A 57671-nucleotide genomic window follows, 5' to 3' on the forward strand; every position below is an offset into this window, starting at 1 on the left:
ACTAAATCTATGAATTTTTTCAAAAGTGGCACCTGAGTGTTGTTATTTTGACTTTCGGGCAGTATTTTTAGTAATTCACCACTGATTATTAATGAAGTAATACGCAGACGAGAATAAATGACCTCCCATAAGCCGTTTCCAGACTTTATCTCATCGCCTATGCATTTCAATTCATGGACAAGTTTATAAAATGTTTCAAGGTCAAGCTCAATGGTTGGATATTTTTTATGTACCGAGAGTGGGTGCTTAAAACAATCTGAAATTCTCTCAAATATCTTCTGGGATATCGAAATTTCATATATTATAGTCGTAGACTTCAATTGGTTGCAAAGGATTTGACCAGGAAAATAAAGTTGCATCTGTAATGGCGACATTGTATGATTTATACCATTAACATCGTTAATTTCATCTCTGTTCTCAACAAGCATTATGATAAAATGATCCAGTTCAGCTGGACAGTAGCATTCGTAGGATGCTCCGCTTATTTCCCTGTAGATAAGATTTGAACTCAAATCCGTAGCCAACCGAGTTTCAGTAAAGTTTTGCGATCGATATTGTTGAGTTAATTTATCCATAACTGGTCATAAACGGAGGCAGGTCATCCCCGACCTTACCTCCGTCGTCTCCCTATTGATGCTAAAATAATAATGAAGTAAATGCCTTCATTGCTTATCCGTATCGATGTAAAGATATTCAACGGTGATAAACAAAAACAGGAAATTGAACTGAATTGCTGAATTTTGCAATACTTCTTATAATTTATACAATAAATGTTTTTTCTTTCGACCTACTTTTACAAAATGAACAGCTACCATGACTATTTTATAATGAAGTAGCTTCAGCGGGAACATACTCTATCATTTTAAAGATATAAGACGGTAGGGGCTAAATTGGTACATGTATAGGTATTATTTAAACATATTTTAAATTGAATCCTTTGGAAACTTTTTCAACAATCTTTCAGTGCCCCAAAGTCTATATGAGCTCAATAGTCCTTTACATGCCAAGTGGTTATAAAAAGTCTTTTTTGCTTTTTTTTTGCTTCTCTGAAATAATAACAATGGACAACAAATCCAGTTTATCTTATAAATCTAATTTAAGTTATCTATAAAAATGCGCGCTCCAAGCTTTTTAATCGGTGTAATTTTCTTTAATAGTATGTTTTATGATACAGTCAGTTTTTGAACAGAATAGTGGGCAGCCAAGAATGAATGAAAAACCTAAAGTAAAGATGGGGGATGAAGAGATTGCTTATGAGAAGTTGAACGAAAGAAATAGCCTCCATAAGACTATTAACTGTACCTATTTTATAATAGTATTGTTCAGCAGTGGTAGCGGTACTCATTCTATTGATGATGTCGATTATACCATAGGAGACCGCCAATTACATTTTTTGTTCCCGGGACAGCGTCATCACTGGGAAACCGAGAGAGGCACCGAAGCACAAAAGATTGTAGTAGGTAAAAAGGTATTTGAGACTTTTTCAAGCAATGGGATATTTCACCTTATTAGGCACAACCTGCATCCAGTATTCAAGCTCGATCAGACTACGTTTTTTGCAGTTGATCAGGAATTTAAAAAAATCGAAAATGAGTTGCATTTGCTGGATTCGGACAAAATATGGAAAAAGATCCTATCCGTAAGGATGGATATTATTGCTGCAATGATTGCAAAAGAAGCTGAAATTTACATCAAGGAAAGTGTTTTTAAGAATGCGAACATTATCGTGAAGAATTTTTGGTTATTGGCAAACCAGCACTTCACTAGACAGAAAAACGTTTCTTGGTATGCAGATCAGCTACACGTCGGAGCCAGCTACCTTAATTATCTCTGTAAAAAACACCTGAATGTAGGAGCCAATCAGGTGATTGGACAACGAATACTGTTGGATGCTAAAAAACAACTCAGATTTTCTGAACAATCAATAAAGGAAATCGCTTATAGCCTTGGCTTTAAGGATGTACCCAGTTTCTCAAACTTTTTTAGGGAAAAAAGTGGATTTACTCCTTCGGCTTATCGGGAATAATTCTGGAGTATTTAATTTTTTAGTTTGCATATTTCTGAAATCATATGTGTGGGTATTGCAAGCAAAATATAAACACTTGTTCAAATGCACTTGTCAGAATTGTTATTTTCATAAAAACAATTGTGGATTTTATAAAGAAGTATTCAGGAAACCAAATCCATTGTTACTAATATTTAGTTTTGTGTAGAAATTGAAATGAAAGCTTTTTTTCCATACAAAAATATAAACTTAAATAGAGGCAGCGAGTTTTATGAAAGTCTGCTATCCAAAATTCCGGAAAATCGGTATTGGTTTTATATCTGCATTTTGTTTAATGCCAATGTGATAAACATTATTGAAAAAGTAGGATTTTCTAAAGGCGGATTTACAATTTTGAATACTTTGTGGAGCCCGCTGTGGCTATTGTTGGGGCCGCTTTGCTTCTTAGCGAATAATTCATTGTCGAACAACAAAAAAAACTCCATGGGTTTAATACATTTATTGCCAGGGGGAGTTTATGTTGTTTTCTATATCGTAGTGAAACTTGATCAGGCATCTCATTCAGCCATAGCTGGAGAGCTGAATGAGATGTACTGGATTTCTATGTTTTTGGTGCCTGCTTCTCTTATTTTCTATTCAATTTGTGTCATTGTGGACAGAACCAGAGATCTGACCAAATTAGGGTATGAATCAGAACTGGTAATAATGATTTCCTGTTTTTATTTGATTATAGCCTTGCTCTATTTTCTTGTAGGTTATTGTTGGTTGGTATTGGACATCGAATTAAAGATTAACTACCGCTTTCTGATATATGGCTTACTGTCCATAACAGTTGCGTTCATAGCCATTTATTTCTTAATGGTAAAAAAGAATCGAAACCTCTCCAGAGTGTACCGTTTCCAGGTATCCCAAGATGGCTATTCAAATTCGAAATTGAAGTCTGAGCAAATTAATGAGTACAAAGAAAGAATAAAGAAGCATTTTGATGGCTCAAAGTGTTTTCTGCGATCGAATTTTTCGTTAGAAATCCTATCCCGCGAACTTGATATTCCCCAACATAACCTATCTCAGGTTTTTAACCTCTATCTGGGCAAAAATTTTTATGGGTATATCGCAGAATACCGTATTGAATATGCTTTGACACAGCTTAGATCAAATAATGGGAAGTTGAAAATGGAATCGCTGGCATATCAATGTGGCTTTAATTCCAGAAGTTCCTTTATCCGTTATTTTAAGGAGATAACGGGATATGTTCCATCAGAGTACTGCCAAAAAATGAAGCTTAATAATTTCTGTAGCTAATAGGATAGCCCATGATCTTTGTTTCCCTGTTGAAGTTGTTCCTTTTCGTTATTATGATTTTTGCTGGGCTAGCTTTTATCGATTGGATGAGATCTAAAAATGAAGTACCATTAAATAATTTGCTGGGGTTTTCAAATCTTTATATTGGATTGCATGCGGTGTTAGTTTTTACTGTCCAGTTTTTTTTTGAATTGCCAGATCCTTATGAATGGCTGGCACCTTTTTCCCTGATGTATGGACCATTTTTATACTATGTTGTTCTTATTATTCAGAACAGGCGAATCTCAGGCAAACAGATTATAATTCACTCTGCGCTTTTTCTTCTCTTTTTATTGCATTACTTATTGTTAATATTTTTACATGCTCCAGGAGGAACTGTCAATTGTTTTGCGAAATCTTTGGCCATAGCTTCATTGGTATCCTTTACTGGCTACATGGTTTTTTCTATACATGCTATTTTCAAACCTGTTTCAGGAAAGCATAAAGCCTATAGGCTAATAGTCGTTATTGGGCTTGTGCTTTTGTTATTTTCTACAATAATAATGTTTATCGGATCTTTTTTTGCCGATTCAATCAAGCGGTTTGAGGCATCAAACCAAATCCTGAAATTTTTGATATGCTGTTGCATGTTTTCGGGAATTTGGATCATACACCGATTCCAAAAAATGGTTCGCAAAGACTTGCTTAGTAACTCGTTATTTAAAGAAATTGGACAAGAAGATGGTTATAGTTTTAAATCTAAACCGAAATATGAAAAATCGCTCTTATCTGAGAAACAACTTGAAATCTATTTGGAAAAGCTCAGGAGTTTGATGGAGGACGAGGCAGTTTACCTCGACAAGGAGCTATCTCTTGATAAGCTCGCTATGTTGATGCATGTTCCTCGACACCATATTACACAGCTGCTTAGCTTAAATCTTGAAATGAGCTTCTATCAATATGTGAATAGATACAGGCTTAAGCATGCTGCCAATCTTTTAATGGCGGACTCCGACATATTGATCGATTCAATTTCGGAACAAAGTGGATTCAACTCCAGGGTATCTTTTAATCGACATTTTAAATCTGTTTACGGAATGCCTCCGTCCGAATTTAGATCTGAAAAGTAAATTCTGTTTTTTCTAAAAAACATGAATCTAGGTAATCATAATAGCTATTCATCCCCGTGGGAAGTACAATATCCCGGTTGGATGAAAAGGTGTTTTCGCTTTTAGAGGGTCATATTTGCGCCTCTAAAATTTAGTGAAATACTATATAGTTTAAATATGAAAAGCAAACGCTTCACTAGTCAATATTATTACTCAATATTGCTTTTATTTTTTCTTTTGATGTCTGCTCAGTTGAGTTATGCTGATGGTTCAAAGGATCTTTATCCCAGCGGAACAACGGGAGGGAGAGCGAAGCTTAGGTCATCACCTGCATCAAATGTATCAACACCATTTGCCAACTTCAATACACATTATGTGTTTGCTAAGGCAGGTGAAAAAATTACGATGGCAAGTAGCGTAATGGGGGTAAATCAAGGTGCAATAATATTGACTAAACCCGACGGCTCTACAAACACTTACAATAGTTCAGCTAACAGAATAAACAACCGCTCTGCAGAACTTGCCGGCCCAAATATTCCGGGACTTCCTTTACCCGGTAGATACGATGCTGTGGTCTTTAACGTGACCGTGGATGGTATTTATAGCGTAGATTTTGTTGCACCGTTTGGTCAAATTGACAATAGCCCTGATAATACTCTTGGCAGGGCCTTGCTTGATGCAGATGCCAATTGGAACACTCAGGGTAATAATGACAGGCTGATTTCAGCTTGGGATGTTTCTGTTGTGAATTCAACGGGTACTGGATTTGTAGCTGGTAGGGTTTATAGTAAGGTTCTGAATCTGGATATTTTCAATAGTTGGCAAGCCAGATATGCGTTCTATGGTCGCATGTATGTTTTGACAAATGATGGCTATGTGTATCGCGTCAACAATAATGGAAGCAATGGTTTTGCCTTTGAATTTTTTGTCAACAACAAGGGGTTTGTCGATGCAAACGGGAATCCAATATACCAAAGCTTAGACAATACAAATATTATTGGACACACTAAAGATCCGAGAACAGCTGATACAGAAACAGACATCACTCAAAAAATGTTCTACACCTTACCCGCCGGAGATCTGCCCCAGTCATCAACCGGTGCTGTACCCGGAGGAAGCACATGGTTGAAAACTCCGAGATTAAAACCAAAGGTTGTTGACCTTGATATTGTTGGAGTGGAAGGAACTCCTGGTCAGGTCAGTAACAAGGGGGGACAATCAGTTTCAAAGCAAATCTTCCTGGGGCCTATACAATAAATATTGTAAGTACAAGTACACCAAGTCAATTCCCAACCCGAACGCTTACTGGGTTTGCAAACACCGGTTTAAATTCGATTCCCTGGGATGGGAAGGATGGGGCTGGCAATCCGTTACCTTCAGGCTCGAATCCAGCGAGAGTGACTGTCCAGTTACACGGCGCTGAGGTGCATTTTCCATACGTAGATATGGAAATCAATCCAAGTGGAATTAAACTTGAGTTGCTGACTGAAGATAATTCAGGTGTGGAATCAGACGTAGTCTACTGGGATGATACAGCAGTGGCAAATTCTGGCAACCCGAGTGCTGAACATTCCAATCCGGCCAAAGCCACGCCCACTGGCATCTCATCTGCGAGTAACGGGCATAAATGGGGGGATATCTTACAAACAATTCTAATGGTACCGGATCGGCTAATACAGGAACTGGGGCTTTCAGCTTCGGTAACGAAAAAAGTATGGATACCTGGACCTTTATCTTGGGAGAGGAGGAGAAGCTGGAAACAAATGTTACCACCAAGGTCTCTGATTTAAAGGTAAATAGTATTGTTCCAGACGTGACATTTATTTCGCCAAATGATAATGTAACCTATACAGTTGAAGTTCAGAATAGTGACGGTAGTGCTAATTACGCTGATGTACTTGGTGCTCCATATAGTTTCAATGTGCCAAATGGTATGGAAATTGTTTCGGTAACACCGGTTTCTTCATGTGGTGGGATCGATAATCTTGGTGAAATTTCTACCGACAAACAACATTATAATTCCAAGGTTGATCTACCTAATGGCTGTAAAATAACTTATACCATAGTTGTCGAAGCAGTAAGTGTGCCTTCAGGGCCAATTGTTGTTGAGACTACTATAATGAGGCCTCCAGATGTAACTGACCCGGACGCAACGAATCCAGATCCAAACTCCACTCCAACTGATCCGCACTTGGAATGCAAAAATGGAACCTCAACGGAATCGTGTAACAACATTAAATATAGCTCTGCAGTTACAGCAATCCATCCTAAAATTTCACTTGTTAAATCTGTTACCAATACCGGTACAGGTGATGCAGGGAAATTTAAAGAGGGGGAGATTATTCAATATCAGTTTATAGCAAAAAACGTTGGGGATGTTCCTTTAACTTCCATCTCATTAACAGAAAGTTTACCGGACGTAACATTGTCTTCAAAGACGGGAGATGTGGGGAATGATAATGTTTTAAGTGTAAACGAGGAATGGACTTATACTGGCCAATACACTGTGAAAAAATCTGATGGTGATCCAGGCAAAGTTATTAATCAGGCAACCGTTACGGGAATTGATCCTGGTGGTAAAAATGTAAGTGATTTGAGCGGCACCTCCGGAGACAATGATAGTCCAACAGAGACTCCCGTTGTACAGGATGGCAAAGTGAGTTTGGTTAAAAGTGTAACCAGTACCACGCCAGCCGGAGGTTATAAGCTTGACGACGTAATCGCCTACCAGTTTGTGGCGAAGAACGAAGGCAATGTGACCCTGGACAATGTGACCATGAGCGATAATATTGCTGGTGTGGTTCCGGTCTACCAGAGTGGAGATGCCAATAATAATTCCAAGCTGGATGTAGGTGAAAGCTGGACTTATACGGCCAGTTATACCATTACCCAGGCCGATGTTGATGCAGGCAAGGTGAGCAATACTGCAGTGGTAAATGCGAAAGACCCTGCGGGCAATACCGTTACCGATAACTCGGGCACGACGAGTACCAGTGACGACCCTACAGTAACGCCGATTACCCAAGATGGCAAGGTCAGCCTTGTTAAAAGTGTAACCAGTGCCACACCAGCCGGAGGCTATAAGCTTGGCGACGTGATCGCCTACCGGTTTGTGGCGAAGAACGAAGGCAATGTGACTCTCGATAATGTGGCACTAACTGATAACATCTCTGGTGTGGTTCCGGCCTACCAGAGTGGAGATGCCAATAATAATTCCAAGCTGGATGTAGGTGAAAGCTGGACTTATACGGCCAGTTATACCATTACCCAGACCGATGTTGATGCAGGCAAGGTGAGCAATACTGCAGTGGTAAATGCAAAAGACCCTGCGGGCAATACCGTGACCGATAACTCGGGAACGACCAGTACCAGTGATGACCCTACAGAAACCTCGATTACCCAGGATGGCAAAGTGAGTCTGGTTAAAAGTGTAACCAGTGCCACGCCTGCCGGAGGCTATAAGCTTGGCGACGTGATCGCCTACCGGTTTGTGGCGAAGAACGAAGGCAATGTGACTCTCGATAATGTGGCACTAACTGATAACATCTCTGGTGTGGTTCCGGCCTACCAGAGTGGAGATGCCAATAATAATTCCAAGCTGGATGTAGGTGAAAGCTGGACTTATACGGCCAGTTATACCATTACCCAGGCCGATGTTGATGCAGGCAAGGTGAGCAATACTGCAGTGGTAAATGCAAAAGACCCTGCGGGCAATACCGTTACCGATAACTCGGGCACGACGAGTACCAGTGATGGTCCTACAGTAACCCCGATTACCCAAGATGGCAAGGTCAGCCTTGTTAAAAGTGTAACCAGTGCCACACCAGCCGGAGGCTATAAGCTTGGCGACGTGATCGCCTACCGGTTTGTGGCGAAGAACGAAGGCAACGTAACGCTGGACAACGTAACCATGACCGATAACCTGGCAGGGGTAACCCCTGTTTATGCCAGTGGAGATGCGAACAGCAATTCTAAACTTGATGTAGGTGAAAGCTGGACTTATACGGCCAGTTATACCATTACCCAGACTGATGTGGATGCAGGCAAGGTGAGCAATACGGCAGTAGTGAACGCGAAAGACCCTGCGGGCAATACCGTGACCGATAACTCGGGAACGACCAGTACCAGTGATGACCCTACAGAAACCTCGATTACCCAGGATGGCAAAGTGAGTCTGGTTAAAAGTGTAACCAGTGCCACGCCTGCCGGAGGCTATAAGCTTGGCGACGTGATCGCCTACCAGTTTGTGGCGAAGAACGAAGGCAATGTGACTCTCGATAATGTGGCACTAACTGATAACATCTCTGGTGTGGTTCCGGCCTACCAGAGTGGAGATGCCAATAATAATTCCAAGCTGGATGTAGGTGAAAGCTGGACTTATACGGCCAGTTATACCATTACCCAGGCCGATGTTGATGCAGGCAAGGTGAGTAATACCGCGGTTGTGAACGCGAAAGACCCTGCGGGCAATACCGTTACCGATAACTCGGGCACGACCAGTACCAATGACGATCCAACCGAGACTGTAATTCCACAAACCGGCAAAGTGAGCCTGGTGAAAACCGTGACCAGTACCACGCCAGCCGGAGGCTATAAGCTTGACGACGTAATCGCCTACCAGTTTGTGGCGAAGAACGAAGGCAACGTAACGCTGGACAACGTAACCATGAGCGATAATATTGCTGGTGTGGTTCCGGTCTACCAGAGTGGAGATGCGAACAGCAATTCTAAACTTGATGTAGGTGAAAGCTGGACTTATACGGCCAGTTATACCATTACCCAGACTGATGTGGATGCAGGCAAGGTGAGCAATACGGCAGTAGTGAACGCGAAAGACCCTGCGGGCAATACCGTTACCGATAATTCGGGCACGACCAGTACCAATGACGACCCTACAGTAACGCCTATAGTCCAGAACGGCAAAGTGAGTTTGGTTAAAAGTGTAACCAGTACCACGCCAGCCGGAGGCTATAAGCTTGACGACGTAATCGCCTACCAGTTTGTGGCGAAGAACGAAGGCAACGTAACGCTGGACAACGTAACCATGACCGATAACCTGGTAGGGGTAACCCCTGTTTATGCAAGCGGCGATGCGAACAGCAATTCTAAACTCGATGTAGGTGAAAGCTGGACTTATACGGCCAGTTATACCATTACCCAGACTGATGTAGATGCAGGCAAGGTGAGCAATACTGCAGTGGTGAACGCGAAAGACCCTGCGGGCAATACCGTGACCGATAACTCGGGCACGACGAGTACCAGTGATGACCCTACAGAAACCTCGATTACCCAGGATGGCAAGGTCAGCCTTGTTAAAAGTGTAACCAGTACCACGCCAGCCGGAGGCTATAAGCTTGACGACGTAATCGCCTACCGGTTTGTGGCGAAGAACGAAGGCAACGTAACGCTGGACAACGTAACCATGACCGATAACCTGGCAGGGGTAACCCCTGTTTATGCAAGCGGCGATGCGAACAGCAATTCTAAACTTGATGTAGGTGAAAGCTGGACTTATACGGCCAGTTACACCATTACCCAGGCCGATGTTGATGCAGGGAAGGTGAGCAATACTGCAGTGGTGAACGCGAAAGACCCTGCGGGCAATACCGTGACCGATAACTCGGGCACGACGAGTACCAGTGATGGTCCTACAGTAACCCCGATTACCCAAGATGGCAAGGTCAGCCTTGTTAAAAGTGTAACCAGTGCCACACCAGCCGGAGGCTATAAGCTTGGCGACGTGATCGCCTACCGGTTTGTGGCGAAGAACGAAGGCAACGTAACGCTGGACAACGTAACCATGACCGATAACCTGGCAGGGGTAACCCCTGTTTATGCCAGTGGAGATGCGAACAGCAATTCTAAACTTGATGTAGGTGAAAGCTGGACTTATACGGCCAGTTATACCATTACCCAGACTGATGTGGATGCAGGCAAGGTGAGCAATACGGCAGTAGTGAACGCGAAAGACCCTGCGGGCAATACCGTGACCGATAACTCGGGCACGACGAGTACCAGTGATGACCCTACAGAAACCTCGATTACCCAGGATGGCAAAGTGAGTCTGGTTAAAAGTGTAACCAGTGCCACGCCTGCCGGAGGCTATAAGCTTGGCGACGTGATCGCCTACCAGTTTGTGGCGAAGAACGAAGGCAATGTGACTCTCGATAATGTGGCACTAACTGATAACATCTCTGGTGTGGTTCCGGCCTACCAGAGTGGAGATGCCAATAATAATTCCAAGCTGGATGTAGGTGAAAGCTGGACTTATACGGCCAGTTATACCATTACCCAGGCCGATGTTGATGCAGGCAAGGTGAGTAATACCGCGGTTGTGAACGCGAAAGACCCTGCGGGCAATACCGTTACCGATAACTCGGGCACGACCAGTACCAATGACGACCCTACAGTAACGCCTATAGTCCAGAACGGCAAAGTGAGCCTGGTGAAAACCGTGACCAGTACCACGCCAGCCGGAGGCTATAAGCTTGACGACGTAATCGCCTACCAGTTTGTGGCGAAGAACGAAGGCAACGTAACGCTGGACAACGTAATCATGACCGATAACCTGGTAGGGGTAACCCCTGTTTATGCAAGCGGCGATGCGAACAGCAATTCTAAACTTGATGTTGGCGAAAGCTGGACTTATACCGCCAGTTATACCATTACACAAACGGATGTGGATGCAGGCAAGGTGAGCAATACTGCAGTGGTGAACGCGAAAGATCCTGCGGGCAATACCGTGACCGATAACTCGGGCACGACGAGTACCAGTGATGGTCCTACAGTAACCCCGATTACCCAAGATGGCAAGGTCAGCCTTGTTAAAAGTGTAACCAGTGCCACACCAGCCGGAGGCTATAAGCTTGGCGACGTGATCGCCTACCGGTTTGTGGCGAAGAACGAAGGCAACGTAACGCTGGACAACGTAACCATGACCGATAACCTGGCAGGGGTAACCCCTGTTTATGCCAGTGGAGATGCGAACAGCAATTCTAAACTTGATGTAGGTGAAAGCTGGACTTATACGGCCAGTTATACCATTACCCAGACTGATGTGGATGCAGGCAAGGTGAGCAATACGGCAGTAGTGAACGCGAAAGACCCTGCGGGCAATACCGTGACCGATAACTCGGGAACGACCAGTACCAGTGATGACCCTACAGAAACCTCGATTACCCAGGATGGCAAAGTGAGTCTGGTTAAAAGTGTAACCAGTGCCACGCCTGCCGGAGGCTATAAGCTTGGCGACGTGATCGCCTACCGGTTTGTGGCGAAGAACGAAGGCAATGTGACTCTCGATAATGTGGCACTAACTGATAACATCTCTGGTGTGGTTCCGGCCTACCAGAGTGGAGATGCCAATAATAATTCCAAGCTGGATGTAGGTGAAAGCTGGACTTATACGGCCAGTTATACCATTACCCAGACCGATGTTGATGCAGGCAAGGTGAGCAATACTGCAGTGGTAAATGCAAAAGACCCTGCGGGCAATACCGTTACCGATAATTCGGGAACAACCAGTACCGGTGACGATCCAACCGAGACTGTAATTCCACAAACCGGCAAAGTGAGCCTGGTGAAAACCGTGACCAGTACCACGCCAGCCGGAGGCTATAAGCTTGACGACGTAATCGCCTACCAGTTTGTGGCGAAGAACGAAGGCAACGTAACGCTGGACAACGTAACCATGAGCGATAACCTGGCAGGGGTAACCCCTGTTTATGCAAGCGGCGATGCGAACAGCAATTCTAAACTCGATGTTGGCGAAAGCTGGACTTATACCGCCAGTTATACCATTACACAAACGGATGTGGATGCAGGCAAGGTGAGCAATACTGCAGTGGTGAACGCGAAAGACCCTGCGGGCAATACCGTTACCGATAACTCGGGCACGACGAGTACCAGTGACGACCCTACAGTAACGCCGATTACCCAAGATGGCAAGGTCAGCCTTGTTAAAAGTGTAACCAGTGCCACACCAGCCGGAGGCTATAAGCTTGGCGACGTGATCGCCTACCGGTTTGTGGCGAAGAACGAAGGCAACGTAACGCTGGACAACGTAACCATGACCGATAACCTGGCAGGGGTAACCCCTGTTTATGCAAGCGGCGATGCGAACAGCAATTCTAAACTTGATGTAGGTGAAAGCTGGACTTATACGGCCAGTTACACCATTACCCAGGCCGATGTTGATGCAGGGAAGGTGAGCAATACTGCAGTGGTGAACGCGAAAGACCCTGCGGGCAATACCGTTACCGATAACTCGGGCACGACGAGTACCAGTGATGGTCCTACAGTAACCCCGATTACCCAAGATGGCAAAGTGAGTCTGGTTAAAAGTGTAACCAGTACCACGCCAGCCGGAGGCTATAAGCTTGACGACGTAATCGCCTACCAGTTTGTGGCGAAGAACGAAGGCAACGTAACGCTGGACAACGTAACCATGACCGATAACCTGGTAGGGGTAACCCCTGTTTATGCAAGCGGCGATGCGAACAGCAATTCTAAACTCGATGTTGGCGAAAGCTGGACTTATACGGCCAGTTATACCATTACCCAGGCCGATGTAGATGCAGGCAAGGTGAGCAATACTGCAGTGGTGAACGCGAAAGACCCTGCGGGCAATACCGTTACCGATAATTCGGGCACGATCAGTACCAATGACGACCCTACAGTAACGCCTATAGCCCAGAACGGCAAGGTCAGCCTTGTTAAAAGTGTAATCAGTACCACGCCAGCCGGAGGCTATAAGCTTGACGACGTAATCGCCTACCAGTTTGTGGCGAAGAACGAAGGCAACGTAACCCTGGACAATGTGACCATGAGCGATAATATTGCTGGTGTGGTTCCGGCCTACCAGAGTGGAGATGCCAATAATAATTCCAAGCTGGATGTAGGTGAAAGCTGGACTTATACGGCCAGTTATACCATTACCCAGACCGATGTTGATGCAGGCAAGGTGAGCAATACTGCAGTGGTAAATGCAAAAGACCCTGCGGGCAATACCGTTACCGATAATTCGGGAACAACCAGTACCGGTGACGATCCAACCGAGACTGTAATTCCACAAACCGGCAAAGTGAGCCTGGTGAAAACCGTGACCAGTACCACGCCAGCCGGAGGCTATAAGCTTGACGACGTAATCGCCTACCAGTTTGTGGCGAAGAACGAAGGCAACGTAACGCTGGACAACGTAACCATGAGCGATAACCTGGCAGGGGTAACCCCTGTTTATGCAAGCGGCGATGCGAACAGCAATTCTAAACTCGATGTTGGCGAAAGCTGGACTTATACCGCCAGTTATACCATTACACAAACGGATGTGGATGCAGGCAAGGTGAGCAATACGGCAGTAGTGAACGCGAAAGATCCTGCGGGCAATACCGTGACCGATAACTCGGGCACGACGAGTACCAGTGATGGTCCTACAGTAACCCCGATTACCCAAGATGGCAAAGTGAGTCTGGTTAAAAGTGTAACCAGTGCCACACCAGCCGGAGGCTATAAGCTTGGCGACGTGATCGCCTACCGGTTTGTGGCGAAGAACGAAGGCAACGTAACGCTGGACAACGTAACCATGACCGATAACCTGGCAGGGGTAACCCCTGTTTATGCCAGTGGAGATGCGAACAGCAATTCTAAACTTGATGTAGGTGAAAGCTGGACTTATACGGCCAGTTATACCATTACCCAGGCCGATGTTGATGCAGGGAAGGTGAGCAATACGGCAGTAGTGAACGCGAAAGACCCTGCGGGCAATACCGTTACCGATAACTCGGGAACGACCAGTACCAGTGATGGTCCTACAGTAACCCCGATTACCCAGGATGGCAAAGTGAGTTTGGTTAAAAGTGTAACCAGTACCACGCCTGCCGGAGGCTATAAGCTTGGCGACGTGATCGCCTACCAGTTTGTGGCGAAGAACGAAGGCAATGTGACTCTCGATAATGTGGCACTAACTGATAACATCTCTGGTGTGGTTCCGGCCTACCAGAGTGGAGATGCCAATAATAATTCCAAGCTGGATGTAGGTGAAAGCTGGACTTATACGGCCAGTTATACCATTACCCAGACTGATGTGGATGCAGGCAAGGTGAGCAATACTGCAGTGGTGAACGCGAAAGACCCTGCGGGCAATACCGTAACGGACAATTCTGGAACTGCGGTTGATAATGACGACCCTACAGTAACGCCTATAACCCAGAATGGCAAAGTGAGTTTGGTTAAAAGTGTAACCAGTGCCACGCCTGCCGGAGGCTATAAGCTTGGCGACGTAATCGCCTACCGGTTTGTGGCGAAGAACGAAGGCAACGTAACGCTGGACAATATAACCATGACCGATAACCTGGCAGGGGTAACCCCTGTTTATGCCAGTGGTGATGCCAACGGCAACAGCAAGCTTGACGTTGGCGAAAGCTGGACTTATACCGCCAGTTATACCATTACACAAACGGATGTAGATGCAGGCAAGGTGAGCAATACTGCAGTGGTGAACGCGAAAGATCCTGCGGGCAATACCGTGACCGATAACTCGGGAACGACCAGTACCAGTGATGACCCTACAGAAACCTCGATTACCCAGGATGGCAAAGTGAGTCTGGTTAAAACAGTGACCAGTACCACGCCAGCCGGTGGCTATAAACTTGGCGACGTGATCGCCTACCGGTTTGTGGCGAAGAACGAAGGCAACGTAACGCTGGACAACGTAACCATGACCGATAACCTGGCAGGGGTAACCCCTGTTTATGCAAGCGGCGATGCGAACAGCAATTCTAAACTTGATGTAGGTGAAAGCTGGACTTATACGGCCAGTTACACCATTACCCAGGCCGATGTTGATGCAGGGAAGGTGAGCAATACTGCAGTGGTGAACGCGAAAGACCCTGCGGGCAATACCGTTACCGATAACTCGGGCACGACGAGTACCAGTGATGGTCCTACAGTAACCCCGATTACCCAAGATGGCAAAGTGAGTCTGGTTAAAAGTGTAACCAGTACCACGCCAGCCGGAGGCTATAAGCTTGACGACGTAATCGCCTACCAGTTTGTGGCGAAGAACGAAGGCAACGTAACGCTGGACAACGTAACCATGACCGATAACCTGGTAGGGATAACCCCTGTTTATGCAAGCGGCGATGCGAACAGCAATTCTAAACTCGATGTTGGCGAAAGCTGGACTTATACGGCCAGTTATACCATTACCCAGGCCGATGTAGATGCAGGCAAGGTGAGCAATACTGCAGTGGTGAACGCGAAAGACCCTGCGGGCAATACCGTTACCGATAATTCGGGCACGATCAGTACCAATGACGACCCTACAGTAACGCCTATAGCCCAGAACGGCAAGGTCAGCCTTGTTAAAAGTGTAACCAGTGCCACACCAGCCGGAGGCTATAAGCTTGACGACGTAATCGCCTACCAGTTTGTGGCGAAGAACGAAGGCAACGTAACGCTGGACAACGTAACCATGACCGATAACTTGGCAGGGGTAACCCCTGTTTATGCAAGCGGCGATGCGAACAGCAATTCTAAACTCGATGTTGGCGAAAGCTGGACTTATACGGCCAGTTATACCATTACCCAGACAGACGTTGATGCAGGGAAGGTGAGCAACACCGCCGTAGTGAATGCGAAAGACCCTGCGGGCAATACCGTGACCGACAACTCGGGAACTGCGGTTGATAATGACGACCCTACAGTAACGCCTATAGCCCAGAACGGCAAAGTGAGTTTGATCAAAACGGTAACCAATGTTGGAATGGGTACCAATGGTGCATTCATATTGGGTAATCAAATCGAGTATACCTTTACAGTGACCAATACAGGGAATGTAGGCTTAAAAAATTTGGTTTTAACAGATCCATTGCTGACCAATTCGGTTATCAATATACCAGGTGTTTTAGAACCAGGTAAATCAATTACCCAGGTTCAAAAATACACCATCACCAATACGGATATAGCCTTAGGCAGAGTGATCAACAGTGCTGTAATCAAAGCTAATGACCATGTAGGCAATGAGGTGAAAGATATTTCGGGAACGGCAACAGACAACGATAATACAACTGTAACCATAGTAGCGAAACCCCCAATTGCAAATGATGATGCAAAAGATACGATGCAGAATAAACCTGTAACTATAGATGTCCAGAAAAATGACCAAGTAGGTAGCAGTCCAATTGTATCCGGTAGTACGGTAATTACAAAACAGCCAAAAAATGGTACAGTAGCAGTAAACGCTGACGGAACAGTGACTTACACACCAAACAATGGCTACACGGGAACTGATGAATTTGAATATACGGTAACAGATGTTAATGGACAGGTTTCAAACCCTGCTAAAGTGACAATAACCATTGTACCTTCTAATCCTGTTGCAAGTGACGATGCAGCAGAAACGCAATGGAACAAAGAAGTCAAAATCCCAATTCTGGACAATGACAGACCTTCTGGTGCTCCGTTGGACATGACAACTATTGATATTACAGAACAACCTAAGCACGGCGCAGTAAGGGTTAATAGCGATGGTACGGTCACTTACCTGCCAAATAGTGGCTATACTGGAAATGACAGCTTTAAATACCGTATAAAAGATGTGAATGGAAACTGGACCAATGTGGCTACGGTAACAGTTAAAGTAACGGGCTTCTTTATTCCTAATGTGATCACTCCAAATGGGGATGGGAAAAATGACGCTTTCGTTATCGTTGGATTGGAAAACTACCATAATGTTCACCTGACCATTTTTAACCGTTGGGGAAATGAAGTTTATCGAAGTGATAATTATAAAAATACGTGGACAGGCGATGGTCTGAACGAAGGAACCTATTACTACCTCATCCGTTTAAGGGATGGCGAAAAAGAGCAGGTACATAAAGGTTGGGTTTTACTAAAAAGATAGATGATCATGGCCAGCGAAAGGCTGGCCTAATATAAAAAGGTTATGAAGAAGCATTTTGCGAGAAAAAATATGCTGGTGCTGTGTTTGACAATAGCTGTGACATTTCAGTTAAAGGCACAACAGAATATTCAGTTTACACAATATATTTTCAACTCTTTGAGTGTCAATCCGGCTTATGCAGGGTATAAGGAGGAATGGTTTGGACAGCTTGGACTGAGAAGTCAATGGACCGGACTGGAAGGAGCACCAAAAACAGGGCAACTGTCAATTGACGGTGTAGCGGATGCCAATAAAAATATCGGACTTGGTTTACAAATTACGGATGATAGGCTGGGGCCGCAAAATGCGACTTCTGTTTATGCCAATTATGCTTACAGACTGAGACTTGATGAAGATGATACGCAAAGACTCAGCTTTGGGCTGGCTGCCGGAATTTCTCAGTATGGATTGGATGGCAATAAGCTCAGGCCAGTGGATGGAGACGATGCCAATCTGCCGATAGGCAAAATCAACAGTACCATTCCCGACATTCGATTCGGCGTTTATTATTACAATCCAAAATTTTACGTTGGCTTATCTGCCATGGATCTGTTTTCGGGCCAAAACTCGAATCGTTTTTTCAATTGGAACAGCAATACTATAGAGAACATTAGGCGTAAACGCCACTATTATCTCATCGCAGGTGCAATGATTAACCTCTCTGACGACACAAAGCTCCGGCCTAGCATGTTGTTTAAGGAGGACCTTAAGGGGCCTTCAAGTTTAGATATCGGTGGAATGTTGATCTTTGGTGGCAGGTTTTGGATCGGTGGTTCATACAGGACCGAAGCCAACTTGTGGAAGAAACGCTATGAGCAGGGACAAACCTTAAGTAGCCTTAATTCAATCTCAGGAATTACCCAGATTTACATTAATAATCAGTTAAGGGTCGGCTATTCATACGACTACATTATCAGTGAATTGAGCAGTTTTCAGAATGGAACGCATGAGATTACCCTGGGTATTACGTTTCCAGGGAAAAATAGACGTGTACTTAGCCCAAGATTTTTTTAAGAAGGATATCCCATACCCAGACCAAATTAATGAACATGAAGAAAAAAAATATTAAATATGTATTGCTTTTGGGCTTTGGTCTTTGTTGCCATATTGCAATTGCACAGGAACAACCTGATTTGAGGCAGAGAGCAGATCTTTTATATACCCAGTATAACTATGCAAGGGCGGCGACTATTTACCTGAAGTTGGTAGATGTCAAAAAACCAAAATTGTCGGATCTGGAAATACTTGCCGAATGCTATAGACAAATCAACGATTATGAGTCTGCAGAAAATTGGTATGCTCGGGTTATAGAATATCCCGAAAGCAGGGCGGAGAATCTGATCACTTACGGAGAGGTACTTAAATCGAATTCCCGTTATGCAGAAGCCAAAAAGATACTACAGCTATATGCCAGTAGGACTGGAGATTTAAAAAGAGTCAACAATGAGATACTTGGATGCGACTCGGCCACAGTTTGGATGGCTTCGCCTACAAATCATAAGCTTAGAAATGAAACCGGAGTTAATACAGAACTGGCCGAATTTGGTGTCTTTCCAATTGGGAGTAAAATATTTTACACTGCAGAACCGAATCAGGAGCAACAGAAAAAAGATGGACGAACTGGACATGCTTTTTTAAGAATTTATACTGCAGACCAGACTGCAAACAACGAGTTGACGGCTAAACTAATTCATAAGGCCGATTACAATAACCAGCCTTATCATGTCGGGCCAATTGCAACCAGTAAAGACGGAAGTATGTTGTTCGTTACCAGAACATATCCGGGTAAATCAGGAGAAGTCAGCAAAGAAAACAAATTTAGATTCAATACGAACAATTTGGAATTGTATATCTATAGTGCCAAAAATGGCAAATATGATGTTACCCCCTTTCCGTATAATGATGTTAAAAAATATTCGGTAGGGCATGCGGCGCTCAGTCCTGATGAAAAAACGCTGTATTTTGTATCCGATATGCCGGGGGGGCTAGGTGCTACGGATATCTGGTATTGCGAACTTGAACAGGATGGAAGTTGGGGAAAGCCAAAGAATGCTGGCCCTGAAATCAATACCGATCAGAATGAAATGTTTCCCAATATCGGAAATGATGGTGTCATGTATTATTCCAGTAATGGTTGGCCAGGAATGGGAGGTTTGGATGTTTTTGAAGCTAAAGGTGGTCGCAATAACTGGTCAAAGCCAACGAATCTACATTACCCTGTGAATTCACCCGCCGATGATTTTGCCTTTGTTACAGTGCGTAAAACAGAAGAAGCTCAAACGGGCTATCTTTCCTCAAATCGGAAAGGAGGGGTGGGAAGTGATGATATTTACAGTTTTGGGCGTGTAAAGCCTAAAATTGTCCTTGCCCTTAAAGGAGAGGTATTAAATAAAAGCACAGGCGCGCTGATAGAAGGGGCAACCGTTACACTATATGGTAATGGTCGTAGCATTGTATCCAAGAGGTATTCAAATGCTGATGGATTATTCTTTTTTGAGCTTGACAAAGAAACGGATTATACTGTTCTTGGGCAAAAGGAAAAATATTATAGCGATTCGGTTTTGGTCACTACCAAAGGAGTTGTAAAATCGGATACGCTTTTTGCATCCCTGAAATTGGAACCTTTATTCGAGATTGGAAAAACAATTGCGCTTCAGAATATCCATTATAATTTTGATAAGGCCAACATCCGTAAGGACGCCGCAAAAATTCTTGATGAGTTGGTACGTACTATGCGGGATAATCCAACGCTTGAAATAGAATTGGGATCGCATACAGATAGTCGGGGAAGCGATGTCTACAATATATACCTTTCTCTGTGCAGGGCACATTCAGTGGTTGAATACGTGGTCAACCGTGGTATTTCAAGGGCCCGTATGAAAACCAAAGGATATGGTGAAACCCAGCTGCTCAATCGTTGCAAAAATGGAGTAAAATGCTCGGAAGCCGAACATCAGGCCAATAGAAGGACTGAATTTAAAATTTTAAAATACTAGCGAAAAACGTCGAAAATATCAACAAATCAGAAAAAAATACGAGAAACTAGCAGGCTCTGAGTGGCTTTGAATAAGCTGATTAGCCAAAGTAAAAATACTGTTTCTTCTGTGTCCCATTAGAAAAGGCGTGCAGGTTGTTGAGGGGATAGACTCTTGTCACCGATCTGAGGGACATGGAGAAACAATTCATGGTATACATACTAGGTAAGATTATTCATGTAGTTATTTGTTCTGGTTTCAAATTTCGTTTTTAGTAAAACAATAATACTTTTAAGTCTTTCGGGATTAAATTTATCTACCGCAGAATCCCTATTTCTCTTTAGCAGTTAAATTTTATTCTTATTCTGGCCTTGCACAAGGCATTTTGCTATCTGAATGGGGCAAAGCAATGCCCCAGCCGACTGGCAGGAATTGGCATTCGCCATTTTGCAAATGCTAAAAACGAGAGCAGTGCGACGGAATTGTGCGATAGTATTTCGTAGGCCATTAACGAGCGCAGAGAGTTCGAAGGCACCCCTTTTGTTCACTTTTTTTACTTTTTTGCGGTTGTTCTTATTGGGGTTTATATTTACAAAACAGACCTGCCCAAATTATCTGCTTTATGTTTGGGGAAATGACTATTATTTAACATCTTTCTTATTGAATGCAACAGGTTTAATATTATATTCAAGGATCGAAGAACCAAAATAACCTATGAAAATGAAAAATGCCCTCACGGCCATTATCAGGCCGGTTTCTATTCCCCGAAATTTCTTATATTTATTCAAGAACCGAACGGGAAATCGAAATATTTGAGACAGCAAAAGCAGCTCATCAAAAGCTAACTATCCAAAATAATAACAAGAATATGTCTCCAACGGCTAAAAATGAAAATGCTGTGCTTGAGGTTGGACCCTCATCGAGAGAAATAGAAAATACGGTTACAAAAACAGATAATAGTTTTTTCGCACGTCTAATGCGGATGTTTAAAAATTAGTCTAGTCTCAGTTGGTGCAAGCTTTTGAGATTTGGGTAAGTGAGAGGTTGAATAAATATTCTAATTGTTGGCCGGAATTAATCTATTGATTTAAAAAAGGTACAAGTCTGGCCACTACATAAACCCAGGTAGCTAAAACTTGCGGCAGTTTTGTTTTTTAGGTTGAAATATTAATTCAATACGGTTTCTACAATTTTATTCAAAAGGTTTTGTCTCATTTTCGAATCTCTTTTATTGATCAGGACAATTAAACCCCAATTTTTAACCCTGTTGTAAGCTATAATAGACGATTGACCCATAGAATCTTCTGTTTTTAAGTAAATGGTGTTTTTATCATCGGTTATAATGTTGGTGCCTAACCCCATTTCTCTTTATAGTCGTACCAGCTTTTGCTTTGGCACCTGTAATAGGGAGTGTTAGTTACGATAGCTGGCAAGACTGATTACAAAGCGTTTGGTTTTTACCAAACGCTTTGGCATGGTATGTTTAAGGATGTATAATGGCCCAGCCTTGCTGCTGACGGATGATGAGCTCTCCATTTCCACTGGGAACAAAAGAAATAAAATCAAAGAGTTCATCTTTTGAAATGTTTCGCTCTCTCAGCGTGTTTTCGCACTCTGCCAGAATTACGCCTGCCTTTTGCAGCGCCAGCAGCTGCTGCTCGTATGCCGAACCTTTCTTAAATGCGGCTACACCACCACCATGTACAACCAGTTCAAGCTCCAGTTTTCCTTTTAAACGCGGGTCTTCTAGTGCATTCGCAATATTCTTTAGTGTACCCATTATTTTTTTGTCATCATCAGTGTTGAGCTGATAAACCGCTTTATAATGTTTAGCTGTTGCTATTGCTCCGTGAAAACTTTTGGGGTCGGTTTGCTTTTGCTGGGCAGATAAATTTAAGCTTAAAAAGCTGAATACCACTATCGGGAGTAATTGGTAATTTTTCATGTTGTTGTTTATAAATTTTTAAGATGGGCTTTTTTAATGGGATTAAAAGGGCCGTATTTATGTTGTACTTCGGTAAATTGATCCGTATAAGGCCCAAAGGGAAAGTCTATTGGCTTTTTCGAATTATCCGACCAGTCGCTGTGCTGATCTTTATGGGGTCGCGACTGGCTGTTTACGAAGGCCGCCAGGTCCCACGATTCTTCATCGTTGAGCAGCTGGTTTTTATAACTGGCGCCATAAGGCATATTATTTTTAATGTAACCCGCAAAATTTGAAAGCCTGTAAAGACCGGCTGCATCATTGTAACTATCTGGTCCCCATAAAGGCGGATAGGTAAATGTTTTTTTGCCTGCAGCGGGCAGGCCTTCGCCATTACGGCCGTGGCAGGAAACGCATTTAGCCTGATAGATCAATTTTCCTTTTAAGGGATCTGCTGCCCGCATCATAAAAGTAAGTTTTTGGATACCACTACCCTGAGGCGAAATTCCTTTTTTTACATCACTTCCCAAAAAACTGATATAGGCAATCATGGCTTTCAGCTCCCTGCTTGTACTATCGGGCGCTGTACCATTCAGGCTTCTCTCAAAGCAATCTGAAATGCGTTTAACTATGGTTTCTTTTGTGCCCGACCTGGCCCTGAATTTGGGGTAGGTAGAAAATACAGCCGCGTAATTGTTCCCAAATGGTTTAGTTCCCGCATCCAGGTGGCAGTTTTGACAGTTCATGCGGTTGCTGTGCCTGCCTACTGTACCCTCGGGCCCGAGATATTTGGCTGTGTTGGCAATCAGTTCCCGGCCATAACTCACCAATTCTTTCTCCTGCGGATCGTTAATGGCAGCTACATCAGGCGACTTCCAGTTTGGCGCTGGTTGGCTATCCTGCTTTTTTTCTTTCCGGTTAGTGTTTCTTTCAATCAAAAACGAAGCATGTTGGTTTGTCCTTGTTAAAACTAAAGCTATAACAAGGCCTAAAAGTATTACCGTAAGGATGCTAACCATAATTAAAATTTTGCTGATCTTTCGTGGTAATTCTTCCATTCGCTGCTAGCCGATATGATTGGGGTACAAAATAATGGCTAATCTCTGCATCTTCGGTTAAAATTCCAATTTCTTATCTGCAATTACTTATTGGCTGTTTGTTTTCTTAGTTATCCGTAGAACTCCTGCGGAAGACTGCGGACAGTTAGGTGTCAGGCTTCTCTAAGAGAATCGTCACTGCGAGAGGTCAGCTTTTAAAAACACAGGAGTTGGAATGACAAAATCAGCCCAAAGGGAATCGTCATTTCGAGCGGGGTGCAACGCAGTCGGGAATAACGTAGTGTACATTTAAGCTACCACACTTCATGTCAATACTTTATTTACAAAATTTACATTATTATTTACAATCCAAATTCGTTGCGCCGAAGCATATCAAGGTAGATTTGTTGAGTCAATGCTATAGATCAATAAATAAAAATTATGAAATACATACACGTATATGCTTTGTGCTTAATGTCTGTTTTGCTCACTGCCTGTGCCCAAAAGCAAACCAAGGTGCCAACAGACATCAACCAGAGCGCTATCGGCACCGAAGTTAAAAACATAGGGCCTAACATCATGGTTCGTAATATTAAAAAAGGCAGCAATGGTACCATTTTAATTGCTGGCCCCAACAACCTATCATATGGTGATGTTTTTCGATACGATGCCCGCCTGCCCGAAGAGAAGGGGAAAACTTTTACTAACCTTAGCAGTAAAATAGGTTCGCACCGGTTCTGGGATGTTTTGGAAGACCGGCAGGGAAATTTCTGGTTCACCACTGCCGATTCTGGCGTTTATTATTACAACAATTCGGCTGCGCTCAGTGCAGGCGCTAAATCCATTAAACATTTTACTACCAAAGATGGGCTTGCCGATAACCGGGTGATGAGTGTTTATGAAGATAAGGCCGGCGTTATTTGGTTCGGCACCGGGGCCGGTATAAGTCGTTACGATGCCAGCCTGCCGAAAGGGCAATCTTTTCGGAATTTTAAATCTCCAAACGCCCCGCTTTTTTATAAAGACGCACGCTTGAATAATGATATCACTACCATCATTGAAGATAAAACCGGCAAATTGTGGGTTGGCACAAGGGGCGATGCCTTTGTTTACGACGGGAAAAAATATACCACTTTAACCCATAACGGCCAACCCTTTCTCGATGTTTGGAGTATAATGGAAGATAAAAAAGGCAATATCTGGCTCAGCGGTTTCAACGGCTTTAACGTAAGCCAAACCGGTGGCCTTTGGCGTTATGACCTTTCAACTGGTGGTACCTTTACTAAAGTATCGCAACGAGGAGCTTATGCCATCATTCAGGATAAAGCAGGAAACATCTGGACTACCGGTTCGGTAAATCCGGCTAATGCGCATGTTCAGGCACTTACCCGTTACGATGCAAAATCGTTGTATAGTAAGCAACCCGTTGTAACCGAAATCATGTCGGGCAAGGCTTTCTTTGGACTTTTAGAAGCTAACGATGGGAGTATTTGGTTTGGTGATGCCACCGGGGTGTATCGTTATGCAGGGCAGGGAAAAACCATTACCGACTTTTATAGTAAAGTGGGGCAGAAAAAATATAGGATAGATACCAAACAAAGTGCTATTGTATGGCAAGCATCTATGTATTTAGGTGGATGGGAAGGTACTAAGTTAATTAGTGATGGTTCGAGTACGGGTAACGTAGCTATATTAAAAGGAGAATTGTCGATCGAAAACAGTGAGCTGGTGGGCGGTGCGGTAGATGTGGATATGAATACCATTAAGCAAATATTTGAAGATGAAGGCCCGCACAATAAATTACCTGATTTTTTTGATGTCAAAAAATTCCCTGTATCTACATTTGCCATTACGAAGGTCGAAAGCGGTAATCATGAAAATATAAAAGTTACAGGGAAGCTCACCATCGAAGGTATTACGAAGACCGTTACTTTTCCTGCCCAAATGTATTTTAAAGATGGTATGGACGGAACTGTAGAGATAAATGGTGCGTTGATTCTTAACCGAACAGATTGGGGTATCTATTATCGATCAGAAAAGCGCTTTGATGAGTCTGGCGACCTAACCATTTCGAACCAGGTTAAATTCTTTATCAAAATCGTAGCAAAAAAATAATAACCAAAAAACGCTTAACGCCAAGACTCAATCAATCGTCGGGATTGCTTTGGGCTAAGCAAAAGCCTTAACAAGAAATTGTTAAGGCTTTATTTTTTATCGGTATTGCTAAATTGGCAACACATTATTGCTATCGTTAATCCGGAGTTAGTTTTATGGATATCACTAAAGTATATGCCTATCAGATAATGGGGGGATTTAATTGTAATATGAACTTTAGGTGCTATGATTTAGATTCGAGAGTGCAAAAAACACTATGATTGTTGCCAAAATCATGAGTCCTAAAAAGAAAGCATCCGCTTTTAGTTTGCCAGTATTATTCTTTTTAATATCTCTAATGATATCATTTATCTTTTTGGCAAAAGATATCACAATAAAAAAACCAAAAAGAAAATAAGCTATGTTCATATTTAATGTTGTTGTATGTGGTCAGTAGCGTAAAGACAGAAGCCAAAACTGGCTATAGTAATTGCGACTCCAATTGGGCCCAATACCTTTTTAGCTACGGTTCCAAAGGCTTTTTTCATTAATGGAATAGACCATGTCGACAAGGTAGACTGGCTAAGCGCATATAGGATATCTACTCCCAAAGCAGCTACTGCGCAATTAATGTAATCCTGTGCATTTAATTTCGCATTAGCTGTGCTGATAAAAGGATTATAGTTTTTAGTGATTTCTACTGGTGCCTGTGTTTCGGCCCAGGTTAATCCAATTACGAATGGAACCAAATCTTGCTGGGTACCGTTATGTTCTGCTATCATATCGGTAATATCATTGGGTGTAAACCCTTTTGCATACAAATATTGTTTTGCCTCCAATATTACAGGGTCTAGTGCCTGATTAATAGCTTGAACATCGACAACTATTGTATTTCCAGAATTGGTTGGTGTTGGCTCATATTGTACGGTTCCGTCTGTAGCATACAATAGTTCTGCTAGCTGTGAAACGTTGTTGACTGCCTGGATCGGATAAATTTCAGGATTTGTGCCAGGAGGATAGTCGACATATATGGGTTCATAAACCGGATTATTGGGATTTTCAACCATCAGTTTTCCCTTCCCACCGCCGATCTGGGATTTATTATTTAATGCATAGGCGCCAAAGGCAGTACTTCCCACCTTCTCTTTTTGTGTTTTCAGGGCATTCATAAAACGGGTTCTTGCCAGGCCGTGGTCGTCTTTTACGAGGTCATTTTTTTTACAGGAATCAAAGACAAATACGCATACAAATGCAATGGCGTAGAGCACAGACATTGCGAACATGCCTTTGAAAATTTTTTTCGCAGGCTGCAACAGAGTGTTAATAATTCTCATTTTTAGAATTCGATTAATTTAGATTAATAATGATTAGTTCCAGGGTAGTGTTGAGTCAATTCCCCATTATCTGATGGTTCAAATGTAGTTAAGGATGTGTGTAAGCGGTAGCGTTAAATTAAGTCAATGCTAAATTTTACATCAACCCTATGAAATCTTACACGAATCTCTAAAGAATTTTACATCAATCCCCCATTACTCAAAAATACGCAAGGCGACTAAACTAAAGGAAGGCCAAAATAAACTGGTAATTTTTTGCATGACTTTAAGGGAGCTCGTTGGGATTACGGGTAAGGCGCTGCCACTTCTTTTAGCTGTTTACCCTTCAAGGCTATCGGAGTATTTATTCGATTGAATTTAATAAAATTATTAGCTATAATGCTCCAAACATGGTTGTTCTGTTAAACATAGTTTAGATAAGCATTCCTTTTTAGCCCGAAAAAGAAAAACATTAATTGAATTGATTATTAGCATTAAAAGGAAAAAAGCTTAAAAATCAGTTAAAAGCCAGTATATCTACTATTGGTGAAATTCCAATTAATGTATAAATAATAAACTATAATCGGATTTTAGCCCATCCGATGAAAATATTTTGTGACAATTTTTTCTGTGACAAAAAAAACTGTCACAGAAAAAAGGGCCACAACTTTGTGGACAAATTTTAACGGACATAAAAAAGTGCCACAGTTAAAATGATCACAACATGGGCTGAAATAACAAATTGTGGTGAATGGCGCGCTGATCATTAACCGAATAGATTGAGGTATCTATTGTAGATCAGAAATTAATATCGTTAATACGGAGCCACAGACTCCTTTCTATTCAACTATCCGGAGCATCCCTGCTAAACGCTACGGACAGTTAGAAAATGTAATTTTATTTTATTAAGTTCAAAACGGAAAACTTATCTAACCACATGAAAAAACTTACAATTTTTATATCACTATTTTTTTTATCGTTGTCTGTTTTTGCACAAAACAACCCCGATCAAGAAGATTACTCTACTTACTTCAATGGTTTTCAAAGAACTAGCAGTAAGTACCCGGATTCTGCGATAGTTTATATGCAGAAATTAGCCAAAACAGAGCCCAGTGCTGCAGAAGAATTAATACACAATAGTTTTGCGCAAGCTTTTCGGGGCATTGATCGAGAGAAGATGAGAAATAATCCTGACTTTTTAGCAATGATTAAAAAGATGGATATGACCATTGATTCTGTTTTTAAAGCAATGGGCGAGAGCAAAAAAAACGCTTATGTTATTTTAAATGCTTTAAGTAATGACGCTAACCCCTTAATCAGAAACACAATTTTTCCTTTGGCAAAATGGGTTGAAGCTCAAGGTAGTATTACCAATACCACCAGGTTATTAGAAATTGGAAATGATTATTTAAAATATTTATCAGATTCAACTGATTTTTACACTTACCGAAAAGCAAGGTATGGTTTGCTGATTTCAAAATTAATGACTGGTAATAGTGAGCTTAAGCCGATTTCCAACAAATTGCTAAAATTGATTTACAGCAACCTTCAAAATTATCAAAAGGAAGAAGATACTCAAACACTCACCAGGCCAGAAATGGAAAAAAGAGCCTGGTACAGGTACCTGTTTGCCTATACAAATTTCATATCTGCTCAAAACACACAAAGTAAAAATGAAAAAATCTCGTTTCTAAAATTGGCAAGTCAATTTAGTCCTGATGTTATAGATAAAACCATCTCACACGCTTATTTCTACGATAGAGTTTTTCTATTAGGAGAGGGAAAAGAATCATTTGAAGAAGATTATTTGGCTGCTTTAGGCAATGGGGATGAAAAATTTAAAGGCATGATGGCCATGTCTATGAAGGATCCATCTTTTAAAACTAAAGCGAAGGGCCTTTACAAAGAACCTGCTAAGTTCAACATATTGTGGCTATATGAATTCAATAATAATTTTAAAACAGCCCCGCAATTTTCTTTGCTTCAATTGAATGGGGTTCAGTATAAACTAAGTAATCAAAAAAAGCAATGGACATTAGTTGATTTTTGGGGTACCTGGTGTACTCCTTGTAGAAAAGAACACCCCGATTTGCAAAAGTTATATCTACAAACTTTAAATGGGCAGCTACCCATGCTTAATATAATTACAATAGCAAGTGATGATCGTGAACCAGTTGTGAGCGCTTACATGAAAGAGTTTAAATACAGTTTTCCAGTTGCAATGTCTGATAATCAGATAGAAAAAGCTTACAATGTTTCGTCTTGGCCATCGAAATTTCTGATTTCCCCTCAGGGAAAATTCGTGGCTATACCCTCTAGTGTTAATTGGATAAAATATGTTAAAGATTACATTAATGATTAACAGGTTATCAAAACTAATAGGTCGTATCCGCCATACTAATTACATTTCCAGCTGAAGAAAATATTTTGTGACAATTTTTTGTGTGACAAAAAAAACTGTCACAGAAAAAAGTGCCACAACTTTGTGAGCAAATTTTAACGGACATAAAAAAGTGCCACAGTAAAAATGGTCACAACGCTGGCTGAAATAACAAATTGTGGTGAAAGATGCGCTGATCATTAATGGAACAGATTGGGGTAGCGTTTGGTGTTTGCCAAACGCTGCTTTGTTAAATGGTATCGGTTTATATTCTTCCTTAAAAAAGTACAGCCGCTACTTATTTTATTACTCACCACATATTTAATAGCACTTGCCACATTAATTATATATTATTCTTTTAGTTTGCGTCCTTTGATCCGAACCAAAAGAAATATATGTTAGCCGCTTTTAAAAAATTACTGATAAACTGGATTGCCCACTTTTTAATTATGTGGATTGCAATTACTGCATTTACGTTAATTCCTTATTTGTATCATGTACATATCTGGGGTAATTACATCTACAATACCGATGGTACTCCTGTAACAGGTTGGCAATATGCTACCAATTTAAATAGTGATTTATTCGTTGTTGCAATTTTTATCTTTTTGACTGAAGTAGTAAGGCAATTTCTTTTTAAAAAGCGCCATTTCATTGTTTTTATAGCAGGATGTTTATTAACCGGAATGATCTCATGCGCAGGAATTGTTTATTTACGTCCGAACGTTTTTAAGCAGCAAGGTAAACTTTCTGCTGTTGAACCTATTTTATATATAGCAGTTTATGCTTTTGTTTATACAATAGTGAGAGATTATTACCTTCAAAATAGAAATAAAAAGTTGCAAAGAATCCAGCAATCAGAGAATGAATTGCATGCTTTAAAGGCCCAGCTAAATCCACATTTTCTATTCAATGCCTTAAATTATCTTTACGGTACCGCTTTAAAAGAAAAAGCACCCAATACCGCCCAGGGCATTGATACCATGTCGGATATGATGCGTTACACTATACATGGAATGCAAGAAAATTTTGTTCAACTTGGGGATGAACTGAAGTTTATGGAAAACTATCTCAAACTTCAGCAGCTACGCTTACCCATAAAAGATAATATCAAAATCAGCAGTCAAATTGATTCCGATGATCATCATAATCAACAGAAAATAGCACCGCTATTGCTGCTGCCTTTTATTGAAAATGCTTTTAAATACGGTATAAGTATAGATACACCCTGCGAAGTTCGGATAAAGATTGTTGTGGATAAAAACGAGCTGCACATGGAAGTGTTTAATACCATTGTTCAGAACCGTACAGAGGTTAGTGGCAATAATACAGGAATAAAAAATACAATTAAACGTCTCGATCTTCTTTATCCGGATAGTTATCGCTTAGATCATCAAAACACCGGTTTAGCTTATAATGTTTCATTTAGGTTGAAACTCAGTTCTTAAACACATCATTCAATTTTCGTAATCATGCTTAAAAAAGTAATGTTACTGCTTTGCGGTGCAGCAGTTCCCCTTATGTCTGTAGCTCAGACCAAAAATTCGTTATTTACAGTTAAAATAACTGCAACAAAAATGCCCGAAATGGCTAAAATTTACCTGCTATACCAGGTAAATGGTAAAAAAATAATCGATTCTGCAATGCAGACTAATGGCTTGTTTGTTTTTAAAGGTAATATAGATAGACCAAGGTATAGTACCCTTGTTTGCGATACTAACAATATTGGTTTATCGGGAATGATTAAAAAACAACACGATAAACCAGATTTATTGCGCATGTATACTTATCCGGGGCAGGTAGTGTTAAAAACCTCAACCCCTTTAATTGCAGATGCAGGTTTTGTAGGGAAGGGCATCAATGCTGATCATTTTAAACTGGAACAGCTGCTTAGCCCGGTTTATGCAGCAATCGACAAGATCAGTAATTTAGCCGAAACAGCTCATGAGCCAAAAAACTCGCCCTTGAACATTAAATTAGATAGTTTAAATTTGGTTAAGCAGGCTATCAGGCGGAAATTCGTTATCGATAATCCAGACAGCTTTATCGCCTTAGTTGCATTAAATGACTATGCCGGAATCTCGCCTGATGTTGCAGTTATTGAACCCATGTTTAACAGGCTTTCTTTAAGATTGCAACATACTCCATCGGGCAAAGAATTTCGGAAATTTCTTTCGGATCAAAAAGCCCTTAATCCAGGTGCAATGGCTCCTGTTTTTGTTCAAAATGATACAGCCGGCAATCCTGTTAATTTGACCTCATTTAGGGGTAAATATATATTGATTGATTTCTGGGCTTCCTGGTGCGGCCCTTGCAGAGCTGCCAATCCTGAGCTTGTTAAAATCTATAATGAATTTAAGGATAGAAATTTTACTATCTTGGGTATTTCTCTTGATGGTGCGGATGCAAAAGATGCATGGTTAAAAGCAATAAAGAACGATGGGTTAAGCTGGCCCCAGGTTTCGGATTTGAAGCATTGGGAAAATGAGGTGGCCAAGCTTTATAGTGTCAGAAAAATTCCACAGAGTTTTCTCATTGATCCCAAAGGTGTAATTATAGCAAGAGATATTGAACCGAACGAACTAATGAAGAAGCTTAAACAAGTATTACTGATAAAATGATCAAAGTAATTGCAGTTGATGATGAGCCTGTAGCGCATGATATTATTCGTGCCCATGCCGAAAAAATACCTTTTATTTCGCTCGATGCTACGTTTTTGAGTGCTACAGATGCATTGGTTTACATTAAAAATGAGCGGGTAGATTTAGTGTTCCTTGATATTGCTATGCCCGATGTTTCGGGTATTGAATTTGCCTCGATGATAAATCCTGAAATTCTGGTCATTTTTACTACCGCTTACCCCGAATATGCATTAAAAGGTTTTGAGTTGGCTGCAACAGATTATTTATTAAAGCCTATCAATTTTACCCGCTTTTTAAAGGCTTGCCAGCTTGCCGAAATGAGACTTCAGGTGCACGATATAAAAAAAAGGGATAAAGAGCAGTCGTTATTTGTAAAGGATGGATATGACTGGGTGCAAATAAAGTTTAGCAACCTGGTTTATGCCAAAGCTGAAGATAATTATGTTGATTTGCATGAAACTGGTAAACATACCCTTACACGCATTACCTTGACTGAATTGCAGGGAAAACTGCCCGCAGATCAGTTTTTACGGGTTCATAAATCGTTTATAATTTCCAGACAGAAAATTGAACGGATTGAGAAACACCAGGTAATTGTGGCAGGGAATAAGATTCCCTTATCCAAATTATATAGAGATCAGCTCCTGCAAAATCTGGGAGGAGAATCATCGGTTAATTAACGTTTTCAACACGAAACTGGGTGGCAGGGTGGAATGGTGCTGATGATTAATAGAACAGATTGGGGTATTTGTTATAGATCAGAAAAGTAATATCGTTAATGCGGAGTTGATAATTTATTTATAAACAATTACAAAAATAGAAAGCTAAAGATCACTCTAATTAGTGAAATAAAAACTCCATTCAAGTTAAAAGAATACATCGATAAAATAGAGAGCCTTTTACTAAATATCGGGTGGGAAAATATCGAAGTAAATATAATAAGACATAATAAAGCTTTTTACCCAAGGGCTTTGGATGAAGGATTGCACGCTAGGTTGATACTAACAAATTACATGCAAATAATTTCAGGCGTTTAGCATGTCGCTTGCTACTCATATGCCCTTAAATGTCTTATATGTTTAAAAAGTCAGAAGATCTGGGGGCTTAGCTTAGCTGGGAGTTGTTAAAGCTGCTGCAAGGCTTTTTTTACCGTATCCTTGTTCGGCTTAGAAATGGGTATTTTTTCTCCGGAGGTTAAGAGCAATAGGCCACCATCTTCCTTTAACCAGCTTTTTACATATTTCGGATTAACCAAATGGCTTTGGTGTGTTCTTAAAAAACCATTGGGGCGCAATAAATCTGCATACTCTTTAAGTGATTTAGAAACCAATATTTTTTCATTGCCCGTAAGGAAGAAATGCGTATAAGTATTGTCTGCTTCGCAACGCACAATTTCTGATAAGGTAACATACCTGATTTCGCTTTGCATTTGCAGGGCAATTTTGCTCACATTGGTTTCGGGCTTTTTTAATTGTTGCAGTAAAAAATCGAGCTGCGAAGCCGTTTGTGTGGCCAGTTTGCATTCGGCTTTATTTACCGCATCCTTCAATTCTTCAATATCAACAGGTTTTAAAAGATAATCGAGCGCCGCAAATTTTACGGCCTGTATACCATATTGATCGTAAGCGGTAACAAAAATAACTTCAAAATTACGTGTTGGGAGCAGCTTTAATACTTCGAAACCCGTTTGTTCGCCCATTTGTATATCCAGAAACACCAAATCGGGTAAATGTTTTGCAATGGCATTAACCCCATCGCTTACATTTTGAGCTGTGGCTATTATGGTTACCTGCGGGCAATGCTTTAGTAGCAATGCCTGCAGGTTTTCTAAGTTTGAAATTTCGTCGTCTATTAATACTGCTCTCATCATGTTATAGCCAATCGGTTAAGGTTAAGCTTATTTTAGTACCGTTATGGGTTGCTTGTATGGCCAGGGTAAAGCGGTTTTCTTTATAAATATTATTCAATAACGCTATTCTGCTATTACTTAATTGGAGCCCTAAGCCATTGTGCTTCTTTTCCGTATCGAAACCATTTCCATTATCGCTAACTGTTAAAACCAAATCATTTCCCTGTTCAACAAATGTGATGATAATTTTTCCGTCAGCAGCTTTTTTCGATATGCCATGTTTTACAGCATTTTCTACAAAAGGTTGCAGCAGCATGCCTGGTATTTCTATAATCGCTAAATCTAAATTTTCGGCATGCTTAATTTCGTAGGTAAAGCCGAAACGCAGCTGCTCCATTTGCAGGTAATCATCCAATAAAGTTTTTTCTTGCGATAAGCTGATCAGTTCCCTGTCATCGAGTACATTGCGGGTTAAGCGCGCAAATTTAGACAGGTATTTATTGACATTATCTATCTCGTTCTTGTTCATTAAATTTTGAATGCCAGAGAGCGCGTTAAACAAAAAATGAGGGTTTAACTGCGAACGAACGTAGTTAAGCTGCAGCTTTGCGCTGTTTTTTTGCTGCTCATTTTCTTCCAGCTTTTTTTTGTTTCGTTTTTTAACGAAGTAAAGAACAACGAGAAACACTAATCCAATAAGTAATGCTACAATAAATGCATATATAAAAAGTTCTCGTTTGCTGTAGTTTTCTTCCGCTAAAGTGATAGAAAGTGTATGCCGGGTTGTGTACTTTTCCATTTCCTTTTGCGGCATGTTATAGCGGGAAAATGATGAAGGTTGAATAATAATTTCATAATCACCAGATTTTTTGAAAATGTTTCTGTCGATTTTTACGTTGGTTAAAAACTCATGTTCGTCAACTATGCCGCCATACTCCCAGGTAGTTGATTTGAAGATTATCTTATTGGTTTGCTTATCTCTTATTGAGATATAATAGATATAATCTTCATCTGACCTGTCTTTTACGATGGTTAGCTCGTCATCTTTTTCGGTGAAAATAAGTTTTGTTATATCCTTAGGTTCGGTAATCCAGCTGTAATCAACACCTTTATCAATAGTAAAGCGCTTTCTAATACCTTTGATTTTTGCCTTTGGAATTGGCTTACCATAAAGAACCGATTTTTCAATATCGAGTGGTTTTTCGATGCTGTAAACCAATACGGTAATGATTTTGCCTTTTACAGGAAAAGTACCCAGTATTGCAGAACGGAATATTTCTTCATCACCCCCGGCATGGGTATCTTTCAGCAGAGCTTCGTTAATCAGTTCATTTACAACCAATGGTTTATTATCGGATATTATGGTATACCGATAGTGCTGTATGTTAATATTTTTTCCAAAATTAATCGAGATACTTACCTGGCTTACTTCGGGTACATAACTAAAAAAAGTATTCGGTTGATTGGGAAATACATTGGCGTAATAAATGTTTTTTGCCGAACTGTCTACACACATGAGCAGTCTTCCACCGGCAGGGTATATGCGATTAAAGTTAATGCCTTTTTGTGCATTTACTGTAGCTAGCGCGATGATGAAACTGAGAAAAGTAAATACTATTTTTTTCATAATGTTAAGTTGAATTTTCATCAAACTTGCGGCAATAATAACAAAACTAAAACCATAAAACAGTAAAGGCAGTGTTTAGAATAGTAGCCATATCATTTTGTGCAGTATTGGAATGTTGCCTTCAAAAAAGGAATAGCTTAGTGGATTTAAAGATCTCCTGAATTATAAAGTAAAAAATAGAAGGTTTTTTACGCTAAACCCTCAGTTATTGCGGTTTTTAAGCTAAAATAAAAAAGGATTGCGTTTCTGGCCGCAATCCTTTTTTGTTTTAATAAACCAGTTACCGTTAAGGTAATGTGCTGGTTTTCGGTTTTAAATGTAAGTTAATCTAATCCGTTTTTTTCGGGTCAGTATTTTCCATCCGTGTACTTGTTCTAAAAACAGGTACACTGTAATCTTTTGGCAAATGCGCTGCAGGTATGGTGGTTTCATTTCCATCGCGCAATGCTTTATAATGTGGCGACATAATTTCTACGCCGGCTTCGTTAAAAATATCTTGTATGTTGGCATGCAGGCTGGAGTATATTAAGGCCTGTTTATTGGGCGATTTGGTGTGTGCATTTATGCAGTAGCTAACATAATAATCGTCAAGGCTGGTTTGTAGCACATAAGGCTTAGGGTCGGCCTCTATCATATCCGAACTCAGTGCGGCATCAATAAGCAGTTGATGTACCTGGCGCCAGGGCGCATCGTAACCAATGGTAACCGTAGTGTGTATAATGAGGCCTTTTTCTGATGCTTCTACACTGTAGTTAATGGTGTGGTTGCTCATCACAGTCGAATTGGGAATCGAAACTACTTCGTTCTGGATAGTTCTTACCCGGGTAACCAAAAGGGTTTTCTCGATAATATCGCCCGTTACCTCACCAATTTTTACACGGTCTCCAATTCTGAAAGCCCGCATGTAAGTGAGTACCAGGCCGGCAACCACGTTACCCAAAGCCCCGGCCGAGCCGAAGGTGAACAGAACGCCCATAAATACCGATACGCCTTTAAACACACCAGAGTCTGAGCCTGGCAGGTACGGAAAGATAACAATAAGCATAAAGGCCAAAATAAGTACCCTAATGATTTGGTAAGTAGGGTTGGCCCAATCTTTATAAAAGCCTGGTATGGTAAGTTTGCCACGTTCTACCTCTGTTTTAATAAAGCGCACAAACCGCAGTACATAGCGGAAAACCACCAGCAATACCAGTATTGTCATTAAATCGGGAATGTAATTCCAAATGGCACTTCCTATTTTTTTTAAAGGGCCCAGAATATAGGCCAAAAGATTTTCGGAAAGATCTTTGGTAAATGGAAATATACCAAACAGCACCGGCAGGGCCAGATAAATTAACAGGATGATAATTATCCACCGGGCAATAGATAAGGCGGCACCGATTACCCAAAGCTGCCGGTCGGGATCTAAAAGTTGATAATTTTTAATCCTGATGCCATCTTTAAGCCGCCCTTCGCTTTTAAGTAGTTTGGCGGTGAGGGTTCTAAACAGCCGGTTTACCAGGTATACCAGGCCAATAACCACCGCTATTACCAATAAGGTGAGTAAAATTTCTTTTATTATTACCTGCAGGCTGTTTTCATCGCGATAATTGATTACAGATTTGCCTACTGCAGCTTTAACATCGGCTGATAGGGTATTAATATCTTTTTTTGCCCAGATGGCATCTTCTTCGTTGATGGATAGGAGCAAATTATTTCCATAAATCAGGTCGATTGAGCTTTCGGCCTGGCTAAGTTTTAGCGAATCGGTATGGAAGGTTGTACCACCGGCAATTTTTTCTAAACGGTTGGCAATGGCCTGCGCACGATCGGCTGCGCTGAAACTGCCAAGTTTGGCGTAAATATAAAATAGCGTATCGCGGTTAAAAACTACGGGAACTCCTTTAATAAACTTCCTGAGCGAATCGATCTGTTTTACCTGCTTTACTTGCTGAAGCGAATCTTTCTTTTTCAATGCGCCAAGTTCGAGCAACAAGCGGTTACGTTCGGTATCATCTCCTTTACCCAAAGCATTTACCTGTTTTTGAAGTACATCGCGTTTTAAGGAGTCTGCAATCCGTTCGGCCGATAACTGGCTCACGCGGTCGAGCCCACTGTTCATTTTTTTAATCTGTGTAGAATCGACAGGTTTTTTTAGGCTATCAGTTTGGGCATAAAGTTGGGTTCCGAGAAAAACCAAAGCAAAAAGATGGAGGGTAAAAAGTCTTTTCATAATCGTTTGTACTTGGTTAAATGTAATTAAAATTAGGCTGATAATGATTTTTGGTACTTAAGTTTATCCAGAAAAATAGTTCAATTGCTTTTCAGCGGTAAATTGTTCAAATTTAACAGCTCAATTAGCATAAGCCTGAAAAGTAATTTAGTATTTGTATACAAAATTATTTTTATACTTAACAAATTGTTAATACGGATAGAATTGTATATTTAACATCTAAATGGTTTTTTTGCATTGAAATTTAGGCAGGGTAATGGGTGATTATAATCTGAATACTGATGATGAGCTTTTACTACTTCTGAAGGAGCGTAACCACCGCGCCTATGCAGAAATTTACCAGCGCTACTGGGCCATGCTGTTCCGTTATGCGCGTAAAATACTCCAAAACGACGAAGAATCGAGGGATGTAGTACAGGATGTTTTTGTGATGTTATGGTCGAAATCTGAAGCACTCGAAATCCACACTTCCTTATCCTGTTTTCTGTATGCCGCCGTGCGCAACAGTATCCTTAAACTTTTTCAGCGCGGAAAGGTAAAAAACAACTATTTAAATTCGCTCGAAAAATTTATCGAAGCCGGCAACAATACCACCGATCATTTGGTACGCAACCGCGAACTGGCCAAACGCATCGAACTCGAAGTTGCGCAGCTGCCCGCAAAAATGCGCGAGGTTTTTGAACTAAGCCGCAATGCACATTTATCCCATCGCGAAATTGCTGTGCGCATGGATATTTCTGATAAAACCGTTAAAAAACAAATGAATAATGCCTTAAAAATACTCCGTTTAAAACTGGGCAGTTTATTCGTTTTGATCTTCTGATTTTACCCGATTAATTTTTTTTTATTTTTTTTATTTTTTTCTACGCCCTGGCCGCGGGCAAATGTTCATAACCATACATCAACCTATAAGTGTTAGTTATGGAGCATAAAAGAGCTGAAGCATTACTGGAAAAATATCTGGCCGGGCATTGTACGCCCGAGGAAGTGGCTATTGTAGAGTCGTGGTACCTGCAAGTAACCGAAAATCCTGAGGCTTTAGCTCCCGAACCGGATTATGCTTCGCTTGGAGATAGCATGTGGGGCACCATACAAGAGCGAAACAATCCGCCTAAAAAAGTAAAACTGCAATGGGGCTGGGCTGCAGCAGCAGTTATTTTGCTGGCGCTTGGCTTTGGTTTATATCAATACAAAAATACCAGTCAGCCCGAAATGCAAAGTGTTGGGTATTTAGTTAAAAACGATATTAAACCCGGCGGAAATAAAGCTTTTCTTACACTGGCCAATGGGGCTAAAATTTCGCTCGATGATACACAGAATGGTAAAATAGCCGAACAGCAAGGTGTAAGCATTACCAAAACAGCTAAGGGCGAGTTGGTTTATACTGCTAAAAATGCCACTGCACAATGGCTTGCAGGGAAACAGCAATTTAATACTATAGAAACGCCAAAAGGTGGCCAGTACCAGATAAACCTGCCCGATGGTACCAAAGTATGGCTAAACGCGGCTTCATCTTTAAAATATCCTACATCTTTTGCCAGTACAGGTCGCGAGGTACAGCTTAAAGGCGAAGCCTATTTTGAAGTGGCTAAAAAAACTACACAGGGGCAGCGGGTTCCGTTTACTGTAAAAACCGAAACGCAGGTGGTAGAAGTTTTGGGTACGCATTTCAACATTAACAGTTACAATAACGAAGAAAATACCAAAACCACACTGGTTGAAGGATCGGTAAGGGTTACACCTGTTACCGGATCGGGAAATTTAGCTGTACTGGCCAAAGTTTTGAAACCCGGCGAACAATCGTTGTTAAAAGGATCGTCGGTTAAAATAACAGCAGTAGAAACCGAAGAGGCCCTGGCCTGGAAAGAAGGCCTTTTTATGTTTGATAATGAAAACCTCGAAAGTATTATGCATAAAGTAGCCAGGTGGTATGATGTAGAGGTGGTATTTAAGGATAAAGTTTTATTGACTAAAGATTATAGCGGTACCGTTTCCAGGTTTGGAAATGTATCGCAGGTGCTTAAAAAGTTAGAATTAACGGGATCAGTTCATTTTAATATCGAAGGAAGGAGGATTGTAGTAATGAAATAAACCTTAAAACTGCAATCCAAAAAAAAGTCAGCAATGCTACCAACATTACTGACCCTGAACCGGCGTAAACCGGCTAATGTTTGGATCAGTTCAAAATAAACTATGCGATAGAATAATAGAAACCAAAACAAACAAACAAATGTATATAAATTCTGCTAATAATTTTTGCAGGTATAGCTCCTGCATGACCAAATTTTTGCTAGTGATGAAACTCCTTATAGTTTTAATGGTAACTGCTTTACTACAGGCAAGTGCTGCAACAAGCAATGCCCAGAGCCTTTCTCTAGTTAATAAACACATTACCATTAAGCAGGTTTTCAAAGAAATTAGAAAACAAACCGGCTATAATGTATTGTGGGAAGCCGATAAATTACAAACCAACCAAACCATTAATGTAAGTTTTAATAATACCCCACTTGATGAGGTATTGAAAAAATGCCTGGCAGGCAAACCATTAACCTACGCCATTGATGAAAAAACAGTGATTATTAAAGCTGCCGAAATTTCGGTATTTGAAAAACTGTTAAACCTGTTTAAAAACATCGAGGTAAGTGGTAAAGTGGTAGATGAAAAGGGCGGCGCTATGCCCAACACCTCCATACTGATTAAGGGAACCAAAATTTTTCATAAAACAGACGAAGGCGGAAACTTTAAATTTACAATAGCCGGAGAGGGCGCAGTTTTAGTGGTATCGTACCTGGGTTACAAAACCCAGGAGGTACCGGTAAATAAAAGTGGAAGTTTAACCATTTCGCTGCAGCCTGATATGGCCGACTTGGAAGATGTAGTGGTAGTAGGTTACGGAACACAGAAACGGGCAAACTTAACTGGTGCAGTTGATGCAATAAGTGCCAAACAATTAGAAAACAGGCCAATTGCCAATATTGGGCAGGGTTTACAGGGCTTAATTCCGAATTTAAATATTTCTATTGCCAATGGCAGGCCCAATACGGCGCCCGATTTCAATATCAGGGGATTTACCTCTATTAATGGTGGTGCACCTTTAATATTGGTAGATAACGTACCTTTCAGCAGTTCCGATTTGTTAACACTTAACCCTGCCGATATAGAAAGTGTATCGGTATTAAAAGATGCAGCTTCATCGGCCATTTATGGTGCGAGAGCACCATTTGGGGTTGTTTTAATTGTTACCCGCACAGCAAAAAGCAGCAAATTAAATGTTGGGGTAAACAGTTATATGGCCTACCGTACCGTAGGTAAATTGCCAGAAGTGGTTACCGATCCGTACCAGGTATTGAAAGCTAAAAACGAAGCCGCCTTTCCTTTGTACAACCCAGCCTATAGCGCTACATTGGTAGAAGCGGCCAGGTTACGCTCATTAGATCCTTCGTTGCCAGATGTAATTACCGATCCAACCGACCCGAACAAATGGTTCTACATCGGATCGACAGATTGGCTTAGAGAAGCTTACAATCAATCGGCACCAACTTACAATGTGGGCGTAAATGTATCTAAAAGGGCCGAACAGGTGAGTTACTATCTTTCTGCCAATTATTACAGGCAGAATGGAATGATCAAGAATGCAAATGAAAACAACAACATTTATAACCTACGTGGAAAAGTTGATTTGAATGTAACCAAATGGCTTACGCTCTCTAACAACACCATGTTAACCTCTACCTTTTACGAGGCTCCTACCTTTATTGATGGAAACTATTTCTGGAATATAAACCGTACCAACGTAACCGATATTCCGCGCAACCCCGATGGTTCGTGGACTTCGGCAGGTGCATCTTTGTTAGGTGCAGTGCAAGAAGGTGGCCGCAAAACTTTAAGCTCGAACACGGTGCAAACCACTTTCTCTTTCGATGCTTCGCTGGTTAAAAATATCTGGAGTTTAAAGGGCGATGCAACTTTAAGGCGGGTAAATAACCTAAACAAATCATACGAAATTCCGGTGCCATATAAAACCGGACCTAACTTATCACCTCCTTTATCTACTTCCACTTCGGCAGCCGATCAGCATGCAAATACCAAATACAATATTATTAACCTGTATACCGAAGCACACAAAAAGCTAGGGAACCATTTTGTATCGGGTTTGGTAGGTTACAACCAGGAGGAATTGCGTTACAATGCCTTTACAGCTTCGCGCAAATTGTTAATTTCCAATAGCCTGCCTTCTATAAATCTGGCTACCGGCGATCAAACGGTAAGCGAAAGCATTTCTGAATGGGCAGTACAAGGACTTTTTTACCGCGTAAACTATAATTTTAAAGAACGTTACCTGTTGGAGTTAAATGGCCGTTATGATGGTTCATCGCGTTTTGCACCAGGTAAAAGATGGGTTTTTGTTCCTTCAGGCTCGGCAGGCTGGTTACTATCTGACGAGAAGTTTTTTGCCCCGGTAAAACAATTTTTAGCAATGGATATGTTTAAAATCAGAGGTTCTTACGGTGTGCTGGGTAACCAGGCCGCTGTAGGAGAGTACGATTACCTGTCGAAAATGACCAGCGGTAAAACCTCGCAGATTTTGGGCGGTGCACAACCAACTTATGTTAATCCGCCGGCAGCTATCTCAAGTAATTTTACCTGGGAAAAGGTATCATCTGTAAACCTCGGTATCGATGCGGCTTTCTTCAAAAACAGGTTAGAGGTGAATTTTGACCGTTACACCCGTTTTACTAAAAATATGCTCGTAGCTGGTAAACCTTTACCTGGAGTTTTTGGAACAGCATCGCCAACTACCAATGCTGCCGATTTAAAAACCAAGGGCTGGGAGTTAAAACTGGGTTGGAAAGATCAGGCTACTTTAGGTGGTTCGCCATTTAGTTACAATGTAGTGCTGGCCTTAAGTGATAGCAGAACTTACATTACCCGTTTCGATAACCCAAATAAATTGCTGACTGGTGTTTCATTTTACGAGGGCATGGAGTTAGGCGAAATATGGGGGCTGGAGGCCGAAGGCTTTTTCCAGAATGCTGATGAGTTGAAAAACCACGCCAACCAAACTGCAGTAGGTACCGACGATCAGCGTTATCAGTATTTTGTGGGCGATATTAAATTTAAAGACCGCAACAACGATGGTAAAATAGACTTTGGTAATAAAACAGTTGATAACCCTGGCGATTACTACAAACTGGGTAACAACAGAAACCGCCTTCCGTACAGTATCGATTTATCTGGTGCATGGAAAGGTTTCGATTTACGCGTGTACATTCAGGGCGTGGCCAAAAGAGATTGGTATGCTGATGGTAGCAACATTTATTTCTGGGGAATTTATGCACAGCCATGGACCAACGTTACCGTGCAAAACCTCGATCACTGGAGCCCTGAAACCCCAAATGCTTATTTCCCGAGGATAAAAGCCTATGCTGCTGAAGATACCGGAGAGGAATTGGGTATTCCGAATACCAAATACCTGCAAGATGCTTCGTACATGCGTGTTAAAAACATTACACTGGGTTATACTTTACCTAAAAGTTTATTAAAACGTGCTAAAATCGAAAATGTACACTTTTATGTAAGTGGCGAAAATTTATTCGAACACTCCAACCTAAAAGTGAAACTAGATCCAGAAGGCCTGGGCGGAAGTATCTATCCATTTCAACGTACTTATTCATTTGGTCTGAACTTTAATTTCTAATACTAAACAGATGAAAACAAAATATTACATCAATATATTAGTGGTTATCCTCACCGTTGGCTTTTTGGCCGGATGTAAGAAGGATTTTTTAGACCGCATTCCGGAAACCACCATTACCCCGAACGAGTTTTTTAAAACCACAGCCGATTTGGAAACCTACAGCAATGGTTTTTATGGCATGTTTGGTGCCGGTACCGACGATGTTTTTTCAGACAATATATCGGTTTACCTGGGCGGGCATGAAATGGATAACATGATTAGGGGCAAAATTACGCCCGCTAACGTTGGTGGCTGGAGCTGGGGCAACCTGCGCACCATCAATTACATGATCAATAATCTTCAAAATGTAAAAGGCGATGCAGCTACCATTAAGCACTTTGTTGGTATTGCCCGTTTTTACAGGGGGATATTTTATTATAACATGATTCGCAGATATGGCGATGTACCTTATTACAATACGGTTTTAGGTACCAATGATGAAGCGCAGCTTTATAAAGCCAAAGATCCACGAACGCTGGTAGCGGATTCGGTTGTTGCCGACCTGGAATATGCTGCCGCCAACGTGCTGCCAACAGGAACCAATACCCGCGTAACCAAATGGGCTGCATTAACGGTTTTATCGAGGTTTTGCCTGTACGAAGGTACTTTTAGGAAATACCACGATGAACTGGGCTTACAAAGTTCGGCCAATACCTTTTTGCAAAGGGCTGCATCTGCTTCTAAATCGGTAATGACCGATGGTGGTTTTAGCATTTACAATACCGGTAAAAAAGGAGAAGATTACCAGAAACTGTTTACCAGCGAAGATTTAAGCGGTATTAAAGAAATCATCTTTTACGATGATTATAACCGAGCTTTAAACCGGTCTAATAGCACACATTATGTGTTCGATTGGCAATGGTCGTTAAGCAAAAGTTTAATCGATACCTATTTAATGACAGATGGAACGGCTTTCACCTCAACAACCGATTGGGACAAGAAGCCTTACTCCGAAATCTTCAAAAACCGCGATGCAAGGATGGCGGTAACGGTTGCGCCTCCCGGATTTTCGACTACTTTGGGTGGAGCGCCAAATAAAACCCGGCCAACTTTTGGCGGTTATCCTCAAATTAAGTTTTATGCTATAGATCCTGTCAGCAAATCATATACTGAGTTTACCGACCTGCCAATATTACGTTATGCAGAGGTATTGTTAATTAATGCTGAGGCCAAAGCAGAGCTGGGTACCCTAAGCCAAACCGATTTAGACCTGACCATTAATGTGTTGCGCAACCGCGCTGGTGTAGCAGCATTGAATATGGTTACTGCAAATGCCAGTCCCGATAACGTTTTGGCAGCCATGTACCCTGCGGTTAATGGTGTTAACAAAGGTGTGCTATTAGAAATCCGCCGCGAACGCAATGTAGAGCTGGCCTGCGAAGGTTTCAGGTTTGCAGATTTGTTGCGTTGGAAAGCTGGTAAATTATTAGAGAAACCTACCCAGGGTATGTACGTGGCTAAGCTGGGTGCTTACGATGTTACCGGAGATGGGGTAGAAGATGTTGCCATTTTGCAGGCCGCAGGTCAGGAAACACCACTTGATGGTTTACCTGCTGATGTTAAAGCTAAACTGGTAAAATATTATTTAAGCGATAATAGTTTTTATCTGAGCAACGGCACTTCGGGCTTCGTTATGTTCCCCGAAAACCAAACCAACCCAAGGTCGTTTATCGAGCCGAAGTATTATTATTACCCAATACCAATGCAGCAGATTTTACTAAACCCGCAACTTAAACAACCAACAGGTTGGTAATAGTATAAATCAATAGTATAAATAAGAGACCGTCATCTCGACTGAAGCGCAGTCCCGACATTAAGTCGGGAGAGAGAGCTATTACTAAAATTCTCGACATCGTCGCACTTCGTTCGAAATGACGGTCTCTTTAACCACAACACAAATGAACATGAAAAGAAGAAGTTTATTAAAAGCACTCCCATTGGCTACCGCTGCATTGGCCCTTGGCGATTTAAACGCCGTTGCATCGGCACCCGCAGAAAAAGATAAGAAGAAAAAACTGGTATTAACCATTGCGCATATTACCGATGTACACATCCGTCAGGGCGATAATGCACCGGCAAGGTTTGAAAAATGCCTGCAAAAGATTAAAGACCTTAAAGTAGATTTTTTTCTCAACGGAGGTGATAGCATCCACGCAGCCGATTATAACGATATTAAACGCGAAAGTGTGGTAGAGCAATGGGGGATATGGGATAAATGCATTAAACAGCTTGATGGCTATGAACTGCACAGCTGTATTGGTAACCACGATATCTGGTGGGCAGCCCCCTCAAAAGAGGATGAAATGTATGGTAAAGATTACGTGGTAAAAAGGCTCAAAATTCCTAACCGTTATTATAGTTTCAGTAAAAATGGCTGGCATTTTATCATTTTGGATGGGAACAATAAAAATACCGCATTAGATGCCGAACAATACAAGTGGCTGGAAAGTGAATTAGAAAAGCTACCGGCAAATACACCGGTATTGCTCATGTCGCACTACCCGATATTAACGGTAACAGGTACCTGGGAAGGTGGGCAACATGGCGATCATAAAGAATTGAAACAGCTTTTTTATAAGCATAAAGATAAGGTGAAGGTTTGCCTCAGCGGTCACCAGCATTTGCTGGATAGGGCCTGGTACAATGGTGTAGAGTATTATTGCAACGGTGCCATGAGCGGTTTTTGGTGGGGTAAAGGCGATAAACGTTCTGCCCAGCCTTATTACTACCAGGAAACACCTCCAGGTTATGCCATTTTAAAGCTGTATAGTGATGGTACGCTCGAAAACAAATATATCGTAGAAACAGAAGGTCAATCGTAACTGAAATTTGGTTTCTACTTTGATAAAGTGCCGCCGAAAGGTGGCACTTTGTTTTTATATAAGTTCTACTACTGAGGTTATCCAGTCCCCCTTTGAAGGGGTAGGGGGATGATTAGGTACATTACAAAGCACCTTTAAAAGTTTCCCAAGGGTTAATTTATTGGATAAAAATCAATATTAGTTACAGCTCCTTCGGAGTCGTCATTTCGAGCGAAGTGCAGCGTAGTCGAGAACCACGAAGTGCTCAGCGAAGCTAAATCTTATTAGATAGATCTCTCCCTGCCCGAAGCAGGCGGGCGCTCCACTGCGTTCCGGTCGAGATGACGTTTCAAAAAAAAAGGATTACCCATTGTTCAGGTAATCCTTTTATTACTTTATAATGAAGTGCATCGGTTACAACAATGCCCGGTCTAAGTGCACATAACCACCATCAACATGAATAAGCTGACCTGTAGTATGGCTCGATTTATCTGACAATAAGAACACTGCTGTATTGGCGATCTCCTCTACGGTGGTCATCCGGTTCTCAAAAGGGATTTTATCGGTAATGCTTTTCAGTTTCTCTTCCGGCTGATCGAATGTGCTGATCCATTTTTGATAGAGGGGAGTCCAGGCCTCGGCCACGATAATGGCGTTAACGCGGATGCCGTATTGCAATAACTCAACCGCCCATTCGCGGGTTAAGGCATTACGCGCACCATTAGCTGCTGCATAACCCGATGTACCACCCTGACCGGTTTCAGCAGTTTTACTGCCAATGTTTAAGATTGAACCCTTATTCTTTTTCAGCTCAGGCAAAACGTGCTGGGCCAATAAATAATAATGTACTACGTTTTTGTGTAACGATTCCATAAAAGCCTCGTAGGTGCCGCTTTCGAGGCCTACGCCGTCGTTAACCCCGGCATTGTTAACCAAACCATCAATGCGGTTGTATTTGGCTAATATGGCATCAACTATATTTTTACAACTATCGGGTGCAGTTAGTTCGGCAGTAAAATAATCGCCATTCAATCCAAGGTCTTTAATTTCCTGCAACATGCTCTGGTTATCGGCTTCGTTACGGCCAATAATGATGGGGAATGCGTTTTCAATTGCCAAAGCTTTAACAATTGCTGCGCCAATGCCTTTTGCACCACCACTTACCAAAATTATTTTTCCTTTTAAATTTAAATCCATATTAGGGGATATTTTTATTTATTGTTTTAAAACAGGACAGATGGAGCTTTAAGTTTAAAGCTAATGCTTTGTTTCGAATAAAACCCGTACAAATGCATTAAGATGCCCGCCTGCGCGGTAAAGAAGAATTTGTATTGAGGTCCTTCTTCCCCTCATTCATCTTCCATTATACGTCTTCCATCATTTACAGGCTAACACCTCTTTTCCATGGAATAAAATCATCCTGGTTAAGTTGTACAGCTTTTGGTATTTCCTGACCGCTTGCTACTTTAATACAGTACTCCAAAATGTCTTCGCCCATTTCGTTAATGGTTTTTTCGCCGCTGATAACCGGTCCGGTATCAATGTCGATAATATCGCTCATGCGTTTTGCCAAAACGGCGTTGGTGGCTACTTTAATGGTTGGACAAACCGGGTTACCCGTTGGCGTACCCAATCCTGTAGTAAATAAAATTAGTGTGGCACCCGCTGCAGCCTTACCAGTGGTGGCTTCAACGTCGTTACCCGGGGTACATACCAAACTTAAGCCAGGTTTTGTTGCCGGCTCGGTATAATCGAGTACATCTACCACCGGCGAAGCACCAGCTTTACGCGCAGCACCAGCCGATTTAATGGCGTCGGTAATCAATCCATCTTTAATATTGCCCGGCGAAGGGTTCATGTAAAAACCCGAGCCCACTTTATGCGCAAGGTCATCGTATTCTGTCATTAAGCGGATAAACTTCTCTGCAGTTGCGCGGTCTACCGATCTGTCGATCATTTCCTGTTCTACACCACATAGTTCAGGGAACTCGGCTAACAATACTTTTGCGCCAAGGGCTACCAGTAAATCGGCGCAGTAACCCACTGCAGGGTTTGCCGAAATGCCACTGAAACCATCGCTACCACCACATTTTACACCTACACACAATTTATTTAAAGGTGCAGCCTCGCGTTCGTGTTTATTAATGAACATCAACCCTTCAAACGTATTTCTAATTGCATCCTGAATCAGCTGTTCTTCGCTTTGTGTTTTCTGTTGCTCAAAAATCAGTAATGGCTTATCAAACTCCGGATCGAGTGCAAGCAGATCGCGTTTAAAATCGGCTACCTGTAAATGCTGACAGCCTAAACTTAAAACGGTAACGCCGGCAACATTGGGGTGATTGGCATAAGCTGCCAATAGTTTGCTTAGAGTATCCGAATCTTGCCTGGTACCACCACAGCCACCATTATGCGTCAGAAATTTAATGCCATCAACATTTTTAAAGGTGCGGGTAGTGCGGTCGGCTTTAGGTTCGAAACTGATATTGTGGATATCTTCTCCATTTTCGAAAGCCTGAACCAGCTTATGCGTATACGATTTGTATTTGTCGCCCACAGCATAGCCCAGTTCACTGTACAACGATTCGCGGATGATATCTAAATTGCGGTTTTCGCAAAATACCGTTGGGATAAACAACCAGTAATTGGCAGTACCCACAGTACCGTTTTTACGGTGGTAACCATAAAATTTGCGATCGGCATATTTCTGCACATCGGGTGCTTCCCATTTATAGTCTACATCGCGATAAGCAAATGGCTCGGCTGCATGTTTGGTATTTTCTACATTCATGCGCATGCCGGCTTTAACGTCGAACTGCACTTTGCCAACCAAAACACCATACATCATAACCTCATCACCCGCATGCATATCCTGCATAAAAAACTTATGCTTCGCCGGAATTTCTTCCTGAGTAACGTAAGTATTTCCTTCATGTTCTATTGTGGCACCCTGTGGTAAATCCTGCAAGGCAACCAAAACGTTATCGGCATGGTTAATTTTGATGACTAGTTTTTTCATCTATAAATTGTATTTGTTATTTTTTTAATCTGATTAAGCTGCTAAAGTCACTTCTTTTTCAACGTGATTGGGTTTCCATCCTTTCCAACCAAAATAGAATACCACCAAAAAGCATACAAAAGGTACTACATAACCGTATTGGATATTGTGGGTAGCATCAGAAATTAATCCCAATACTGGTGGTAAAAAGGCACCACCCACAATCGACATTACAATAAGTGAAGAACCCAGTTTGGTATCTTTGCCCAAACCGGCAATACCCAATGAAAATATGGTTGGGAACATAATCGACATGAAGAATGCAACTCCAATTAAGGCGTAAACGGTAATCATGCCTGTGGCAAAAATAGATACTAAGGTTAATACGGCGCTGATTAAGGCGTAAAGCATTAACAGTTTATGCGGTGCTACAAATTTCATGAAAATTGTGCCTATGAATCTACCCGCCAAAAATGCAAGGCCTGCAGCACTTGTATACAATGATGCTTTTGCCAGCGTAATGCCAGCCGATGAGGTAATGAAACTGATAAACATACTCATTACACAAACCTGGGCGCCTACATAAAAAAACTGCCCAATAATGGCCCAGCGCAAATGACTGTGACCCAATACATGGCCAAAAGTGCTTTTTTCGTCAGCATGCTCTTCTTCTTTAATATCAGGGAGTTTGGTGAAAATAAATAGAATGGCCACTACAATAATCAGGATGCCTAAAATTAAATAGGGCGCTTTTACAGTCGAGGCTTCCTGCAACACATAGGCTTGTTTGGCTGCTGGCAACATTTTAGCCAATTGCTCATCGGTATAGGTAGATTCGGTGAAAATAAGTTTACCACCTACAATCGGGCCTAAAAATGCAGCCAAACCATTAAAAGATTGCGAAAAATTTAAACGCTGGGTAGCTGTTTCTGGCGGCCCCAATACCGTTACATAAGGGTTTGCTGCAGTTTCTAAAAAGGTTAATCCACAGGCGATAATGAAAAGTGCACCCAGGAAAAAGATGTATTTGGCGGTATTGGCAGCCGGTATAAATAATAAGCAACCAACAGCAAATAATATCAGTCCCACAATAATACCACTTTTATAGCCGTATTTGCGCATAATATAGCCCGCTGGTAATGCCAGTAAGAAATAGGCAATAAAAACCGACGAATCGACCAGGGTAGATTCGAAAACGCTGAGCTGAAAAGCTTTACGCAGGTGCGGAATCAATACCGGATCGAGATTGTGAACAAAGCCCCAGAAAAAGAACAGGCTGGTGACTAAAATTAACGGGAAAAGATATCCTTTACCGCTCTTTGCCGTATCGGATGTTGTGAAATTCGTTGATGTGCTGTGGCTCATATTTGGTTTTTATATTGGTTATGTGGTTTGATCTAAAATAAAGATTATTTGCAAAAAAGAAATCGCCGATAGATGATTTAAATGGCTATAACCCGAATTGGCCAAAGGTTGGCCACAATAAGTTTGTTTAACAGAGAAATGGACATTGGTCTATATAGCAAAGAATAAATAATCCCACCTTCATATGTATGTTTGTTTAGTTGAAACTTTACAAATTAAGTCCTAAAGCGGTAATAAAAATTTAACTTTATCATCTAATTATTAAATGATATTGTCTTAATTTTATACATTGCGAAATATTACTGCATATTAGATTGATTTTTTAAGATTCTATGAAACCGCATTTACTTAATGTATCTACTAATTCGGTAGATTCTTTTAGTGCCCGAAGGGATATTATGCCAGATGTAAACAACCTGTGGCATTATCATTCTGCCTTAGAGTTAATTTATATCAAAAAAGGGCGGGGGACACAATTTATTGGCGACAGCATTAAAAATTTTAATGATGGCGATGTTGTTTTACTCGGAAGTAATTTGCCGCATTACTGGCGCTTTGATCCGGAGTTTTTCGAAACTAGCGATGGGGAACCGGTTGATGTTTATGCCGTACATTTTAAGGAAGAGTTTTTGGGTAAGGATTTTCTTAACCTGCCCGAGAACCAGGAAATAAAAAGAATTTTTGCCCAGGCAAAGCAGGGGATTAAACTACAAGGAGCTGCCAAAGAGAAAATTGCGGTTTTGATGCCTCAGATAATCGAAGCTACAGGCACCATGAGGATTATCAGGTTGCTGGAGGTGTTAACGGTAATTGCCAATTGCAGTGAAAAAAACATTCTGGTTTCTCTTGGCTTTAAACCTAATTTTCTGGAGAACGAAAAAGACCGCATCCAATCTATTTATAATTATACCATCAGCAACTACAAAAAGAAAATCGAACTAAAAGAAATTGCGGCCGTGGCTAAGATTAGTCCGAACTCTTTTTGTAAATTCTTTAAAACCAAAAGTAGAAAAACCTACACCCAGTTTCTTAACGAGATCAGGGTGGGGCAGGCTTGTAAATTGCTTATCGAAAACGATTTAACCGTGAAGGAAATCTGTTACGATTGTGGCTTTTATAACTTTACAAGTTTTCATAAATATTTCAGGGAAATAACCGGAAAATCGCCGTTAAAATATCAGCAGGCTTTTTCTAAGCAATAAAACAACGGGATCATTATTGCAAAGTCAATTTTGCTTTCGTTAATGTTTTGACAGGGCAAGCCTGACAAATTTAATGATCTGCTACACTTACCTCGCCTGAAATTTATCGCGGTATTGGGTAGGTGTCATACCAACCGATTTTCTAAATACTTTTCTGAAAGCTTTAGGATCGTTGTAGCCAGAGTTATAAATTACCTCAGTCATTTGCTGTGCCGTTTGCTCCAGTAATTTTTTTGCGGCTTCTATACGCGTTTGTTGCAGGTACTCAATAGGCGTAATGCCAATTACCTGCTTAAAGCGACGCACAATGTTCCTTCTGCTTGATGGAATATCTTTAATCATCTCTTCAATGGTGGCCACATCCTGGTAATTATTTTCTATTTTTTCCTGTGCAGAGGCTACAATATCATCGTTATGGTGCCGTATAGGCTGAAAAGTGCTAAAATACAATTGGTTTACACGGTCCATATCAATGGCAAAAATTTTAGCAACTTTAATAGCCATTTCTTTTCCGCAATGGATTTGTAAGAGGTGCAGCAACAGGTGGAAAGTAGAAGTTGCCCCACCACTGGTAAACAGTTTGCCATCTTGTGTTACCGTTTTATCGGCCTTTAAATGCACCAAAGGGAATGCGGTAGAAAATGCCGTGCAAGCATCGACATGTGTTGTAGCTGCCCTGCCATTTAGCAGACCCGATGCTGCAAGCAAAAATGCACCTGTGCAAAATGTGGCAATTTCTGCCCCCTTACGATGTTGTAAATTTAGCCATGGCAGGTAATGCCTGTTTTCTGCAATACTTGCTGCCATATCGTTGGTAGAAAAAGATGGAATCAAAATCAAATCAAGCGGCAGTACATTTTCTATCGAAATAGACGGATGCTCGCTAAAATTGTAGTTTTTGTCATCCAGTGTAACTAAACTAATGGCAAAAGGTGTTTCAAGATTATCTTTTCTGTAAAAGCCATTTACGGTATCAAAAACGTCTAAAATGGCAGCTATACTCAATAACCTGAAGTTCTTGGGCATTAATACACCAACTTGTATCATTTGGTAAAATTTAGGTTCTGCGTACAAGATAGAAAAAAAATGTCTGAAATGCCCCTCAATATTGACTTTTACGGCAAGGGTAGGTGGTTAAATAAAGCATTAACTTTATACTTATAATCAACCTAATAACAATAACATGAAAACAAAACCAATAAGTAACAGGATGTATGGCATTATGGTGTTGTACGAAATGCAAACCGATTTTTTATTAAGGGCTTTGGCTGGAATTGATGAAAAAGATGCCCTGAAAAGATTAGATACCAAGGCTAACCACCTCGCCTGGATAACCGGTAGTGTGGTAGATGGCAGGTATTTCCTGGCTAAATATTTTGGCATTGAGCTTAAATCAGCAACGGGCGAACTTTTTGTCGATCATAAAGGGATTATAGATGATGCAGTTTACCCTTCTTTAGCAGATTTTAAGACAGACTGGGCACAGATTTCGCCTTTATTACAGGATGCACTTACCAAGGCTACAGATGAAAAGCTCGACGAGCAATTAGAAATGCCAGGCATGGAAATGACCCTTTATGAGATGATCAGTTTTAATACCTACCGCGAAGCCAATTGCATCGGGCAAATTGCACTCTGGCGCAGGCTGCTCAATTATCCTGGAATGAATTATATGTAAACTATGGAAAAGGTAATTAAAGAAGCCGATGGTACTTTATCGGCATTGGAAAATCTGCTTTCAAATTTTAATGCACAGCAGGTTAATCAAGTGCCTTTTCCCGGCAGCTGGACGGCGGGGCAACTAGCTCAGCACCTGATTATGGCTAATGGTGGTTTTGTAGAGGTAATTAACGGGCCAACCACAGAAACCAATAAGCCAGCCGATATTATGGTAGAAAGGATAAAGGCTGATTTTTTGAATTTCAATACCAAATTTGATTCGCCGGAATTTATTTATCCAAAAAACAAGGAATACGACCAGACCGAATTACTGGCGAAATTAAAGCAGATTCGAAAAAACGTTGTAGATGTGGTTACTACATTAGACCTCACTAAAACCTGTACAGCATTCGAGCTGCCTGTTTATGGATTTTTAACCCGCCTTGAAGCCGCTTATTTTATTATTTATCATACGCAACGGCATACGCAGCAGTTAAAAAATATTTATAGTAAATTAGATACTGCCGATTTTAACTAAATTTATGAGAAATCAAAAGCTTGATCTATTAAATCCATATATTGGTAAATGGCAAACAGAGGGGCGCACAAAAACAGGTGATGTAATTAGTGGCACCGATTGTTACCAGTGGGTTGACGGCGGTTTCTTTTTAACGCACCATGTTGACGTAAAGTTTAATGAAAGGGAAATCAGGTCGTTGGAAATTACCCACTACGATGATATGGATGATGTTTTCAGATCTCAGTCTTTTGGTAATGATGGGATTATTTCGATCGCTACGCTAAAGATAATCGACGATATTATTTTAATATTTGGAGATAATGAAAGGTTTAAAGGTAATTTTAAAACCAATACCATCGAAGGATTGTGGGAGCGTTTTGATGGTGAATGCTGGATGCCCTGGATGGATATTACATTAACAAAGTTAGCCGGTGAATAATAATAACCCGCGTGTATGGCAATGAAAAAGAACCTGCTTTCAGGTAAAAGCGAAGTGGATGAGTACATGCTTAAATTAATACATCCCTATAAACAGGAGGTAGAAAAACTAAGAACTATTATCACCAACGCAAATCCGCTAATGCAGGAAAGAATAAAATGGAATTCGCCAAGTTTTTATTGTCTTAAAGATTTTGCAGCTTTTAATTTAAGGGCTAAAGGGTATGTACAGATCATCTTTATTTTTTACGATGAAAATATGATCGAAGACCCCTCATTTTTACAGGGCAATTGGAAAGACCGGCGTGAAGCCAGATTTTACGGGATGGACGACATTGAAGCAAAAAGACCAGCGCTTGAGCAATTTGTTAACAACTGGATTGAATTAATAAATAAACCAAATAATAATTAACCTTCCCGAAAGGGATTTAACAACAACAAAACAATGGCATCAGTTAACACGTATTTAAATTTTAATGGTAATACCGAAGAAGCATTTAACTTTTACAAATCAGTTTTCGGTGGGGAGTTTGCAGTGGTGCAGCGCTTTAAAGATTCGCCGGGGTGTGAAGGAATGGCAGTGGGCGATCAGGAAAAAATAATGCATATCGCATTGCCGATTGGTGGAAATGTACTAATGGGAACTGATATTACCGATCCTTCGCCTGCATCTACTTTTGGAACCGGTATCTCACTTTCTGTTGATGCGGCTACTGAAGAAGAAGCACATCAGCTTTTTAATGGCCTTTCAGCTGGAGGTACTGTAACCATGGAATTACAAAAAATGTTCTGGGGCGCTCTTTTCGGCATGGCAACCGATAAATTTGGAATCCAGTGGATGGTTAACCACGATTATAAGGAAAAATAAATCTGATAAAATTGCCACGGATGCACAGATTAACACGGAGTGTTTCTGTGTTTTCTTTGTCTCCGTGGCTTAAAAAAAATAATATGCCGTTGTGGCAAAACTAAACAGTCACCTAAAAACTTATGATATGAAAATTGCAGTTATTGTTGTACGCGTGCTTTTAGCCGCCATGTATTTATTTGCGTCGGTAAGTTATTTTCTTCATTTGATGCCAAAGGCGCCAGAAATGACACCCGCGCAAACTACCTTTATGACGGGACTGATGGCATCGGTGTATCTTTTTCCGTTACTTAAAATTACAGAATTAATTGGGGGCTTATTGCTGCTTATCGGAAGAACAGCACCCCTGGCTGCGATAATTATTTTCCCGGTTACCCTGAATATTTTTCTGTACCATGCATTTTTAGGACCAAAAGATTTACCTATGGTTGGCGTAATGCTTCTCTTTAATATTTTCTTGTTTTATGCTTACCGCCAAAAGTATTTGCCTATCGTTTCTAAGTAAATTTTAAGGGATCTAAAACTTTCTTATACTTTTTCGCTTTATTTAGTGTTTCCTGTAAAGTCAAATTATTATCTTTAAAAACTAACTAGAAAAAAATATGAGAAAGTTCCCATTTTTAATGCTGCTGTTATTAGCAGTTTCATTTTCTGCTTTCGCACAAAATAAAGATGCAATTATCGGCAAATGGCTTAATCCATCGGGAGAGGGGCAAATTGAGATTTACAAAAAAGGCGATAAATACTATGGAAAGTTAGCCTGGATGAAAGAGCCGAATCTAAACGGTAAACCTAAATTAGATGCTAAAAATCCTGATGAAAACTTAAAGAAACGCGCATTGTTAAACCTCGAAATCTTAAAGGATTTTGATTATGATGGCAGTAAATGGACAGATGGTACAATCTACGATCCGAAAAGTGGTAAAACATACAGCTGTAACCTGAGTCTAAAAAGTACCGATGTATTAAATGTTAGGGGCTATGTTGGTATTTCGCTTTTAGGCAGATCGGAAACTTTTAGAAGGGTTAAATAAATTTTATACATGAAAAAATTACTATGGTGCCTGTTAATGGCACCTTTTTTTTGCGTTGCACAATCGTATTCGGTAAAACCTTTGAATGAAAGTGCCAAAACCAGCTTGCGCGGTTTGAGTGTGGTTTCTGATCAGGTAATCTGGGTAAGTGGAAGCAATGGCTCGGTGGGTAAAACTACTGATGGCGGTGCAACCTGGAAGTGGTTAAAACCGAAAGGCTACGAAAAAATCGATTTCAGAGATATTGAAGCTTTTGATGACCGGCAGGCAATTATTGTCGGTATCGCATCTCCGGCCTATATTTTAAAAACAGTTGACGGTGGCGAAACCTGGACCGAAAATTATAAAAACGTAGATTCAGCTATATTTCTGGATGGTTTGGGTTTTTGGGACAAGAATAAAGGCATTATTTTCGGCGACCCGATTAACGATAAAATGTCCTTGTTAAAAACAACCGACGCAGGTAAAACCTGGTTGGATGTCTCTACGAATTTAAAACTTCCGCTGGCAAAAGGCGAGGCTGGTTTTGCGGCCAGTGGTACAACGATTAAAACCTTACCAGGCGGTAGAACCTGGGTTGCAACAGGAGGAACAGTTTCTAATATTTACTTTTCGCCTGATTACGGAGAAACCTGGCAGGTTTTTAAATGCCCGATTTTACAAGGCGGAAATAGCACTGGCCCCTTTTCAATAGACTTCCTTAACGAAAAAACAGGTATAGTTGTGGGGGAGATTATTTAAAAGACAAAGAAAATTCTAATAACGTATTGTTAACTAATGATGGCGGTAAAACCTGGCAGAAACCTGCAACGCCGGTATTGGGTTTTCGGTCGGCAGTAACCTATATCAACTCAAAAACCCTAGTAGCTACAGGAACCTCAGGAACAGATATCTCCACTGATGGTGGCCAAAACTGGAAACACATTTCGGATAAAAGTTTTAATGCAGTTCAAAAAGCTAAAAAAGGTAAGCAAGTTATTTTAGCCGGCGAAAAAGGATCGGTTTATCAGTTGGTATTTTAGATCGTCATTTCGATCTGATAGCTATCGGATCGAAATGACGATTATTTATACAAGAAATCAGCCTAGTTTCTGCTTAAACAAATCAATTGTACGTTGCCAGGCCAATTTTGCGGCGGCCTCGTTATACCTCGTAGGCGAGGTGTTGTTGTTAAAAGCATGGTTTACGCCATCGTAGATATAAAGTTTATAATCGATATGGTTTGCTTTTAAAGCCGTTTCGTATGCAGGGATACCAGCATTAATGCGTTCGTCTAAACCACCGTAATGGAGCATTACACTTGCTTTGATCTTTGAAACATCGGCTGCATTTGGTTGGGCACCGTAGTAAGCCACAGCAGCTTGTAACTTCGGATCGTTAACGGCTAATTTGTTAGCCATACCGCCGCCCCAGCAAAAGCCCATACAGCCTACTTTACCATTACCATCTTTACGCTGGCGTAAATAATCCAATCCTTTTAAGTAATTCTGCAGGTTTTTTTCAGCATCCAGTTTACCAATTAGCTCACGGCCTTTATCTTCATCTGCAGGGGTTCCACCAAATGGCGAAAGTGCATCAATACCAAGGGCCAGGAAACCCTCGGCAGCTACCCGTTTGGTAACATCAATAATGTGTGGGTTTAAACCACGGTTTTCGTG

At 41.2% G+C, this 57671-nt stretch carries 40 protein-coding genes (2 of these 40 cut by a window edge); 27 read left to right on the plus strand and 13 right to left on the minus strand.

Going from position 1 to position 57671, the window contains the following annotated elements; genetic code table 11:
- Positions 1-575 carry the 5' portion of an AraC family transcriptional regulator gene (locus tag G7074_RS19160; protein ID WP_166210607.1) on the minus strand. It extends 283 nt beyond the left edge of the window, so the window shows 575 of its 858 coding nt (coding positions 1-575); it begins with the start codon at positions 573-575; the stop codon falls past the left edge of the window.
- A 590-nt stretch (positions 576-1165) separates the two neighbouring features.
- Between G7074_RS19160 and G7074_RS19165 the strand changes: the two genes are divergently transcribed.
- From G7074_RS19165 to G7074_RS19195, 7 genes are all read left to right on the plus strand, one after another.
- On the plus strand, positions 1166-2026 hold the full coding sequence (locus G7074_RS19165; protein WP_166210610.1) for an AraC family transcriptional regulator: 861 nt from the start codon (positions 1166-1168) through the stop codon (positions 2024-2026).
- A gap of 195 nt (positions 2027-2221) precedes the next feature.
- Entirely contained in the window at positions 2222-3307 is a 1086-nt protein-coding gene (locus G7074_RS19170; protein ID WP_166210613.1) for an AraC family transcriptional regulator, read from the plus strand.
- An 11-nt stretch (positions 3308-3318) separates the two neighbouring features.
- Positions 3319-4416 carry a helix-turn-helix domain-containing protein gene (locus G7074_RS19175; protein ID WP_166210616.1) on the plus strand — a complete coding sequence of 366 codons (1098 nt, stop codon included), beginning with the start codon at positions 3319-3321 and terminating at the stop codon, positions 4414-4416.
- Between the two features lie 156 nt (positions 4417-4572).
- On the plus strand, positions 4573-5652 hold the full coding sequence (locus G7074_RS19180; RefSeq protein WP_166210619.1) for a hypothetical protein: 1080 nt from the start codon (positions 4573-4575) through the stop codon (positions 5650-5652).
- Positions 5653-6022: 370 nt separating this feature from the next.
- Positions 6023-17296 carry an Ig-like domain-containing protein gene (locus tag G7074_RS19185; RefSeq protein ID WP_166210622.1) on the plus strand — a complete coding sequence of 3758 codons (11274 nt, stop codon included), beginning with the start codon at positions 6023-6025 and terminating at the stop codon, positions 17294-17296.
- A gap of 42 nt (positions 17297-17338) precedes the next feature.
- Positions 17339-18349 carry a type IX secretion system membrane protein PorP/SprF gene (locus tag G7074_RS19190; protein WP_166210625.1) on the plus strand — a complete coding sequence of 337 codons (1011 nt, stop codon included), beginning with the start codon at positions 17339-17341 and terminating at the stop codon, positions 18347-18349.
- 35 nt (positions 18350-18384) lie between these two features.
- Positions 18385-20331: an OmpA family protein gene (locus G7074_RS19195; protein WP_166210628.1), complete on the plus strand. Its 1947-nt coding sequence runs from the start codon at positions 18385-18387 to the stop codon at positions 20329-20331.
- Between the two features lie 1146 nt (positions 20332-21477).
- On the opposite strand, the gene G7074_RS19200 is transcribed toward G7074_RS19195, so the two are convergent.
- The 3 genes from G7074_RS19200 to G7074_RS19210 all read right to left on the minus strand — a co-directional run bounded on the left by G7074_RS19200 (position 21478) and on the right by G7074_RS19210 (position 23292).
- Entirely contained in the window at positions 21478-21672 is a 195-nt protein-coding gene (locus G7074_RS19200; protein WP_205944093.1) for a hypothetical protein, read from the minus strand.
- A 121-nt stretch (positions 21673-21793) separates the two neighbouring features.
- The gene (locus G7074_RS19205) at positions 21794-22255 is read right to left on the minus strand and encodes a DsrE family protein (RefSeq protein WP_166210631.1); all 462 of its coding nucleotides are present in this window, start codon (positions 22253-22255) and stop codon (positions 21794-21796) included.
- Positions 22256-22263: 8 nt separating this feature from the next.
- Complete coding sequence (locus G7074_RS19210; RefSeq protein WP_205944094.1) at positions 22264-23292, minus strand: c-type cytochrome; 1029 nt, start codon at positions 23290-23292, stop codon at positions 22264-22266.
- Positions 23293-23712: 420 nt separating this feature from the next.
- On the opposite strand from G7074_RS19210, the gene G7074_RS19215 reads away from it, so the two are divergent.
- Complete coding sequence (locus G7074_RS19215; protein ID WP_166210634.1) at positions 23713-25386, plus strand: two-component regulator propeller domain-containing protein; 1674 nt, start codon at positions 23713-23715, stop codon at positions 25384-25386.
- A 410-nt stretch (positions 25387-25796) separates the two neighbouring features.
- Here G7074_RS19215 and G7074_RS19220 read toward each other — a convergent pair whose 3' ends face one another.
- Complete coding sequence (locus G7074_RS19220; RefSeq protein WP_166210638.1) at positions 25797-26699, minus strand: hypothetical protein; 903 nt, start codon at positions 26697-26699, stop codon at positions 25797-25799.
- A 916-nt stretch (positions 26700-27615) separates the two neighbouring features.
- Between G7074_RS19220 and G7074_RS19225 the strand changes: the two genes are divergently transcribed.
- The 4 genes from G7074_RS19225 to G7074_RS19240 all read left to right on the plus strand — a co-directional run bounded on the left by G7074_RS19225 (position 27616) and on the right by G7074_RS19240 (position 32380).
- Positions 27616-29040: a TlpA disulfide reductase family protein gene (locus tag G7074_RS19225; RefSeq protein WP_166210641.1), complete on the plus strand. Its 1425-nt coding sequence runs from the start codon at positions 27616-27618 to the stop codon at positions 29038-29040.
- 626 nt (positions 29041-29666) lie between these two features.
- A complete protein-coding gene (locus G7074_RS19230; protein WP_166210644.1) occupies positions 29667-30506 on the plus strand; it encodes a sensor histidine kinase in 840 nt (279 codons plus the stop codon).
- 24 nt (positions 30507-30530) lie between these two features.
- Entirely contained in the window at positions 30531-31679 is a 1149-nt protein-coding gene (locus G7074_RS19235) for a TlpA disulfide reductase family protein (RefSeq protein WP_166210647.1), read from the plus strand.
- The gene (locus tag G7074_RS19240) at positions 31676-32380 is read left to right on the plus strand and encodes a LytTR family DNA-binding domain-containing protein (RefSeq protein ID WP_124559643.1); all 705 of its coding nucleotides are present in this window, start codon (positions 31676-31678) and stop codon (positions 32378-32380) included. The genes G7074_RS19235 and G7074_RS19240 overlap by 4 nt, the downstream gene beginning before the upstream one ends.
- 443 nt (positions 32381-32823) lie before the next feature.
- Here the strand turns inward: G7074_RS19240 and G7074_RS19245 are convergent, their stop codons facing one another.
- From G7074_RS19245 to G7074_RS19255, 3 genes are all read right to left on the minus strand, one after another.
- Positions 32824-33570, minus strand: coding sequence for a LytTR family DNA-binding domain-containing protein (locus tag G7074_RS19245; protein ID WP_233603847.1), 747 nt, complete (start codon positions 33568-33570; stop codon positions 32824-32826).
- Position 33571: 1 nt separating this feature from the next.
- Positions 33572-35176, minus strand: a complete 1605-nt coding sequence (locus tag G7074_RS19250; protein ID WP_166210650.1) for a sensor histidine kinase — start codon at positions 35174-35176, stop codon at positions 33572-33574.
- Positions 35177-35504: 328 nt separating this feature from the next.
- Positions 35505-37391, minus strand: coding sequence for a mechanosensitive ion channel family protein (locus G7074_RS19255; RefSeq protein WP_166210653.1), 1887 nt, complete (start codon positions 37389-37391; stop codon positions 35505-35507).
- Positions 37392-37647: 256 nt separating this feature from the next.
- Here G7074_RS19255 and G7074_RS19260 point away from each other — a divergent pair, with 256 nt between their 5' ends.
- The 5 genes from G7074_RS19260 to G7074_RS19280 all read left to right on the plus strand — a co-directional run bounded on the left by G7074_RS19260 (position 37648) and on the right by G7074_RS19280 (position 45950).
- Positions 37648-38214, plus strand: coding sequence for an RNA polymerase sigma factor (locus G7074_RS19260; RefSeq protein ID WP_124559646.1), 567 nt, complete (start codon positions 37648-37650; stop codon positions 38212-38214).
- A gap of 98 nt (positions 38215-38312) precedes the next feature.
- Positions 38313-39482, plus strand: coding sequence for a FecR family protein (locus G7074_RS19265; protein ID WP_124559647.1), 1170 nt, complete (start codon positions 38313-38315; stop codon positions 39480-39482).
- A 205-nt stretch (positions 39483-39687) separates the two neighbouring features.
- Positions 39688-43089, plus strand: a complete 3402-nt coding sequence (locus tag G7074_RS19270; protein WP_166210656.1) for a TonB-dependent receptor — start codon at positions 39688-39690, stop codon at positions 43087-43089.
- 10 nt (positions 43090-43099) lie between these two features.
- Positions 43100-44881: a RagB/SusD family nutrient uptake outer membrane protein gene (locus G7074_RS19275; RefSeq protein ID WP_124559649.1), complete on the plus strand. Its 1782-nt coding sequence runs from the start codon at positions 43100-43102 to the stop codon at positions 44879-44881.
- 151 nt (positions 44882-45032) lie between these two features.
- Positions 45033-45950, plus strand: a complete 918-nt coding sequence (locus G7074_RS19280; protein WP_124559650.1) for a metallophosphoesterase — start codon at positions 45033-45035, stop codon at positions 45948-45950.
- Between the two features lie 393 nt (positions 45951-46343).
- Here the strand turns inward: G7074_RS19280 and G7074_RS19285 are convergent, their stop codons facing one another.
- From G7074_RS19285 to fucP, 3 genes are all read right to left on the minus strand, one after another.
- On the minus strand, positions 46344-47126 hold the full coding sequence (locus G7074_RS19285; protein ID WP_124559651.1) for an SDR family oxidoreductase: 783 nt from the start codon (positions 47124-47126) through the stop codon (positions 46344-46346).
- Between the two features lie 184 nt (positions 47127-47310).
- Entirely contained in the window at positions 47311-48948 is a 1638-nt protein-coding gene (locus G7074_RS19290) for a UxaA family hydrolase (RefSeq protein WP_124559652.1), read from the minus strand.
- Positions 48949-48981: 33 nt separating this feature from the next.
- Positions 48982-50292 carry an L-fucose:H+ symporter permease gene (gene fucP, locus G7074_RS19295; protein ID WP_124559653.1) on the minus strand — a complete coding sequence of 437 codons (1311 nt, stop codon included), beginning with the start codon at positions 50290-50292 and terminating at the stop codon, positions 48982-48984.
- A gap of 332 nt (positions 50293-50624) precedes the next feature.
- Here fucP and G7074_RS19305 point away from each other — a divergent pair, with 332 nt between their 5' ends.
- Complete coding sequence (locus G7074_RS19305; protein WP_124559654.1) at positions 50625-51494, plus strand: AraC family transcriptional regulator; 870 nt, start codon at positions 50625-50627, stop codon at positions 51492-51494.
- 87 nt (positions 51495-51581) lie between these two features.
- On the opposite strand, the gene G7074_RS19310 is transcribed toward G7074_RS19305, so the two are convergent.
- Entirely contained in the window at positions 51582-52541 is a 960-nt protein-coding gene (locus tag G7074_RS19310; protein WP_166210659.1) for a GlxA family transcriptional regulator, read from the minus strand.
- Between the two features lie 136 nt (positions 52542-52677).
- Here G7074_RS19310 and G7074_RS19315 point away from each other — a divergent pair, with 136 nt between their 5' ends.
- From G7074_RS19315 to G7074_RS27305, 9 genes are all read left to right on the plus strand, one after another.
- Positions 52678-53172, plus strand: a complete 495-nt coding sequence (locus G7074_RS19315; protein ID WP_124559656.1) for a DinB family protein — start codon at positions 52678-52680, stop codon at positions 53170-53172.
- A 3-nt stretch (positions 53173-53175) separates the two neighbouring features.
- The gene (locus tag G7074_RS19320; RefSeq protein WP_124559657.1) at positions 53176-53691 is read left to right on the plus strand and encodes a DinB family protein; all 516 of its coding nucleotides are present in this window, start codon (positions 53176-53178) and stop codon (positions 53689-53691) included.
- Positions 53692-53695: 4 nt separating this feature from the next.
- Positions 53696-54112 carry a hypothetical protein gene (locus G7074_RS19325; RefSeq protein ID WP_124559658.1) on the plus strand — a complete coding sequence of 139 codons (417 nt, stop codon included), beginning with the start codon at positions 53696-53698 and terminating at the stop codon, positions 54110-54112.
- 21 nt (positions 54113-54133) lie between these two features.
- Positions 54134-54523 carry a DUF1801 domain-containing protein gene (locus G7074_RS19330; protein WP_233603848.1) on the plus strand — a complete coding sequence of 130 codons (390 nt, stop codon included), beginning with the start codon at positions 54134-54136 and terminating at the stop codon, positions 54521-54523.
- Positions 54524-54556: 33 nt separating this feature from the next.
- Entirely contained in the window at positions 54557-54979 is a 423-nt protein-coding gene (locus tag G7074_RS19335) for a VOC family protein (RefSeq protein ID WP_124559660.1), read from the plus strand.
- A 127-nt stretch (positions 54980-55106) separates the two neighbouring features.
- Positions 55107-55484, plus strand: a complete 378-nt coding sequence (locus tag G7074_RS19340) for a DoxX family membrane protein (RefSeq protein ID WP_166210662.1) — start codon at positions 55107-55109, stop codon at positions 55482-55484.
- Between the two features lie 97 nt (positions 55485-55581).
- Positions 55582-56013 carry a DUF2147 domain-containing protein gene (locus G7074_RS19345; protein ID WP_124559662.1) on the plus strand — a complete coding sequence of 144 codons (432 nt, stop codon included), beginning with the start codon at positions 55582-55584 and terminating at the stop codon, positions 56011-56013.
- 9 nt (positions 56014-56022) lie between these two features.
- Positions 56023-56754: a YCF48-related protein gene (locus G7074_RS19350; RefSeq protein WP_240916353.1), complete on the plus strand. Its 732-nt coding sequence runs from the start codon at positions 56023-56025 to the stop codon at positions 56752-56754.
- A 26-nt stretch (positions 56755-56780) separates the two neighbouring features.
- Entirely contained in the window at positions 56781-57035 is a 255-nt protein-coding gene (locus G7074_RS27305) for a hypothetical protein (protein WP_240916354.1), read from the plus strand.
- 57 nt (positions 57036-57092) lie between these two features.
- On the opposite strand, the gene G7074_RS19355 is transcribed toward G7074_RS27305, so the two are convergent.
- A protein-coding gene (locus tag G7074_RS19355; protein ID WP_124559663.1) for a dienelactone hydrolase family protein crosses the window boundary here: on the minus strand, positions 57093-57671 show its 3' portion. 273 nt of this gene lie beyond the right edge of the window; the window shows 579 of its 852 coding nt (coding positions 274-852); the start codon falls outside the window, past its right edge; it ends in the stop codon at positions 57093-57095.

The sequence above is a fragment of the Pedobacter sp. HDW13 genome (genome assembly GCF_011303555.1).
Lineage (GTDB): Bacteria > Bacteroidota > Bacteroidia > Sphingobacteriales > Sphingobacteriaceae > Pedobacter.

Coding starts and splice junctions, on each gene's coding strand:
- G7074_RS19165 (WP_166210610.1), top strand. CDS start 1,166: ATGATACAGTCAGTTTTTGAACAGAATAGTGGGCAGCCAAGAATGAAT.
- G7074_RS19170 (WP_166210613.1), top strand. CDS start 2,222: ATGAAAGCTTTTTTTCCATACAAAAATATAAACTTAAATAGAGGCAGC.
- G7074_RS19175 (WP_166210616.1), top strand. CDS start 3,319: ATGATCTTTGTTTCCCTGTTGAAGTTGTTCCTTTTCGTTATTATGATT.
- G7074_RS19180 (WP_166210619.1), top strand. CDS start 4,573: ATGAAAAGCAAACGCTTCACTAGTCAATATTATTACTCAATATTGCTT.
- G7074_RS19185 (WP_166210622.1), top strand. CDS start 6,023: ATGGGGGGATATCTTACAAACAATTCTAATGGTACCGGATCGGCTAAT.
- G7074_RS19190 (WP_166210625.1), top strand. CDS start 17,339: ATGAAGAAGCATTTTGCGAGAAAAAATATGCTGGTGCTGTGTTTGACA.
- G7074_RS19195 (WP_166210628.1), top strand. CDS start 18,385: ATGAAGAAAAAAAATATTAAATATGTATTGCTTTTGGGCTTTGGTCTT.
- G7074_RS19200 (WP_205944093.1), bottom strand. CDS start 21,672: ATGGGGTTAGGCACCAACATTATAACCGATGATAAAAACACCATTTAC.
- G7074_RS19205 (WP_166210631.1), bottom strand. CDS start 22,255: ATGAAAAATTACCAATTACTCCCGATAGTGGTATTCAGCTTTTTAAGC.
- G7074_RS19210 (WP_205944094.1), bottom strand. CDS start 23,292: ATGGAAGAATTACCACGAAAGATCAGCAAAATTTTAATTATGGTTAGC.
- G7074_RS19215 (WP_166210634.1), top strand. CDS start 23,713: ATGAAATACATACACGTATATGCTTTGTGCTTAATGTCTGTTTTGCTC.
- G7074_RS19220 (WP_166210638.1), bottom strand. CDS start 26,699: ATGAGAATTATTAACACTCTGTTGCAGCCTGCGAAAAAAATTTTCAAA.
- G7074_RS19225 (WP_166210641.1), top strand. CDS start 27,616: ATGAAAAAACTTACAATTTTTATATCACTATTTTTTTTATCGTTGTCT.
- G7074_RS19235 (WP_166210647.1), top strand. CDS start 30,531: ATGCTTAAAAAAGTAATGTTACTGCTTTGCGGTGCAGCAGTTCCCCTT.
- G7074_RS19240 (WP_124559643.1), top strand. CDS start 31,676: ATGATCAAAGTAATTGCAGTTGATGATGAGCCTGTAGCGCATGATATT.
- G7074_RS19245 (WP_233603847.1), bottom strand. CDS start 33,570: ATGATGAGAGCAGTATTAATAGACGACGAAATTTCAAACTTAGAAAAC.
- G7074_RS19250 (WP_166210650.1), bottom strand. CDS start 35,176: ATGAAAAAAATAGTATTTACTTTTCTCAGTTTCATCATCGCGCTAGCT.
- G7074_RS19255 (WP_166210653.1), bottom strand. CDS start 37,391: ATGAAAAGACTTTTTACCCTCCATCTTTTTGCTTTGGTTTTTCTCGGA.
- G7074_RS19260 (WP_124559646.1), top strand. CDS start 37,648: ATGGGTGATTATAATCTGAATACTGATGATGAGCTTTTACTACTTCTG.
- G7074_RS19265 (WP_124559647.1), top strand. CDS start 38,313: ATGGAGCATAAAAGAGCTGAAGCATTACTGGAAAAATATCTGGCCGGG.
- G7074_RS19270 (WP_166210656.1), top strand. CDS start 39,688: ATGAAACTCCTTATAGTTTTAATGGTAACTGCTTTACTACAGGCAAGT.
- G7074_RS19275 (WP_124559649.1), top strand. CDS start 43,100: ATGAAAACAAAATATTACATCAATATATTAGTGGTTATCCTCACCGTT.
- G7074_RS19280 (WP_124559650.1), top strand. CDS start 45,033: ATGAAAAGAAGAAGTTTATTAAAAGCACTCCCATTGGCTACCGCTGCA.
- G7074_RS19285 (WP_124559651.1), bottom strand. CDS start 47,126: ATGGATTTAAATTTAAAAGGAAAAATAATTTTGGTAAGTGGTGGTGCA.
- G7074_RS19290 (WP_124559652.1), bottom strand. CDS start 48,948: ATGAAAAAACTAGTCATCAAAATTAACCATGCCGATAACGTTTTGGTT.
- fucP (WP_124559653.1), bottom strand. CDS start 50,292: ATGAGCCACAGCACATCAACGAATTTCACAACATCCGATACGGCAAAG.
- G7074_RS19305 (WP_124559654.1), top strand. CDS start 50,625: ATGAAACCGCATTTACTTAATGTATCTACTAATTCGGTAGATTCTTTT.
- G7074_RS19310 (WP_166210659.1), bottom strand. CDS start 52,541: ATGATACAAGTTGGTGTATTAATGCCCAAGAACTTCAGGTTATTGAGT.
- G7074_RS19315 (WP_124559656.1), top strand. CDS start 52,678: ATGAAAACAAAACCAATAAGTAACAGGATGTATGGCATTATGGTGTTG.
- G7074_RS19320 (WP_124559657.1), top strand. CDS start 53,176: ATGGAAAAGGTAATTAAAGAAGCCGATGGTACTTTATCGGCATTGGAA.
- G7074_RS19325 (WP_124559658.1), top strand. CDS start 53,696: ATGAGAAATCAAAAGCTTGATCTATTAAATCCATATATTGGTAAATGG.
- G7074_RS19330 (WP_233603848.1), top strand. CDS start 54,134: ATGAAAAAGAACCTGCTTTCAGGTAAAAGCGAAGTGGATGAGTACATG.
- G7074_RS19335 (WP_124559660.1), top strand. CDS start 54,557: ATGGCATCAGTTAACACGTATTTAAATTTTAATGGTAATACCGAAGAA.
- G7074_RS19340 (WP_166210662.1), top strand. CDS start 55,107: ATGAAAATTGCAGTTATTGTTGTACGCGTGCTTTTAGCCGCCATGTAT.
- G7074_RS19345 (WP_124559662.1), top strand. CDS start 55,582: ATGAGAAAGTTCCCATTTTTAATGCTGCTGTTATTAGCAGTTTCATTT.
- G7074_RS19350 (WP_240916353.1), top strand. CDS start 56,023: ATGAAAAAATTACTATGGTGCCTGTTAATGGCACCTTTTTTTTGCGTT.